At 56.2% G+C, this 57671-nt stretch carries 45 protein-coding genes, 4 tRNA genes, 1 other RNA gene and 3 pseudogenes (2 of these 53 cut by a window edge); 13 read left to right on the top strand and 40 right to left on the bottom strand.

What is annotated here, in order from left to right; all coding sequences use genetic code 11:
* A pseudogene (gene glpQ, locus EBA31_RS26630) lies at positions 1–220 on the top strand (glycerophosphodiester phosphodiesterase); it begins 860 nt to the left of the window's first position.
* 35 nt (positions 221–255) lie between these two features.
* Here glpQ and yigL read toward each other — a convergent pair.
* Positions 256–1056 carry a sugar/pyridoxal phosphate phosphatase YigL gene (gene yigL, locus EBA31_RS26625; protein WP_020824784.1) on the bottom strand — a complete coding sequence of 267 codons (801 nt, stop codon included), beginning with the start codon at positions 1054–1056 and terminating at the stop codon, positions 256–258.
* A gap of 11 nt (positions 1057–1067) precedes the next feature.
* Positions 1068–2104: pseudogene (pldB, locus tag EBA31_RS26620) on the bottom strand (lysophospholipase L2).
* A 135-nt stretch (positions 2105–2239) separates the two neighbouring features.
* Here pldB and rhtB point away from each other — a divergent pair.
* Positions 2240–2860: a homoserine/homoserine lactone efflux protein gene (rhtB, locus tag EBA31_RS26615; RefSeq protein WP_122080562.1), complete on the top strand. Its 621-nt coding sequence runs from the start codon at positions 2240–2242 to the stop codon at positions 2858–2860.
* A gap of 51 nt (positions 2861–2911) precedes the next feature.
* Here the strand turns inward: rhtB and rhtC are convergent, their stop codons facing one another.
* The 3 genes from rhtC to pldA are packed head-to-tail and all read right to left on the bottom strand — an operon-like array spanning position 2912 to position 6310.
* On the bottom strand, positions 2912–3538 hold the full coding sequence (gene rhtC / locus EBA31_RS26610) for a threonine export protein RhtC (protein ID WP_020824781.1): 627 nt from the start codon (positions 3536–3538) through the stop codon (positions 2912–2914).
* A 12-nt stretch (positions 3539–3550) separates the two neighbouring features.
* Complete coding sequence (recQ, locus tag EBA31_RS26605; RefSeq protein WP_020824780.1) at positions 3551–5383, bottom strand: ATP-dependent DNA helicase RecQ; 1833 nt, start codon at positions 5381–5383, stop codon at positions 3551–3553.
* A gap of 48 nt (positions 5384–5431) precedes the next feature.
* Positions 5432–6310, bottom strand: a complete 879-nt coding sequence (gene pldA, locus EBA31_RS26600; RefSeq protein ID WP_020824779.1) for a phospholipase A — start codon at positions 6308–6310, stop codon at positions 5432–5434.
* A 201-nt stretch (positions 6311–6511) separates the two neighbouring features.
* Between pldA and EBA31_RS26595 the strand changes: the two genes are divergently transcribed.
* Positions 6512–6982: a thioesterase family protein gene (locus EBA31_RS26595; RefSeq protein WP_020824778.1), complete on the top strand. Its 471-nt coding sequence runs from the start codon at positions 6512–6514 to the stop codon at positions 6980–6982.
* A gap of 64 nt (positions 6983–7046) precedes the next feature.
* On the top strand, positions 7047–7934 hold the full coding sequence (gene rarD / locus EBA31_RS26590; RefSeq protein WP_020824777.1) for an EamA family transporter RarD: 888 nt from the start codon (positions 7047–7049) through the stop codon (positions 7932–7934).
* A 7-nt stretch (positions 7935–7941) separates the two neighbouring features.
* On the opposite strand, the gene EBA31_RS26585 is transcribed toward rarD, so the two are convergent.
* Together EBA31_RS26585 and corA are read right to left on the bottom strand one after the other, a co-directional pair.
* Positions 7942–9000, bottom strand: coding sequence for an AbrB family transcriptional regulator (locus EBA31_RS26585; RefSeq protein WP_122080561.1), 1059 nt, complete (start codon positions 8998–9000; stop codon positions 7942–7944).
* A gap of 111 nt (positions 9001–9111) precedes the next feature.
* Positions 9112–10062: a magnesium/cobalt transporter CorA gene (corA, locus tag EBA31_RS26580; RefSeq protein WP_020824775.1), complete on the bottom strand. Its 951-nt coding sequence runs from the start codon at positions 10060–10062 to the stop codon at positions 9112–9114.
* Between the two features lie 445 nt (positions 10063–10507).
* Between corA and EBA31_RS26570 the strand changes: the two genes are divergently transcribed.
* Complete coding sequence (locus EBA31_RS26570; protein ID WP_122080560.1) at positions 10508–10987, top strand: WbuC family cupin fold metalloprotein; 480 nt, start codon at positions 10508–10510, stop codon at positions 10985–10987.
* A gap of 56 nt (positions 10988–11043) precedes the next feature.
* On the opposite strand, the gene uvrD is transcribed toward EBA31_RS26570, so the two are convergent.
* The 6 genes and pseudogenes from uvrD to EBA31_RS26540 all read right to left on the bottom strand — a co-directional run bounded on the left by uvrD (position 11044) and on the right by EBA31_RS26540 (position 16697).
* A complete protein-coding gene (uvrD, locus tag EBA31_RS26565) occupies positions 11044–13206 on the bottom strand; it encodes a DNA helicase II (protein WP_046375101.1) in 2163 nt (720 codons plus the stop codon).
* Between the two features lie 77 nt (positions 13207–13283).
* On the bottom strand, positions 13284–14000 hold the full coding sequence (gene yigB / locus EBA31_RS26560; protein ID WP_115057958.1) for a 5-amino-6-(5-phospho-D-ribitylamino)uracil phosphatase YigB: 717 nt from the start codon (positions 13998–14000) through the stop codon (positions 13284–13286).
* Positions 14000–14911 carry a tyrosine recombinase XerC gene (gene xerC, locus EBA31_RS26555; RefSeq protein WP_020824771.1) on the bottom strand — a complete coding sequence of 304 codons (912 nt, stop codon included), beginning with the start codon at positions 14909–14911 and terminating at the stop codon, positions 14000–14002. Before xerC ends, yigB begins: the two co-directional genes overlap by 1 nt.
* A pseudogene (locus tag EBA31_RS26550) lies at positions 14908–15611 on the bottom strand (DUF484 domain-containing protein). Before EBA31_RS26550 ends, xerC begins: the two are co-directional and overlap by 4 nt.
* The gene (gene dapF / locus EBA31_RS26545) at positions 15608–16432 is read right to left on the bottom strand and encodes a diaminopimelate epimerase (protein ID WP_020824769.1); all 825 of its coding nucleotides are present in this window, start codon (positions 16430–16432) and stop codon (positions 15608–15610) included. Before dapF ends, EBA31_RS26550 begins: the two are co-directional and overlap by 4 nt.
* A gap of 58 nt (positions 16433–16490) precedes the next feature.
* Positions 16491–16697, bottom strand: a complete 207-nt coding sequence (locus EBA31_RS26540; RefSeq protein WP_020824768.1) for a lipoprotein — start codon at positions 16695–16697, stop codon at positions 16491–16493.
* A 78-nt stretch (positions 16698–16775) separates the two neighbouring features.
* Between EBA31_RS26540 and cyaY the strand changes: the two genes are divergently transcribed.
* Entirely contained in the window at positions 16776–17096 is a 321-nt protein-coding gene (gene cyaY, locus EBA31_RS26535; RefSeq protein WP_020824767.1) for an iron donor protein CyaY, read from the top strand.
* Between the two features lie 49 nt (positions 17097–17145).
* On the opposite strand, the gene EBA31_RS26530 is transcribed toward cyaY, so the two are convergent.
* A complete protein-coding gene (locus EBA31_RS26530; protein ID WP_046374741.1) occupies positions 17146–19698 on the bottom strand; it encodes a class I adenylate cyclase in 2553 nt (850 codons plus the stop codon).
* 316 nt (positions 19699–20014) lie between these two features.
* Between EBA31_RS26530 and hemC the strand changes: the two genes are divergently transcribed.
* The 4 genes from hemC to hemY are packed head-to-tail and all read left to right on the top strand — an operon-like array spanning position 20015 to position 24038.
* The gene (hemC, locus tag EBA31_RS26525) at positions 20015–20956 is read left to right on the top strand and encodes a hydroxymethylbilane synthase (RefSeq protein WP_122080559.1); all 942 of its coding nucleotides are present in this window, start codon (positions 20015–20017) and stop codon (positions 20954–20956) included.
* Positions 20953–21699: a uroporphyrinogen-III synthase gene (gene hemD, locus EBA31_RS26520; protein ID WP_122080558.1), complete on the top strand. Its 747-nt coding sequence runs from the start codon at positions 20953–20955 to the stop codon at positions 21697–21699. The genes hemC and hemD overlap by 4 nt, the downstream gene beginning before the upstream one ends.
* 17 nt (positions 21700–21716) lie before the next feature.
* Positions 21717–22841: a uroporphyrinogen-III C-methyltransferase gene (gene hemX / locus EBA31_RS26515; RefSeq protein WP_122080557.1), complete on the top strand. Its 1125-nt coding sequence runs from the start codon at positions 21717–21719 to the stop codon at positions 22839–22841.
* Between the two features lie 3 nt (positions 22842–22844).
* Positions 22845–24038: a protoheme IX biogenesis protein HemY gene (gene hemY, locus EBA31_RS26510; RefSeq protein WP_116691461.1), complete on the top strand. Its 1194-nt coding sequence runs from the start codon at positions 22845–22847 to the stop codon at positions 24036–24038.
* An 812-nt stretch (positions 24039–24850) separates the two neighbouring features.
* On the opposite strand, the gene EBA31_RS26505 is transcribed toward hemY, so the two are convergent.
* The 20 genes from EBA31_RS26505 to trxA all read right to left on the bottom strand — a co-directional run bounded on the left by EBA31_RS26505 (position 24851) and on the right by trxA (position 42821).
* Positions 24851–24979: non-coding RNA, RtT sRNA (locus EBA31_RS26505), on the bottom strand.
* 31 nt (positions 24980–25010) lie between these two features.
* Positions 25011–25087, bottom strand: a tRNA-Pro gene (locus tag EBA31_RS26500).
* 74 nt (positions 25088–25161) lie between these two features.
* Positions 25162–25248 (bottom strand) — tRNA-Leu (locus EBA31_RS26495).
* A gap of 43 nt (positions 25249–25291) precedes the next feature.
* Positions 25292–25367 (bottom strand) — tRNA-His (locus tag EBA31_RS26490).
* A 62-nt stretch (positions 25368–25429) separates the two neighbouring features.
* Positions 25430–25506: transfer RNA gene (locus EBA31_RS26485), tRNA-Arg, on the bottom strand.
* A 135-nt stretch (positions 25507–25641) separates the two neighbouring features.
* Positions 25642–27045 (bottom strand): amino acid permease, encoded by a 1404-nt coding sequence (locus EBA31_RS26480; protein WP_020824761.1) that lies wholly within the window; start codon positions 27043–27045, stop codon positions 25642–25644.
* A gap of 367 nt (positions 27046–27412) precedes the next feature.
* Positions 27413–28153 carry a lipopolysaccharide N-acetylmannosaminouronosyltransferase gene (wecG, locus tag EBA31_RS26475; protein WP_122080556.1) on the bottom strand — a complete coding sequence of 247 codons (741 nt, stop codon included), beginning with the start codon at positions 28151–28153 and terminating at the stop codon, positions 27413–27415.
* Between the two features lie 14 nt (positions 28154–28167).
* Positions 28168–29544: an ECA oligosaccharide polymerase gene (gene wzyE / locus EBA31_RS26470; RefSeq protein ID WP_020824759.1), complete on the bottom strand. Its 1377-nt coding sequence runs from the start codon at positions 29542–29544 to the stop codon at positions 28168–28170.
* Positions 29541–30626, bottom strand: a complete 1086-nt coding sequence (locus tag EBA31_RS26465) for a TDP-N-acetylfucosamine:lipid II N-acetylfucosaminyltransferase (protein WP_122080555.1) — start codon at positions 30624–30626, stop codon at positions 29541–29543. Before EBA31_RS26465 ends, wzyE begins: the two co-directional genes overlap by 4 nt.
* Positions 30623–31873, bottom strand: a complete 1251-nt coding sequence (wzxE, locus tag EBA31_RS26460) for a lipid III flippase WzxE (RefSeq protein ID WP_020824757.1) — start codon at positions 31871–31873, stop codon at positions 30623–30625. Before wzxE ends, EBA31_RS26465 begins: the two co-directional genes overlap by 4 nt.
* A 1-nt stretch (position 31874) precedes the next feature.
* Positions 31875–33005, bottom strand: coding sequence for a dTDP-4-amino-4,6-dideoxygalactose transaminase (gene rffA / locus EBA31_RS26455; RefSeq protein ID WP_122080554.1), 1131 nt, complete (start codon positions 33003–33005; stop codon positions 31875–31877).
* The gene (gene rffC, locus EBA31_RS26450; RefSeq protein ID WP_122080553.1) at positions 32992–33723 is read right to left on the bottom strand and encodes a dTDP-4-amino-4,6-dideoxy-D-galactose acyltransferase; all 732 of its coding nucleotides are present in this window, start codon (positions 33721–33723) and stop codon (positions 32992–32994) included. The genes rffA and rffC overlap by 14 nt, the downstream gene beginning before the upstream one ends.
* Complete coding sequence (gene rfbA / locus EBA31_RS26445) at positions 33701–34582, bottom strand: glucose-1-phosphate thymidylyltransferase RfbA (protein WP_020824754.1); 882 nt, start codon at positions 34580–34582, stop codon at positions 33701–33703. The genes rffC and rfbA overlap by 23 nt, the downstream gene beginning before the upstream one ends.
* 48 nt (positions 34583–34630) lie before the next feature.
* Positions 34631–35704, bottom strand: coding sequence for a dTDP-glucose 4,6-dehydratase (gene rffG, locus EBA31_RS26440; RefSeq protein ID WP_185959358.1), 1074 nt, complete (start codon positions 35702–35704; stop codon positions 34631–34633).
* A complete protein-coding gene (gene wecC, locus EBA31_RS26435; protein WP_122080552.1) occupies positions 35695–36957 on the bottom strand; it encodes a UDP-N-acetyl-D-mannosamine dehydrogenase in 1263 nt (420 codons plus the stop codon). Before wecC ends, rffG begins: the two co-directional genes overlap by 10 nt.
* The gene (wecB, locus tag EBA31_RS26430; protein WP_122080551.1) at positions 36954–38087 is read right to left on the bottom strand and encodes a non-hydrolyzing UDP-N-acetylglucosamine 2-epimerase; all 1134 of its coding nucleotides are present in this window, start codon (positions 38085–38087) and stop codon (positions 36954–36956) included. The genes wecC and wecB overlap by 4 nt, the downstream gene beginning before the upstream one ends.
* Before the next feature lie 84 nt (positions 38088–38171).
* On the bottom strand, positions 38172–39224 hold the full coding sequence (gene wzzE, locus EBA31_RS26425) for an ECA polysaccharide chain length modulation protein (protein ID WP_122080550.1): 1053 nt from the start codon (positions 39222–39224) through the stop codon (positions 38172–38174).
* Between the two features lie 20 nt (positions 39225–39244).
* The gene (gene wecA / locus EBA31_RS26420; RefSeq protein ID WP_122080549.1) at positions 39245–40342 is read right to left on the bottom strand and encodes a UDP-N-acetylglucosamine--undecaprenyl-phosphate N-acetylglucosaminephosphotransferase; all 1098 of its coding nucleotides are present in this window, start codon (positions 40340–40342) and stop codon (positions 39245–39247) included.
* A gap of 315 nt (positions 40343–40657) precedes the next feature.
* Complete coding sequence (gene rho / locus EBA31_RS26415; protein WP_004950874.1) at positions 40658–41917, bottom strand: transcription termination factor Rho; 1260 nt, start codon at positions 41915–41917, stop codon at positions 40658–40660.
* Positions 41918–42494: 577 nt separating this feature from the next.
* Positions 42495–42821: a thioredoxin TrxA gene (gene trxA / locus EBA31_RS26410; RefSeq protein WP_020824748.1), complete on the bottom strand. Its 327-nt coding sequence runs from the start codon at positions 42819–42821 to the stop codon at positions 42495–42497.
* A 117-nt stretch (positions 42822–42938) separates the two neighbouring features.
* On the opposite strand from trxA, the gene rhlB reads away from it, so the two are divergent.
* Positions 42939–44225: an ATP-dependent RNA helicase RhlB gene (gene rhlB, locus EBA31_RS26405; RefSeq protein ID WP_020824747.1), complete on the top strand. Its 1287-nt coding sequence runs from the start codon at positions 42939–42941 to the stop codon at positions 44223–44225.
* Positions 44226–44231: 6 nt separating this feature from the next.
* Entirely contained in the window at positions 44232–45728 is a 1497-nt protein-coding gene (ppx, locus tag EBA31_RS26400) for an exopolyphosphatase (protein WP_020824746.1), read from the top strand.
* Between the two features lie 179 nt (positions 45729–45907).
* Here ppx and rep read toward each other — a convergent pair whose 3' ends face one another.
* Positions 45908–47932, bottom strand: coding sequence for a DNA helicase Rep (rep, locus tag EBA31_RS26395; RefSeq protein ID WP_122080548.1), 2025 nt, complete (start codon positions 47930–47932; stop codon positions 45908–45910).
* A 109-nt stretch (positions 47933–48041) separates the two neighbouring features.
* Here rep and ppiC point away from each other — a divergent pair, with 109 nt between their 5' ends.
* Entirely contained in the window at positions 48042–48323 is a 282-nt protein-coding gene (gene ppiC / locus EBA31_RS26390) for a peptidylprolyl isomerase PpiC (RefSeq protein WP_041415145.1), read from the top strand.
* Positions 48324–48350: 27 nt separating this feature from the next.
* Here the strand turns inward: ppiC and EBA31_RS26385 are convergent, their stop codons facing one another.
* The 5 genes from EBA31_RS26385 to bcsZ form a co-directional block, all read right to left on the bottom strand.
* Entirely contained in the window at positions 48351–49844 is a 1494-nt protein-coding gene (locus tag EBA31_RS26385) for a pitrilysin family protein (protein WP_122080547.1), read from the bottom strand.
* Between the two features lie 279 nt (positions 49845–50123).
* On the bottom strand, positions 50124–51413 hold the full coding sequence (locus EBA31_RS26380) for a dicarboxylate/amino acid:cation symporter (RefSeq protein WP_046374756.1): 1290 nt from the start codon (positions 51411–51413) through the stop codon (positions 50124–50126).
* A 295-nt stretch (positions 51414–51708) separates the two neighbouring features.
* Entirely contained in the window at positions 51709–53715 is a 2007-nt protein-coding gene (gene hmsP, locus EBA31_RS26375; protein WP_046374757.1) for a biofilm formation regulator HmsP, read from the bottom strand.
* Between the two features lie 247 nt (positions 53716–53962).
* Positions 53963–57436, bottom strand: a complete 3474-nt coding sequence (gene bcsC / locus EBA31_RS26370; protein WP_122080546.1) for a cellulose synthase complex outer membrane protein BcsC — start codon at positions 57434–57436, stop codon at positions 53963–53965.
* A protein-coding gene (gene bcsZ / locus EBA31_RS26365) for a cellulose synthase complex periplasmic endoglucanase BcsZ (protein WP_122080695.1) crosses the window boundary here: on the bottom strand, positions 57418–57671 show its 3' end. Its footprint extends 859 nt past the window's final position; 254 of the gene's 1113 nt are visible here — the last part of the coding sequence; its start codon lies beyond the right edge, outside the window; its stop codon occupies positions 57418–57420. The genes bcsC and bcsZ overlap by 19 nt, the downstream gene beginning before the upstream one ends.

Below are 57671 nucleotides of genomic sequence, written 5' to 3'. Positions count from 1 at the left end.
GCCGGGCAAGGTAGTGCTGACCGACATGGTGAAATAAGCGCATGCCAACAAGTTGGCGGTGCACCCATTCACCATCCGCGCCGACGCGCTGCCAGACTACGTGACCGACGTGAATCAGCTGTATGACGTGATTTACAACCAGGCGGGCGTGGACGGCGTGTTCACCGACTTCCCTGACAAGGGCGTGCAATTCCTGCAAAAGCAGGGCCAGCACAAGTAATACCAATCAGGGCGCCGCAAGGCGCCCTGTTCATATCAACCCAGGAACATTTTCCGCAGGTAATGTGGCACCGCGTCGTCGACGTTTGAGCCAATGACTTCCAGCTCAGGCAGTTTATCTTTCAGCCGCTGATGCGCGTCGCGCATGATGCAGCCTTTACCGGCCATCGACAGCATTTCCAGATCGTTCATGCCGTCGCCGAAGGCGATGCACTCTTTCAACGTATAACCGATGATCTTGGCCACTTCTTCCAGCGCATGCCCTTTTGACACGCCACCCGCCATCACTTCCAGACAGGTTGGGAACGAGAAGCTGACGTTAACCCGATCGCCCCAGCGTGCATTGATGGCATCTTCCAGCGGCAGCAGCTTTTCGTGATCGTCGCAGGTGAAGTACACCTTGCACACGCCGTCGGTTTCCAACAGGCCCGGTTCGAACAACTGGTACTGGAAAATGGATTCCTGGAAAAACTCTTTCTGTTCAGGGCTTTCGCGGTTGATGTACCAGTCGTCGTTGCGGTAGACGTTGGTGGTGATATCGGCATCGTTATGCAGCATGCCGTAAAGGTCGCGGGCAATGTCTTCGGCCAGGTTATGGCTGAAAATCAGCTCACCGTCGGTGTTGTGCACGCGAGCGCCGTTGGACGTGATCATAAAGGCGCTGATGTCGAGGTTATCGCGGATCTGCGCAACGTCGATATGGTGACGCCCGGTAGCGAAGACGAAATGTACCCCACGCTGGGTCAGCAGCTTCAAGGTCTCTTTGGCGTACGGGGACAAGGTGTGGTCAGGTGACAGCAGCGTGCCATCTAAATCGGAAGCGACGACGTGATACATAGCGGTATGTTCTAACCTCTGATGGAGTGGTCGGCGGTAGGGGTACCACCTAAGTGTTGAGCAAAGAAACGCAGGATTGCGTTCAGTGCTTCGGCGCGCATCGCGTCCCGCTCAAACAGGATCTCATGCCGTGCGCCTTCGATAACCTGCGGTTTTTCCCCTTCGCAAGGGTGCCCCGCTTCTGACAATGCCTGACAAAAAGCCTGGTGAGAGCGATTGTCGACCACCCGATCCTCCCCGGCCTGCAATAACAATAGCGGCGTAGTGATGTTAGCCGCCTGAGCGATGATATCCCGACCGGCCTGGAGACTTTCTCGCACCCAATGGTAAGTGGGCCCCCCACCTGCAGCTCGGGATAGTCGGCGTAATAGCGCAAGCAGCGCCGATAACGTTCACGACTGTGGGTCAACACGTTGACCACGTACGGCAGTGGCCGCCACTGGCCGGTGCCTATCGCATAGTACTCACGCACCTTCTGGTGCTTCTCCGCCCAGTCAAGAATGCGATTGGCCATCCAACCCGGCATCGGTAAATAAATGCCGAACATTGGCGCACAAAACGCGGCGGCGTCAAAGGCCTGCGGCTGACGTACCAGAAATTGCGCCAGGATCGCGCCCCCCATTGAGTGCGCCAGCGCAAAGCGTTGCCGGTAACCGCGTGGCTTCACTTCCTGCTGATAAAACTGGGTGAAATCGTCGACGTAATCGCTGAAGTTTATCACATGACCACGGTGCGTATCCGCCAGCAAACGGCCGGAACGGCCTTGCCCACGGTGATCTAAAATCATCACATCATAGCCACACTGGAACAGATCGTAGGCAACCTCAGGATATTTAACGTAACTTTCGATGCGGCCGGGGCTTACCACCACCACCCGCTGATGACGCGCAGAACAGAATCGTACAAAGCGGATGGGTACGCCGCCAACGCCGATGAACTCGCCCTCCTCACGCAGCCGCCAAAAGTCCAGCAGCGGGCCGGTGGCGAAAGCAGCAAACTGCGTTTCACGCGTTAACCAGTCATCGGTGCTGAGAGTAAACGACGTCATCAAATGCTTTTCCCTGAGCCGCCAGCGATAAAAATGTGACCGCTGGCACAAGAAATAATACTAGCGTATTGTGATTCAATTCCTACAAAAACCGAATCATTTTGGCACAAATTGGCGCTTTCAGGGAGCACTGCAATGACTTTGGACTGGTGGCTAACCTACCTGCTGACAACCCTTATCCTCAGCCTGTCACCCGGCTCTGGAGCGATCAACACCATGAGCACCGGCATCAGCCACGGTTACCGTGGGGCAGCAGCCTCGATCGCCGGGCTGCAGGTCGGGCTGAGCCTGCATATCCTGCTGGTGGGCATTGGCCTGGGGGCGCTGATCTCGCAGTCGCTGATGGCTTTTGAATTGCTGAAATGGCTGGGTGCCGCTTATCTGGTGTGGCTCGGTATTCAGCAGTGGCGCGCCGCCGGTTCGCTGGACTTGCATACGCTGGCGGGTACCCTGCCGCGCCGCCGTCTGTTTCGCCGTGCCGTGCTGGTAAATCTGACCAACCCGAAAAGCATCGTTTTTCTGGCCGCGCTGTTTCCGCAGTTTATTTTGCCCAATCAACCCCAGGCCGAGCAGTATGTAGTGCTTGGCGTCACCACGGTGGTAGTGGATATCATCGTGATGATTGGCTACGCCACTTTGGCGACCCGTATTGCCGGTTGGCTGAAGACCCCACGCCAGATGCAACTGCTGAACCGCATCTTCGGCTCGTTGTTCATTCTGGTCGCAGGACTGCTGGCCACGGCAAAGAAGGCCTGATGCAAAAAGGCCGAACATCGCTGTTCGGCACTCTGGTTCACTGCCCCAAAATCAACGGGTAAAGATCAGGTGCAAACCGAAACCGGTGAACAAGACGCCCGCCAATCCGTCAATCCACTTCGCCAGGCGTTGATAGCCTCGGCGCATTGCCGGCAGCGCAAACACCACCGCTACCAGGCTGAACCAGACAAAAGTCTCGGCGATGATCAACAAGAACAGCCCCCAGCGAGCGCCGGCGCCAACGTCGTCACCGACAAACAGTGAAAACACGCTGCCGAAATAGATAACGGCCTTTGGGTTTGACAGGTTGGTCAGAAAACCGCGAATAAAGCTGCGTCCCGGCTTAGGCAAGGCCACTTTCACTTCCGGTGCTGGCGTTGATTGCGCATTCTGAGAGCGTGCGGAGCGCAGCAGCTGCCAGCCCATCCAGCACAGGTAAATCCCACCACCCACCATAATAACCTGATGCAGCCAGGCCATTTTTTGCAGGATCAGGTGCAGGCCCATCAGCGCCACGCCCGCCCAGACAACGATGCCCAGCGAGATGCCCACCACCCCCATCATCGCCTCACGGCGTGAACGGCTGGCGGCGGTTTGCGAAACAAAAAAGAAGTCCGGCCCCGGGCTCATCAGCGCAATCAGGTGCACCAGCGCCACGGTCAGAAATAACATCAGCATGATTTACTGCCCTTAGTCTTCGTCATTATCGAGATGATCGCGGATCATCGCCATAAACGGGGCGCCAAAACGCTCCAGCTTACGCTGGCCAACGCCGTTAACGCTCAACAGATCGCCGGCCTTGATTGGCATCTGTTCCGCCATTTCCAGCAGCGTAGCATCGTTAAACACCACGTAAGGCGGAATATTTTCTTCATCGGCAATCGATTTACGCAGCTTGCGCAGTTTGGCAAACAGTTTGCGATCGTAGTTGCCGCCGTAGGATTTCTGGTTGGCACTGCCACGCGATTTCAGGCTTTGAATACGTGGCACCGCCAGTTGCAGCTCCAGCTCGCCGCGCAACACCGGGCGTGCGGCCTCGGTCAGCTGCAATGCCGAATGCATGGCAATGTTCTGAGTAATAAACCCCAGGTGGATCAACTGACGCAGCACGCTGGTCCAGTGTTCGGTGGTTTGGTCGCGGCCAATGCCGTACACCGGCAGCTTTTCATGGCCGTATTCGCGGATACGCTGATTATTGGAACCGCGTAACACCTCGACAATGTAGCCCAAACCGAAACGCTGCCCGACGCGATAGACACAAGACAGTGCTTTGCGCGCATCTTCCAGCCCGTCGTAGCGCTTGGGCGGATCCAGGCAGATATCGCAGTTGCCGCAGTTCTGATGTTTGCCCTCGCCAAAATAGTTAAGCAGCACCAGGCGGCGGCAGGTTTGCGCTTCGGCAAATGCGCCCATGGCGTTCAGCTTGTGGCGCTCGATGTCCAACTGTTGTCCGGCAGGCTTTTCTTCCAGACAGCGGCGCAGCCAGGCCATATCGGCCGGGTCATACAGCAAGATAGCTTCGGCGGGCAGGCCATCGCGCCCGGCACGGCCGGTTTCCTGATAATAAGATTCGATATTGCGCGGAATATCAAAGTGCACCACAAAGCGCACGTTCGGTTTATTGATGCCCATGCCAAAGGCGACGGTGGCCACCACCACCTGTAAATCGTCACGCTGGAACGCTTCCTGCACCTGGGCGCGGCGATCGTTATCCAGCCCGGCGTGATAGGCACCCACGCTCAGCCCACGGCTTTGCAAGCGCGCGGTGGTGTCTTCCACCTTGGCCCGGCTGTTGCAGTAAATAATGCCGCTTTTGCCGCGTTGGTCCTGTACAAAACGCCACAGTTGATCGAGAGGTTTAAACTTCTCCACCAGCGTATAGCGGATGTTCGGCCGGTCAAAGCTGCTGACCTGTACCAGAGGGTCCTGCAGCGCCAGCAGGCGCACGATGTCGCCACGGGTAGATTCATCGGCTGTCGCCGTCAGGGCTATCACCGGCATCGCGGGGAAGCGTTGCTTCAACTGCCCCAAGGCACGGTATTCTGGGCGGAAGTCGTGGCCCCACTGCGAGATACAGTGTGCTTCGTCTACTGCCAGCAACGCCGGCGGACAGTGGTCGAGCAGATCGAGAAAGCTGTCCATCATCAGCCGCTCGGGAGCGATGTACAGCATTTTGATTTGGCCGCTGCGGCACCCCGCCATCACTTCGAGCTGCTGCTCACGCGTTTGCGTCGAGTTATAGCAGGCGGCGGAAACGCCATAGGCCAACAGCTGATCGACCTGATCTTTCATCAGCGAAATCAACGGGGAAACCACTAACGTCAGGCCATCCATCACCAGCGCCGGGATTTGATAGCACAACGATTTACCGCCGCCGGTCGGCATAACAACCAGGCAATCCTGCCCGCCGATCGCCGTGTTGATAATCGTTTGTTGACCCGGTCGGAATTGCTGATAGCCGAAGGTATCGCGTAATACCTGCTCTGCCAGCAACTCTTTGTTTATCACTGCTGCGGTTGACACACACTTCCCCATTTTTTGCTGCGTAGCGACGCCTGTATGACGGCCGGATTACATAATATCGTTAAGCATGACACCAACGCCAACCCGTGTCTGCCGGAAGTTGTAATCAATCAAGGATTCGCCGTAACCGCTGAAGACTTGCGTGTAGAAACGCACGTGCTTGCTGATCGGGTAGCTCCAGCCCATTTCCGCGCCGCCGTAGCCGCTGTTCCAGTTATAGTGGCTGTCGACGCTGAAGATGCTGTCACCCCAGGCATAACCGACTTTCAGGCGGTAGTAGCCCATGTATTTGGTGATATCCGGGTTATCGTCGCTGCTGCTGCTTTCCGAGAAACGGAACCAGGGCTTCAGATCCACCTGCCAGTTGCCGTTTTGCGCCATAAAGCGCGCGTAACCGCGGTTCCAACTGCGTGAGGTGGGATCAGAACGGCCGTTGGACTGGTGATTGAGGCCCACTTCCACATCGCGCAATGTCCAGCCGGCGAAGCGGTAATCGGTCGCCCAGCCGAGGAACACCTGCGGCTCGTAGTTGGTTTCGCGAAACGGCGATGATTCACCGTGGTTGGAAAGCTGCCACCAGGAGCGCTGAGTATAAGATGCACCCAGCACCGAGTTGTCGCCGGCAATGCCGCGCCACAGTGGGAATGCCAGACTAAGCTGGAACTTCACCTCGTCCTTGCGGGCGTTATCGGACCAGTTATAGGACTGGATGGCTTCTTTATTGATATTGCTGGTATCGGTATACAACACATAGTTGGTTTCATACGGATACAGCGTAAATGGGTTGTCGTGATCCTGCAGCATGTTGGCAATAATGCTGCCGCGTACCGCCGGTTTATCATGAATTTGCTGCTCTTTGGCTTCTTCCGCCTGTACCAGCAGCGGCGCGGCCAGCGTGGCCAAAACGATCCCTGACAAAATGCGCATAACGTTCCTCACCCCAACAAAAAATGACAAACTCTGAAATAAAAACAGGCCATTTTACACACAAAGGAGATTTTACAGCAGCACGGCGTGTATTTATTGGATTAGTCTGGAAAGCAACAAAATATAGGCATAATATCAACAAACGGTTAACCTGGACTGACCAGTTTACTTCCCTACGACACAGAACAAGAATGGGTATTTATGTCTACCACACCACTCACACTAGAAGCCGCACGCCAAAAAATTGGCGAAATCTTTGTTTATCACATGCCGTTTAACCGCGAGCTGGGTCTCGAGCTGCGCCGCTTTGACGACGACTACGTGGAGCTGAGTTTCACCAATCAGCCCAAGCTGGTTGGCAATGCGGCCCAGAAGATCCTGCACGGCGGGGTGATCGCCTCGGTGCTCGACGTCGCCGCCGGGTTAGCCTGCGCCGGTAGCGTGCTGATGCGCCTGGATCCACTGATCGAAGAAGAAGTCGCTAGCCGTCTGTCGCGCATGGGCACCATAGATTTGCGCGTTGATTATCTGCGCCCGGGCCGTGGCGAGCACTTTATCGCGGCGGCCAGCGTATTGCGCAGCGGCAACAAAGTCGCGGTCGCCCGCGTTGAACTGCATAACCACGATGGCCTGCACATCGCCAGCGCTACCGCGACCTATCTGGTCGGGTGATTGTATGCGGTGAGGCTCTTCAGTACACTCACCGCATCTCCGTTTTTCCCATCTGAGTAACGTCATGGACGCACAGCAAACGCGGCAGGGCATCTTCTTTGCTCTGGCCGCCTATTTTATTTGGGGCATAGCTCCAGCCTATTTCAAACTGATCCAACAGGTACCTGCGGATGAGATCCTCACCCACAGGGTTATTTGGTCATTCTTCTTTATGCTGGCGCTGATCACGCTCGGGCGTAACTGGTCGCAGGTGCGCGCCGCCTGCCACAATCGCAAACGGCTGTTCTTGTTGGCGGTGACCGCGGTGTTGATCGGCGGCAACTGGCTGCTGTTTATCTGGGCGGTGAATAACCACCATATGCTGGAAGCCAGCCTGGGGTATTTCATTAACCCGCTGGTGAACGTGCTGCTGGGGATGCTGTTCCTGGGTGAACGTTTCCGCCGCATGCAGTGGATAGCGGTGGTACTGGCATTTGCCGGCGTGTTGATTCAGCTGTGGCAATTCGGTTCGCTGCCGATTATCGGGCTGGGGCTGGCATTTAGCTTTGCGTTCTACGGTCTGCTGCGCAAGAAGATCGCCATCGACGCGCAAACCGGCATGCTGATTGAAACCCTGTGGCTGCTGCCGGTCGCGGCGGCGTATCTTTTCCTGTTCGCCGACAGCCCAACCAGTCACCTGAGCGCCAACCCTTGGTCGCTGAACCTGCTGCTGGTGGCAGCCGGCATCGTCACCACCGTACCGCTGCTGTTCTTTACCGCCGCAGCCACCCGCCTGCGCCTGTCGACACTCGGCTTCTTCCAGTATCTCGGCCCCACGCTGATGTTCCTGCTGGCCGTCACCTTCTATGGCGAAACTGTCGGCCAGGACAAGCTGGTGACCTTTGGCTTTATCTGGGCCGCACTGCTGTTGTTTATCCTCGACGCGCTCTATACTCAACGTAAACTGCGTTGAAGCAGCGCTAAGTTAAAGCCGGGGTGGCGCGGTTAGAAATGAATCGTGCCATCGCCGGGCCAGTCAGCAAGATGGTGAACAAGCGCAGCGTCTGCATCGCCATCACGAAAGACATGTCGACCCGACTGCCGGCGGCGATGATCGCCACGGTATCCAACCCACCCGGGCTGGTCGCCAGATAGGCGGTCATCAAATCCACCGGCAGGAAACGCGTCAGCATCCATGCCAGCAGACCGCAAAACAGCATCAGCGCGACGATCGACACCACCATCTGCGGCAAGGTACGCAGCGCCAACAAAAAAATCGGCCGGGTGAAGCGCAGCCCGACGCTCCAGCCAATCAGGGTATAAGCCAGGGCCAACAGCCATTCCGGCACCTGTAACGCCATGGTACCGCTGGAATGCAGCGTCGCGCCGATGATCATCGGCAGCAACAACGCGCCGGAGGGAATACGCAACCGGGGGCCAAGCCAGGCGCCGACTACGGCAATGCCCAGCGTCGCCGGGAAACGCCAATCCAGTGAAGGGAACCACTCCAGCATCGCGCCGCCATGCCCCGCTTCATCACCCAACCCAATGCGCGCCACCATCGCCGCCGCGGTTGCGACAAACAGCACCCGCAGGTATTGCATAAACGCCACCAGCCGCACGTCGGCACCGAAATCCCCGGCCATCGCCACCATCGCCGACGCCCCACCGGGCGATGAACCCCAGGCACCGGTTGGCCCCGGCAGACTGCTATAACGCACCAGACACCAGCCTGAAACTCCGCTGGCCAGCAGCGTAGCGATCAACACCAGCAGCACCAACGGCCAGTCATCCAGTAACGGTGTGAGAATAGCAGGAGAGAGACTTTGCGCGATCATGCAGCCCAGCACCGCCTGTGCGGCGATGAACAGGTAACCTGGAATGCGAACCGTGGCGCCCAGCAGCCCCATGGCCACGCCGACAATCATCGGCCCCAGCAACAGTGCAGCGGGAATATGGAATCTTTGCAGGCCAAACCCCAGCACCAGCGAAGCCAGCAGCAGGATCGACCATTGGATCAAGCGGGGAAACCTCTCCATCAAAACGCATGCCTTACGGACAGATAAGCCAAAGGGGCATTCTACCCCTATTTAGCAGGCTAAGCGTTGGTCGACAGCAGAAATATCGGGCGAACAGGTTCGCCCGTCAGCTTACAGCCAGTTCTTGCGTTTGAAGTACAGATACGGGGCCAGCCCCGCCAGGATCATCAGGCTGATGGCGCCCGGATAGCCGAACGACCACTTCAGCTCCGGCATAAACTCGAAGTTCATCCCGTAGCTTGAGGCCACCAGCGTCGGTGGCAGGAACACCACCGACACCACCGAGAAGATCTTGATGATGCGGTTCTGTTCGATATTGATAAAGCCCATCGCCGCTTGCATCAGGAAGTTCACCTTCTGGAACAACGATTCGTTGTGTGGCAGCAAAGATTCGATGTCGCGCAGCACTTCACGCGCCTGCTCCAACTGACCGGTCGGCAAACGCGCCTTACGCACCAGGAAATTCAGCGCACGCTGGGTATCCATCAAACACAGTCGCACTTTCCAGCCGATATCTTCCAGTTCGGCCAGCGTCGACAGTGCTTCGTCGTATTCATCGCCCTGATGGCCTTCCATGATTACCCGGCTGAGCTTTTCCAAATCGCTGTAGACGTTTTCAATTTCGTCCGCCAACTGCTCAATCTTGGTTTCGAACAGATCCAGCAACAGCTCGTAAGCGTTGCCGTCCACCATCGTCAGGTTACGTGCGCGCATGCGGTACAGGCGAAACGCCGGCAGCTCACGCTCGCGCAGGGTATACAGACGCCCATCTCGGATGGTGAAAGCTACGGTGGAGTTACCGGCATGGTCTTCCGCATCTTCAAAGTAGAAGAAGGAGTGAATATGCAGGCCGTCTTCGTCTTCGAAGAAACGCGCGGAAGCTTCGATATCATCCAGCTCCGGACGTGTCGCCAGGCTTTGGCCCAGCTCGTTTTGCACGCGTTCACGCTCGCCTTCTTCCGGCTCAACCAGATCAACCCACAGCGAGGTGGTGAGATCATCGGAGTCATCCAACTCCAGACGGGACAGGCGGCTTTTATCTAATTTAAACGCGCTCAGCATCTGCTAAAACTCCCTTAGGGTGACAGGGGTAAACAACGCGTGGAAGCACAGAAACAGAGGGGTGTTGCATCACCAGCTTGTTTCAGACCATGAAGGATCTGACTCGTAGCGACACTTAAGAGGTCGCCGACAACCACGAAGGCTATCAGCTCGATGGGATAGCCTTAGAAGTTGTACCTGTTGTTGTCCAGGTCAGTGAGCCAGTATCTACTGGGTGTGTCCAAGGCGTATGTCCTCATTGATAATAGTGCGCGCATGTTACGCCGAGAAGAAAAAGTCTGTCAACCGGTTAGGCCCGATAATTGCGCAACAATTCATCGCCATAACCAATGGGACAAAATCGGTTTAATCCGTGATAAAGGGTAACGAAAAAGTCGCGGGGATCTCTGACCGCGTCGGTGAATATTGCTAATATGAAGCCACGATAAGCTTGCGGACTTTAACGATGAAACAGATTACCGCCCACGACCTGACCGACATGAGTGAGCAGGCCGCTAAAGTGGCTCGCCTGCGCGCGCACCGTACGTTACACGACGAGTTGAGCGAGCCGGTGCAGCGACTGGCGATTGCCATGGAACCTGGCACCTATATTCGACCGCACCGCCATCCACAAACCTGGGAACTGTTGACACCGCTGCGCGGCCGCTTTGTGGTATTGCAGTTTAATGAGGAAGGTGTCGTCACCCAACGCACGCTGCTGGGTGAAGAAACCAAAGTACTGGAGATGCCGGCGTTTACCTGGCATGCCGTGCTGTCGGTTGATCCCGGCGGCGTGGTGTTCGAAGTAAAACAGGGGCCTTATCAGGCGCTGTCGGAAGAGGACTGCATGCACTGGGCTCCTCCGGAAGGTGGTGAAGGCATCGAAGCTGTTATGCGCTGGTATGCCACCGCGCAAGTTGGCGATCGCTATACCCGTACGCTTTAAGCCTGAGTGCTGGGGCGAAGAGATTCGCCCCTTTGGGTTCGGCGGCTACTGCCCCGCTACACCGTTTCCAGTCTGGCATAGGCGGCCACCAGCCACTTGATGCCTTCCCCTGGGAACGCAATTTGCAGTCGACTGTGTTCGCCGCTGCCTTCCAGATTGACGATGGTGCCTTCGCCAAATTTAGGGTGACGCACTCGCTGCCCCAGCTTGTAGCCGGTATCGTTTTCACCGATCGGCGTGCCCATACGACGATGGCTCACCGGTCGCGATACGCTGGCACGCAACCGCACTTCTTCCACGCACTCCTCCGGCAGTTCACCGATAAAACGCGAAGGCCGATGGTAAACTTCCTTGCCGTACAGACGACGCGTTTCGGCATAGGTCAGCGTCAGTTTCTGCATGGCACGCGTCAGGCCAACGTAGGCCAGACGACGTTCTTCTTCCAGCCGCCCGCCTTCATCCAGCGACATCTGGCTCGGGAACATCCCCTCTTCCATACCGACGATAAACACCAGCGGGAACTCCAGCCCCTTGGCCGAGTGCAGGGTCATCAACTGCACCGCATCCTGATAGGCATCGGCCTGGCCTTCGCCCGCCTCCAGCGCAGCATGCGACAGAAACGCCTGCAGCGGCATCAGATCCTGATCTTCATCCTGATAGCTGTATTGACGGGTTGCCGTCACCAGCTCCTCAAGGTTTTCGATACGCGCCTGGCCTTTCTCGCCCTTTTCCTGCTCATACATAATGAACAGCCCCGAATCGCGGATCACCCGGTCGGTCTGTACGTGCAAGGGCATATCGGCGGTTTCATGCGCCAGGGAATCTACCAGTTCGGTAAAGCGCTGCAGCGCAGAGGCCGCACGGCCGGCCAGCACCTTGTCTTGCAGCAGGGCGCGGGTGGCCTGCCACAGGGTCAATTGACGATCGCGCGCCGTTCGACGCACTTCGTCCAACGTCCGGTCGCCAATGCCACGGGTCGGGGTATTTACTACGCGCTCGAACGCAGCGTCGTCATTACGGTTGGCTATCAGCCGCAGATAGGCCAGCGCATCCTTGATTTCCTGACGTTCGAAGAAGCGTTGCCCGCCGTAAATGCGGTAAGGCATGGCGGTTTGCAGCAGCGCCTCTTCCAGTACGCGCGACTGGGCGTTGCTGCGGTAAAGGATGGCGCAGTCATTCAGTGCGCCGCCATTTTCCTGCCAGGTTTTGATGCGGCCGACGACAAAGCGCGACTCGTCGAGTTCGTTGAACGCGCAGTAGATAGAAATAGGTTCGCCATCCCCGCCCTCTGTCCACAGGTTTTTACCCATGCGCCCGCCGTTGTTGGCGATCAGGGTGTTGGCTGCCTTTAGAATATTGCTGGTCGAACGGTAATTTTGTTCCAGAAGGACGCTCTGCGCACCGGGGAAGTCCTTCAGGAAACGTTGAATATTTTCCACCTGAGCGCCGCGCCAGCCATAAATCGACTGGTCATCGTCACCCACGATCATCACGTTGCTGTTATTGCCGGCCAGCAGGCGGATCCAGGCATATTGAATGCTGTTGGTATCCTGAAACTCATCTACCAGTACGTTGGTAAAACGTTCGCGGTAATGGTTGAGGATATGCGGTTTGTTCAGCCACAGCTCATGGGCGCGCAGCAACAGCTCGGCAAAATCCACCAGCCCGGCGCGATCGCAGGCTTCCTGATAGGCCTGGTAGATACGCAACCAGGTTGCCTCCACCGGATTATTATAGGTCTCGACGTGTTGCGGGCGCAGGCCCTCATCTTTTTTGCCGTTGATGTACCACATCGCCTGACGCGGGGGCCATTGTTTCTCGTCGATATTCAACGCCTTGACGATGCGTTTGAGCAGGCGGAACTGGTCGTCGCTGTCGAGGATCTGGAAATCCTGCGGCAGATTGGCATCCATGTGATGTGCGCGCAGCAACCGGTGAGCCAGCCCGTGGAAGGTGCCGATCCACATGCCGCCCTGACTGGTGCCAATCAGATGTTCGATACGGTGGCGCATTTCCGCCGCGGCTTTGTTGGTGAACGTCACCGCCATGATCGAATACGGCGAACAGTTCTCTACCGACAGCAGCCAGGCGATGCGGTGCACCAGCACCCGGGTTTTACCGCTGCCCGCGCCGGCCAGTACCAACAGGTTGCCACGTGGCGCCGCCACGGCTTCGCGTTGTTTTTCATTCAGGCTGTCGAGCAGATCGGAAACGTCCATAGGCACCATTAATTGGTAAGGGAAAGCGCGTCAGCGACGCGATTCCACTGGGAATTTATACAGAGTTCTGGCAGGGATTATAACAATGCTGTCAGCGATGCCAACTGCGAAATCTCAATATGTGGCAGCAGCCGGCTATCGGCAGCCTGCATCAGGCTGCGCTGACGGTCGTTGATCCAACAGGCCTGCAGGCCTGAGCGCAACGCGCCGGCGACGTCGGTGGTTAAATCATCGCCGACGTGGAGAATATGCTCAGGGGCGATGCCTAAACGCTCTGCGGCCAGTTGATACATGTCCTGATAAGGTTTGGCGCGGCCATCCGGCCCGGAGCGCAGCACAAACTGAAAGTAACCGTCCAGCCCGCACTGCGCGGGATCGGCATTGCCGTTGGTGATCGCCACCAGTGGGAAACGTTCACCCAATGCTTTCAACGTAGCGTGGGTAGCTTCAGGCACTTCGATGCGGCTGCGCCACAGCGCAAAATTCTGCATCGCCGCGTCAGCCCCTTCAGCTGCCTGGGCATCACGCAGCCCCTGACGGCTCAGCGCCAGGTGGATGGCACGCCAACGCCACTGGGTGACGTCGTGGTAAATCTCTGGATCCTGTTCACGTAACTCTTGGCGCAGGCGGTGAAAATCCGCCGACTGGAAGTGGTTCAGCCCGGGATGATAATTCTGCAGGAAAGCCACCGACTGCAATTCGGTCTGTTTGATCACCGGACGGTTGTCGTACAGCGTGTCGTCCAGATCGAAGGTCAATGCCGCCAGCGGGCGTAGCGGACGATAAAAGTGCATCAGGATTTCCCCCGTTTGGCGCGTGGATGCGCGGCATCGTACACGTTCGCCAGATGTTGAAAGTCGAGGTGGGTATAGATTTGGGTGGTGGTCAGATTGGCATGGCCAAGCAGTTCCTGCACCGCACGCAGATCGCCGCTGGACTCCAGCATATGGGTAGCAAAGGAGTGGCGCAGCTTGTGCGGATGGATATGGCTGTTAACGCCCTGCTTGACGCCCCATTCGGCAAAACGCTTTTGCACGTTACGGGTCGAGATGCGTTTTCCCTGATTGGACAGGAACATCGCATCGTCTGACGGCCCGAACAGGTCGCGCATCGCCAGCCAGTGTTCCAGCCAGGTCACGGCGGTGCGGCCGACCGGCAGCTTGCGTTCCTTGCTGCCCTTGCCCAAAACCCAAATTTCACCGGCGGCCAGATCGACGTGGCGACAGTCCAGCCCCACCAGTTCAGAAAGACGCAGCCCTGCCCCGTACATCACCTCAAGCATAGCGCGATCGCGTACCGCCAGCGGATCGTTGAGATCGATATCCAGCAGCTGATTCATTTCATCGACGTCGATGTTTTTCGGCAGATGACGGCCACTGCGTGGCGTGCGGATCCCTTTGGCGGGGTTGGCTATCAGCATACCCTGGCTGACCTGCCAGTCGAGAAAACTGCGTAATGCCGACAAGCGTAACGCGAGGCTGGAAGACTGCAGGCCGGCGCGTTTACTGCGCGCCGCCAGCATCCGGACTTTGGCGGCGTCCAACGCCGGCCACTCCGTGATGCCCATATCCTGAGCCAGCGCCATCAGCGCCTGCAATTGGCGTGAATAGCTTAACTGCGTCAAGGGGCTGAGCTGGCGTTCCACCTTCAGATAGCGCAGAAAGGCATCGACCGGCTGTTGCAGGCTGGCCGCCAGCGGGGTCATGCGCGTTCGATCCAGCGTTCCAGCAGTTCCGGCAGCATGCGCGCCAGTTGATTAAGCATCACCGTGCCCATGCCCTGCTGATAATGTTGCGTATCGCGGCTGCTGAAAATCACCATACCCAGCTCGCCCTCATCACCCAGCATCGACAGCGCTACCGAGCCGACCAGTTTGGCCTGCGGCAGCAACAACAGCAACTCGGGCCATTAAGGCTGCCAAGAAAGTGCTGTTGGTCACCCAGACGCTGAATGCGTAACGGTTCAAACGAAGAACGCGACAAGGCAAGGTGAGTGAAATCGGAAGGCGCGCCTATTTTCCAGCTTTCGGAAAACAGGCGGATGTTGGCGCCGGCCAAACCGAAACCGCGCGCCCAACGCTGCAGGCGGTTAAGCATATCCTGCAGGCTGTCGGCGGTGGCCAGGTTGGCCTGCAAATGCAGCAGGCTGGCAAACAGCGTTTCGTTGGCGCTGGCCTGCTCCATCAGCAGCGTGATTTCTTCTTCCAGCCGATGGATGTGATTACGCTGGCGAGCCAGATGCCACTCGACCAACGATACGGTGCCGCGAACGGGATGGGGAACGCGCATCTGCTCCACCAACCGCGCGTTGCGCATAAAGAAATCCGGGTTTTGCAGCAGAAACTGCATCACGGCGTCGTCATCAAGCTCAATGCCTGCGACAGCCTGGTCCTCAACGCTCTTCATAGATGAATAAATCCGTCATATACATGGGTTGCCGGACCGGTCATAAACAGCGGGCTGCCCGGCCCTTTCCAGCGAATATGCAGGCTGCCGCCCGGCAGTTCTACATGCACCTCTTCTGACAGCAATTCCTGTTGAATCCCTACTGCCACGGCCGCACAGGCTCCGCTACCGCAGGCCTGCGTTTCGCCAGCACCGCGCTCATAGACACGCAGTTTAATGTGCTCACGACTGACAATTTGCATAAAACCGATGTTGGCCCGTTCCGGGAAGCGCTCATGCCCTTCCAGCACCGGCCCGAGCAACTCCACCTTGGCGGTTTTTACATCATCCACCTGTAAAACACAATGTGGATTGCCCATCGACACCACGCCGCACAGCACCGTATGCTCCGCTGCGCGCATGATGTAGGTCTTTTCTTCTTTGGTTGCGCGAAACGGCACTGCCTGGGGATCGAAGTTCGGTTCGCCCATATTCACGCACACCAGATCATCGTCGGTCACGCTCAACACCATGCGCCCGGTCTGGGTACTGACGCGAATATCGCGCTTGTTGGTCAAGCCTTTCAGCCGTACAAAGCGGGCAAAGCAGCGAGCGCCGTTACCGCACTGCGCCACTTCACTGCCGTCGGCGTTAAAAATGCGGTAATGGAAATCCAGTTCCGGATCGTAAGGCGGTTCTACCACCAGCAGCTGGTCAAAGCCAACGCCCAAGTGCCGATCGGCCAGACGGCGGATCAACTCGGGTGAGAAATAGACATTCTGTGTAACGGCATCGACCACCATAAAGTCGTTGCCCAGACCGTGCATTTTGGAGAACTGCATATCATACTCCGCTATCCGTCTTGGGTTTGCGGTGACTAACGCCGCCGCAAACAAGGTGTTACTGGTCGCTCATCGACGGTTTTTGCTGAGAGCCAGAAAGTTCCTGCTGATTTTTCTGTACCTGATCGCCGGTCTGAACCTGGGTAGCCGGTTTCTTAGTGCTGGCCGGATCGGCCGGCGGGAAGTACAGCGGGCCCTTCAGGCCGCAGCCGGAGAGCCCGGCAAGCAGAACTGCCATCAGCGCATAGCGTAGTTGTTTTTTCATTTGCATTAATGCCTGTAATTCATGCGTCCAAGGTCTCTATAATCGCAGCTGGATCATGAAAAGCAATAGGAATTGAATATGAACGACAGTGAGTTTCACCAGTTGGCTGACCAACTGATGCTGAATATTGAAGAGACCCTGGACGATTTTGACGGCGATGCGGACATCGATTACGAAACTAACGGTGGCGTAATGACGTTAAGCTTCGAAAATGGCACCAAAATTGTGATCAATCGCCAGGAGCCGTTGCATCAGATTTGGCTGGCGACCAAAACTGGCGGCTATCACTTTAACTACCGTGACGGCGTGTGGCTGTGCGATCGCAGCGATCGCGCCTTCTACCCCTTACTGAGCGAAGCGGCCAGCGCACAGGCCGGCGAAGAGGTGACATTTTCCTGAGAATGGCCGCATCCGTCGTCAAGGCTCAGCCTGCTGAACCTTGACGATATCAATGCAGCTGGAACTGTTGCTTCAGCGGTTGGACCGCGCTGTCGGTCAGGGGAACGCACAGGCTCGACAGTACATTGCTGCGGAACGGGATCACCTGAGTTCGGCCATCAAGATGTACGATCTGGTAGAACTGCGGTAGGTTGAAGTTGATAAAGCTGGAGCCGTAGGTGAAGCGATCGTGCGAGGACGAGTAGAAACGGCTAACGTCGCGCACCAGTTCCTCTTTGCTGCCTTCGCAATGGTGATAAACCTCAACCCGGTTAGACTCATCCAGAATATAGATGTTAAAGCCCTTGTCGTCCGTGGTGTCTTCGAAGAAGAACTGAATAATCCCCTCGCTGGCGAAACCGTCTACCACTGGCGGCAGATGCACCTGATCGGTTTCCACCTTGATCGACAGGCCGTGCAGTTTATTGTTGGAAATGGCGCCGTAGAACTCCACCGCGTTTTCCAGCTTCTGCACCGACACGCTCAGCCGTTCGAAGAACAGGCCCCAGGTCTGGCCGGCAACCCGTACCGCTTTGAAACGGCCCGGCTCCAGTCGGGTGCTGGACAGGCGTAGCTCAATACATTCAGACACCAATTGCTGTATACGGGTACGGATCAGGCCGCGCAGGTGCTGACTGTAGCAGAACACCTCGACCGATTCCGGCGGCGCGGCATCCTGGTGCATTTTGCCGAGAATGGTCTTCAACGCTTCCAGCACCGATTGCTCGCCGCTGAAATGCAAGGTACGCACTTCGTTCCAGGAGTTGCGGTACAGCAGATCGATACTGCCCACCAGGCACTGCTGTTGCTGGCCAAAGCTGAATACATCGAGCTTGCGGAAATCGAAATGCACCACCTGATTGCGGAAGGCGGCGGTCGGATCGTTTTCCAGATTGACGATAATGGCCAGGTGACGAATTTCGCACGGGCTGTACAGCGCTTTTGGCGTGGGGGCCGCCAGCCGCAGGGGGAAGTGGTGCGACACATCGGCCACCAGTTCCTGCAGTTTGGCCGTATCGCACAGGTTGCCGCTCTTGATGTGCAGACGGGTTTTCGGCGTCAGCAGCCCGTTGAAATAGGCCCAGGCCACCAGCTTGTTGAGGTAGCGGTTATATTCCAGCGGCTGATGGCTGACGATCGAGTCCATGGCCGGTGCCTGGTTATAAAGATACCAGCCGGTGCGGTTGGCGCGGCCAATCGGCACGTGAATAAAGGTCAAGTCGTCTTCTGACAGGTCCGGCGAAATCTGTGGGTTCACCAGCGTCACCTTGCCGGGCAGCGCTTCAAACGCGGCGTACAGCTTGCGTGTCAACACGCCGATATCCTGCGGGCTGGCGCTGACGCTAAGGTTGTTGCGGCGAGCGAAGCGGATCAGGTTGCGATAGCTTTGCATCATCGCATCCAACAGTTCGTTGTGAGCTTCACGTACCCGTTCGATTTTCCAGTTGGCGCGATTATCCAGGATCGCCAGACGCTCTTCGTCCCAGCCCCATTCGCTGACCAATTGGCTGAGAATTTCACGACGCCAGCCGACGCACGCATTGGCGCGGGACAGTTTTTCACAGACTTTCAGGTAGAAACAGCGGCGGACCAGGTCGAGGCGGGTAGTGTCGTTGATTTGATTCAGATAATGCGTAACGCGTTCGAGCATCATACAGTAGGCGTCGAGACCAAAGCAGACAATCTCGCCCTGATGCAGGCGCTGTTTGATGTCCATCGCCAGCAGTTGCGTATTCGGGTATTCCCAGGAATAGGCTTCCAGCAGCAGGGTTTTCAGCACCGCCTTGTAAGGCGAGTCGATGCTTTTGTACAGTTGCCACAGGCTGGCACCGAAATATTCTTCCGCCGACAGCGTGCTCAGACCGCCGAGATCCAGCCATTCGTTCGGCGTTAACGCGCCTTGCGAGTACAGCGACAGCACATACTCATCGTAATGTGCTTCTTCTTCGCCCGGCACCATGTTCCACAAAATACGTTTGCCGGCCAGGCGCACCGCGGTGCGGTAAAATTCGTCCAGCAGCAGGATATGTTGGGTGGAGCCGCAGTCTTCGCCCCCCAGGCTGCCGCTTTCGTTATGACGGAAGCGGTTTTCATCGATCAGGAAGAAGCTGACTTCCACCCCCATCGACGCCGACCATTTTTCCAGCAGGCTGCATTTTTGCTGTAGGCGGTTACGCTCTTCGTTGTCCAGCCAGGATTGGTGGCACACCCAGATGTCGAGATCCGAGCTGCAACTCTGGCCGATCGACGAGGTGCTGCCCATCGAGTAAACCCCGGTAATCGGCAGTTCACCGCTGGCCATTTTGTCAAATGGGCTGCCCCATTTGTCTTCTAAATCATTGAGGTAATCTTGTTGAGTTTCATCAGGCGTGTAGAGGCAAACGCCATGGGGAACGTTACCGTTCAGGTAACCTGGCATCAGTGGGTGGTGGTGGTGCAATAAGGTAGGCAGCAGACTGTATACCCGTTGAAACGCGGGCTTCATGGCCGCTAGGGCGCGATCGATTCGTAATTGATTGATCGCATCCAGTCTCTGCTTCAGTGTCTCGATGTAGAGGTACAAGACGTCTCGCCTGATTATCCCGGTGTTTAGAAAAAAACCCGTATTCCATAAGTGCCGTTAGTGTTGGAAGAATATTTGGCAACTTATTGTTGGAAACGTGATCAATTTAACACCTTGCTGATTGACCGTAAAGGAAGTAACGCTTCACTATTATTGTAGCGCCACTCCAAACGATTTACCCGCAGTGTTAACTGCCCCAAAACACATCACACGTCCCGTTGATTCCGTTGTCCTTTCTTCGCCTGTGGCTTCTTGCACTGACAGTTTTCACACTCAGTGGTAGGATGAACGGCGAATTATAAAAACGGTAACAAGCATGTTAGACAAAATTATTCGAATTGCCACCCGACAAAGCCCACTCGCGCTTTGGCAAGCACATTATGTGCAGCAGCGCCTGATGGCCAGCCACCCCGGCCTGCAGGTCGAACTGGTGCCGATGGTCACGCGAGGCGACATTATTTTGGATACGCCGCTGGCGAAAGTCGGCGGTAAAGGGCTGTTTGTTAAGGAACTTGAACTGGCGTTATTGGACGGCCGTGCGGATATCGCCGTTCACTCAATGAAAGACGTCCCGGTCGATTTCCCCGAAGGCTTGGGTTTAGTGACTATTTGCGAGCGTGACGATCCTCGCGACGCATTTGTTTCCAATCGTTTCGCATCGCTCGATCAACTGCCGCAGGGCAGCGTGGTCGGTACCTCCAGCCTGCGTCGTCAGTGCCAACTGCGTGAGCGCCGTCCGGATCTGATCGTGCGCGATCTGCGCGGCAACGTCGGTACCCGGCTGGCAAAATTGGATAACGGCGATTACGACGCCATTATTCTGGCGGTCGCCGGGCTTAAGCGCCTGGGGTTGGAACAGCGTATCCGCAGTCCATTGAGCCCGGAAGAGTGCCTGCCGGCCGTTGGCCAGGGCGCAGTGGGTATCGAATGCCGCCTCGACGACGAAACCACCCGCGCGCTGTTGGCACCGCTCAATCACGTTGCTACAGAAACCCGCGTACGTGCCGAACGTGCGATGAATACCCGGCTGGAAGGCGGTTGCCAGGTGCCTATCGGCAGCTATGCCGAACTGGATGGCGACAGCCTGTGGCTGCGAGCCCTGGTGGGCTCTCCAGACGGCAGCCAAATGGTGCGCAGCGAACGCCGCGGTCCGGCAGCTCAAGCAGAGCAGATGGGCCTCGAACTGGCGGAAGAACTGCTGGCGCAAGGCGCTCGTGAAATTCTGCAGGACGTTTATCAGGGGAATCCCCCTGCATGACGATTCTGGTAACCCGCCCCTCGCCTTCCGGAGAAGAACTGGTCAGCCGACTGCGTGCGCTCGGTCGGGTTGCCTATCATGCTCCGTTGATCGATTTCGCCCCCGGGGGCGATTTGCCAAAATTGCCGCAGGCGTTACAGCAGCTTAATGATGGCGATCTGGTGTTCATCCTGTCGCAGCACTCGGTGAGCTACGCCAACTCGGTGATGGGCCGCGTCGGGCTGTCATGGCCCGCCAGGCTGGCCTATTATGCTATCGGTCGCAACACGGCGCTGGCAATGCACCGCATCAGCAGCCTGCCGGTAGAATACCCGCGTGAGCAGGAGATCAGCGAAACATTGCTGCTGCTGCCGGCGCTGCAGAAGCTGGAAGGTAAACAGGCGCTGATCCTGCGCGGTAACGGCGGACGCGAGCTGCTGGGTAATACCTTGAGTGAGCGCGGCGCTGACGTCAGCTATTATGAATGTTATCAACGCAGCCCGGTGCACTATGATGGCAGCGAGCAAAGCGCCCACTGGCAGCGTGCCGGTGTTGATACGCTGGTCGTCACCAGCGGTGAAATGTTACAACAGCTCTATACTTTAGTTCCTGATTACTACCGTTCTTCGTGGCTGTTACGTTGCCGCCTGGTCGTAGTGAGTGAACGTCTGGCTACCCTCGCCCAGGAACTGGGCTGGAGTACAATTCGGGTAGCTGATACCGCCGATAATGACGCGCTGATCCGCGCGCTACAACAAACCTGACTATGGGATGTGCCACTATGACGGAACAAAATACCCCATCCGCCCCGGTTGAAGAACCAACCTCTGCGGTTGAGAGCCCCCAGCAGCCAGACGCTGAAAAGCGTAAAGGTAAAAATACCGGCCCGGTGTTGGGCGCGATCGCGATCGTGCTGGTCATCGCTCTGGCCGCCGGTGGCTATTACCACACCCATCGGCAGGCGCAGCAGCTTATCGCCGCCAACCAAACGTTGCAGCAACAGCTTGAAGCGCTGAAACAGAACCAACAGCAGGAAAGAAGCGCGCTGGAAGGCCTGTTGCAGCAACAGGGCAAAACGCTGGACGCCGCCGATCGCGAACAGGCAACCCTGGCGCGACAGCTCAATGAACTGCAAGAGAAAGTCGCCATCATCTCCGGCAGCGATGCCAAAACCTGGTTGCTGGCGCAGGCCGATTTTCTGGTGAAAATGGCCGGGCGTAAGCTGTGGAGCGATCAGGACGTCACCACCGCCGCCGCGCTGTTAAAAAGCGCCGATGCCAGCCTGGCTGACATGAATGACCCGAGCCTGCTCGAGGTTCGTCGCGCCATCACCGAAGACGTCAGCACGCTGTCCACGCTGACTCAGGTAGATTTCGACGGCATCATTCTCAAGACCAATCAGTTGTCCAATCAGGTGGATAATCTGCGCCTGGCGGATAACGACAGCGACGAAGCGCCGATGGATCAAGACAGCAGCGAGCTGTCGAGCTCGATCGGCGAATGGCGGCAAAACCTGGCCAAAAGCTGGCACAACTTTATGGCCGACTTTATTACCGTCCGCCGCCGCGATAGCAATGCCGAGCCGCTGATGGCCCCGAACCAGGACATTTACCTGCGCGAAAATATCCGTTCGCGTCTGCTGGTTGCCGCGCAGGCCATCCCTCGACATCAGAACGAAGTGTATAAGCAGTCGCTGGAGACCATTTCCACTTGGGTTCGCGCCTACTTTGATACCACCGACCCGGCCACGAAAGCTTTCCTGGAAGAGTTGGATACCCTGAGCCAGCAGTCGATCACCATGGACGTGCCGGATCAGCTGAAAAGCCAGCCGCTGCTGGAAAAACTGATGCAGACCCGGGTGCGTAATCTGATGGCCCAGTCCCCTGCCGCTCATCAGGAGGGATAAGCCATGTTACGCGTGCTATTTCTGTTCCTGGTGCTGATCGCCAGCGTGGTGGTTGGGCCGATGTTGGCCGGCCATCAGGGCTATGTGCTGATTCAGACCGATAACTACAATATCGAAACCAGCGTCACCGGCCTGGTGATCATGGGTATCTTGCTGTTTGTGGTGCTGCTGGTGATCGAGTGGATCCTGCGTCGCATCTTCAGTACCAGCGCGCGCACTCGCGGCTGGTTCCTGGGCCGCAAACGCAGCCGTGCGCGCAAGCAGACCAAGGCCGCGCTGATCAAACTGGCCGAAGGTGATTACAAGCAGGTTGAAAAACTGCTGACGCGCAATGCCGATCACGCCGAACAACCGGTGGTGAACTACCTGCTGGCCGCGGAGGCCGCACAGCAACGGGGTGACGATTTCCGTACCAATCAGTATCTCGAACGCGCCGCCGAAGCCGCCGACACCGACCAGTTGCCGGTAGACATCACCCGCGTGCGCATCCAACTGGCTCAGGGTGAAAACCATGCGGCACGCCACGGTGTCGATCGCCTGCTTAATCAGGCCCCGCGTCATCCGGAAGTGCTGCGACTGGCGGAAATGGCCTATCTGCGCACCGGCGCTTTTGCCTCATTGCTGGAGATCCTGCCGTCGATGAGCAAGATCAATCTGCACAGCGAGGCTGAGCTGCAGGCGCTGCAACAGCAGGCCTACATTGGCCTGATGAATCAGGCGATGGCGGATGAGGGCAGCGATGGCCTGAAACGCTGGTGGAAAGATCAGAGCCGCAAAATCCGGCATGAGGTGCCGTTGCAAATCGCGATGGTTGAGCACCTGATCGAATGCAATGACCATGAACTGGCGCAAGAAATCGTGCTCGACAGCCTCAAGCGTCAGTATGACGAACGCCTGGTGTTGCTGATCCCGCGTCTGAAGTCCGGCAACCCGCAACAGCTGGAGAAAGCGTTGCGTCAGCAGGTGAAGCAGCATGGTGCCACACCACTGCTAAACAGCACCCTGGGCCAGTTGCTGATGAAGCACGGCGAATGGCAGGCGGCGGCCGATGCATTCCGGGAAGCACTGAAACAGCGCCCTGACGCCTACGATTACGCTTGGTTGGCTGACGTGCTGGAGAAGCTGCACCGCTCGGATGAAGCCGCACAGATGCGTCGTGAAGGCCTGATGCTAACGTTGAAGCAGAACGGCGAATAACGCACAATGCACTGTCTTCAAGGCGCGCCCACAGGTCGCGCCTTTTTTATCTAACATTGTTTATACCCAAGATAGTTAGAGTCACAGCAAGGCGGCAAGCTCACGAATCCCCAGGAGCTTGGTCAACCAAGTGACTGGGGTGAGAGCGCGCAGTCAACGCAGCTGTGGCTTCAAATATGATGGGTATTAGGCAAAAAAAAACACTTGCCGCGGTGGCAAGTGTATAAAAAAGCAATCAGGTCTAGGACAACAGGGGCGGTGCCTCACTCAACGTTATGCCCGGAGTGTGATGTCGACCATTGCAAGCAACGCCGTCATCGTTCTGGTGGGCAATAGGCACCCTAAATCGGCTCTGCGTCATTCCCAGGGTTTATGAAGCCTAAGGCGAACATAAGAGGTGGAATGAGCATCTACATAGTGGATATTGCACTTGGCGTGCCAACTTTGGGAAAAACGCATCACCCCTTCAGGTGAATAGCCTAATAAGCTGAATTAAAACAGATTTAATCTCAGCACTTCGTTTCATTCCGCTCACTGCCCTTTCTGCTGCTATCACCTGACGTCTACAGATATGTCGCCTTAAAACGACGACTTAAGCCAAAGTCATTTTTATTAAATAAAATCAATATATTAAATGTCTCAAGCTGACGACAATGCGGCATGCCGATGTCGCCGGAAGCCAACACCAAGCCAAAAGCGTCCTGGCGGGATACGATAGCTAGCGGGCAGAGGCAAAACCAGAGCAGGAGGGCGTAAAGCGGAATGTCAGAAAGCAAAAAGCCCGTTCATTGCTGAACGGGCTTTTCTGAATGTGGTCAGCGAGAGAGGATGACTTGCATCTGCGATGCCGCCCTACGGGCCGTTGCTAAAGCAACGTTGTCTCGCTGCGCTCGGCTCAAACCTCCTTCGGAGGTGCTCATCCTATAAACTACAGATGTAAAAAAACCCGCTAAAAGCGGGCTTTCTTGAATGTGGTCGGCGAGAGAGGATTCGAACCTCCGACCCACTGGTCCCAAACCAGTTGCGCTACCAAGCTGCGCTACTCGCCGATTTCTTGTTGCAGATACTACTAAATTTTATCGCTTATGTCTATGTAAATATTAAATTTATTAGACATTTTGTGTGGTGCGAAGAGAGGGACTTGAACCCTCACGTCCGTAAGAACACTAACACCTGAAGCTAGCGCGTCTACCAATTCCGCCACCTTCGCACAGTCACAAAACAGCTTAAAATTCTTCACTTCTCTTAGGAAGTGGGGTGGCTAATGGGACTCGAACCCACGACAACTGGAATCACAATCCAGGGCTCTACCAACTGAGCTATAGCCACCATTACTTCTTAACTACTTCACGCGGTAATACTACCACCGCAGCTCTTGCACACAAACTTAATGGTGCGCCCGACAGGATTCGAACCTGAGACCTCTGCCTCCGGAGGGCAGCGCTCTATCCAGCTGAGCTACGGGCGCATAGCGCCGTTGCGGGAGGGGATACTACGGATTTAACCCAATCCTGTCTAGTGCTTTTTCGCAGAAATGTTGTGTTTGATTACGCTTTGCTCACTCCCGCGCAGGAAAGCGCTATCCGTAGCCCCTTTTCACCGGTTATTGCTGTGTTTCTGTCCGTTTTTCAGCCGGATGATGTTTCTTGTGCATGCCGAAAGCAAAGTAGCACAGGCTGACTGCCGCTAAGAAAATCGCCCCGACCAGCAAAGAAATTCGCGTATCCGGGTTAATTCCCATGCCGATCAGCACGCAGACCAAGAAAGCGATGGTCAGATAGTTCACATAGGGGAACATAATCGACTTAAAGCTGTGGGTTTTAATCGCTTCCTTATGGGCACGACGGAAATACAGTTGGCTAATCAGCACCACGAACCACGGCACCATGCCCGGCAACACGCTGGCGCTGTAGACATAGACAAACACCGCCTGCGGATTGGGAATGAGGTAATTCAATCCGGAACCGACTAACAGACAGGCAATGGTCACGGCGATACAGTTAACCGGCACGCCGTTGGCGGACAGCTTGGTCAACGACGCCGGCAACTGCCGGTTTTTAGCCAGTGCGTACAGCATACGGCCACCGCTGTACATCCCGCTGTTACAGCCTGAAAGCGCAGCCGTGAGCACCACAAAGTTAATGATACCGGCGGCAGCGACAATACCGATCTTGGCAAAGGTCAGCACGAAGGGGCTACCTGCGGTGCCAATGCCGTTCCAGGGGAAAATGGTGACGATGACAAAAATGGCACCGACGTAGAAGATCAGGATACGCCACAGGATATTGTTAATCGCACGCTTCAGAGTCACCTGCGGGTTTTTGGCTTCACCGGCGGTGATCCCCACCAGTTCAACGCCCTGATAGGACGCCACAACAATACAGAGCGCGAACAGGAAGCCCTTCCAGCCGCCGGCAAAGAAACCGCCGTGCTCGGTCAGGTTGGCAAAGCCAATCGGCTGCCCGCCATTCCCGAAGCCAAAGAAGATCACCCCCAACCCCACCAAAATCATCACAATGATGGTGGTAACCTTGATCATGGCAAACCAGAACTCCAGCTCGCCGTACAGACGCACGGCGGCCAGGTTGGCCAGCGCTACCATCGCCACGGCGATCAACGCCGGTATCCACTGCGGGATTTCCGGGAACCAAAACTGCACGTAGACCCCAACGGCGGTGATTTCCGAGATGCCTACGGCAATCCACATAAACCAATAGCCCCAGGCGGTCAGGTAGCCAAAATAGGGATTCATGTATTTATGGGCATAAACGGCAAAGGAGCCCGCGACCGGTTCAAGGAACAGCATTTCGCCCATCGAACGCATAATGAAGAACACGAACAGGCCGGCAATAATATAAGCCAGCAACACCGAAGGCCCCGCCCATTTCAGCGTACTGGCCGAGCCCATAAACAGGCCCACCCCGATGGTGCCCCCCAGAGCAATCAGCTCGATATGCCGGGCTTCCAGCCCCCGGTGTAGGCCTTGCGGTTTTTCTTTGTGTGCCATAAATCCTCAATATTATTTTTTTGATTGTGTTTGCATGCCGGCCGTTACCGGTCGTTATTGTTTTAATGAAAATAGCGTAAAACCTCTCCCGCCGCGTTGGCGGACACCAGCTTGTGATGGGACGATCTTACGGTGAGAAAAACGTCGTTAAGCGCTATCACGTTTTGCGCCAACGCTCAGGGATAATTTCCGGGCGGTATCGTTTCGCATTTTGCCGCTATAAGCAAACCGCAATTTAAAACTTTATGGAATAAATACAGGTGAGTTTATGGGCTGAGGTTATAGGGGTGATGACGAATACGCCATAAAGCAGGTTATTTGAACAATTGGTTGCATCGGGGCGGGATCCTCCGCCCCAACGCAGAGATCACATCTTACCGCGGTAATAGTAGCCGACAAACTTCAGCAGCTTCAGTTGGCGCCCCAGGCGGCTCGGTTGGCTTAGCAGCCGATACAGCCACTCCAGACCTAGGTTCTGCCAAATCTTTGGCGCACGCTTTACGTGCCCGGTGAACACGTCGTAGGTGCCGCCTACGCCCATATAGAGCGCCTGCGGATGCACTTTACGGCAGTCACGCATCAGGATTTCCTGTTTCGGCGAGCCCATGGCTACCGTCACTATGGCGGCACCGCTGCCGCGAATGCGTTCGAACAGCGCATCCCGCTGTTCAGGTTTGAAATAGCCGTCCTGACTGCCCACCAGGTTTACATTCCACTGGCTACGCAGCTTCTGTTCGGTTTCCGCCAGCACCGAGGGTTTGCCGCCAATCAGGAAGACCGGCGTACCCTCGCGCCCGGCGCGCTGCATCAACGCTTCCCACAGGTCAGCTCCTGCGACGCGCGATACCTCTGCCTCCGGGTATTTACGGCGGATCGAACGCACCATGCTGATCCCGTCCGCATACTTGTATTCGGCTTCATCCAGCAAGGCGTGCAGCGCAGTATCTTCTTCCGCCTTGAGGATCTTTTCGGCATTCATCGCGACCAGCGTGCCCTGCTTTACCCGGCCGCCGTCAAACAGAAAATCCAGGCATTGCGCCATATCGCGAAATCCCCACAGGCTGAAACCGCGCAGCTCATATTGGGGAACCGAAATCTTTGCTTCCATCGTTATTATTACCCTTACAGAAGGCCGTCGACCCGAACGGATGATGGCGTCGATGCCAGCGTACGCGTACGCCGCACCCGTGCCTTAATCAACCCGGCAGTGTCAAACAGCCAGTACAACAACTTAGCCATCAGCAGGCAGGCGCCAAAAATAAGGCAGAAGAACACCACTCGCGAGACAAAGGAATCTACCCCTTCGCGCGCCAACACGATGATGTTGAAAACCGCACCGAAGCAGAAACTTTGCAATATCGCGGCCTTATACCGGTTAGGTTCGCTTTTGCCCATCTCATACAGCCAGTCGAACCACTTGATGATCATCCCGACCAGTACCGCGCCAACGGGAATAAACACCGCACCGCCCATCACCACCAGTGAGCCGATAAGCGTGGGTGATATCGCCAGGCCGGAATGGTTATTCAACACTTCCCAGGTGAAATAGTTGGCGCTATTGAGCACCGTGTCCGGTCGCCCCGGCCACAGCCAGGCCGGAATGAACACGTAGAAATCGCGCACTATCGGTGCCAGGCCCTGGAAGTCAATCTTGTCGTAGTTCTGCAGCAACAGCGCCAGGTTTTCCCATGGCGAGAAGGTATCGCGCGTCAGGTAAAGGAAGGTATAGAACGCTTCGGGACCGCTGACGTCCAGGCTGTAGCGCTTTAACGCCAGCCAGAACATGCCGACGATACCAAACACGCCGGCGGCCACCAGCATCCACAACGAGATCCAGCCGCGCACGATGCCGATAAACAGAAACAGCGAGAAGGCAATAATGATATTGGCGCGGGTACCGCCGACTATCACGTAAGTCAGGATGCCAAAGGCTACCGTCGCCGCCAGGAAAAAGAACCAGGCGCGCAGATCTTGCTTCAGGAAATACACCACCAGCATCGCCGGGATGAAGAAATAGAAGAACCGCTTGAGCGCCACCCCGGAGACATCACTGGAGAAAATTTGGCTGTAAGAGTTGAGCTTGAACAGCAGGAAACCGTTTTGCATGAAGAAAATGCCGACGGTCGCCATCGCCACCAGCGCCAGCAGCATCCAGGTCAGATGGGTTTCCACCCGGTTCATGGTGAACACCGGCTTACGCGGTTGCACGCTGCGCTTTCGCAGCCGGGTTTTATAGCTGACGTAATAAATCGCATAAAACGCAGTAGCGGAGAGGATCGCATAGAGTAAAAACTCTACCGGTACCACCTCGACGTCAAACTGAAACACCAGCAGACAGGTCAGCGGGAAACCGAAGTAAAACGTCAGCAAATACAGTAGCGTAAAGAAGACGTTAAAATTGAAACGGACGCGCCTAAACTCCTGGTAAGCCAGCGTCAGAATAAACAGCACGCTCACCAGATAAACGATAAACAACCCGCCAAATTGCGCCAGCGTCATACGTTGTCCCCTGCCGCCAGGGTTAATGCCTGCTGCCAACCATCAACGTAGTTAGGGTTGAAGAAAGCGATGGCCTGTTTATCGACGGATGCCAGTTGGCGTTGCGCTTCACGCACGACCGCCTCATCCAGCGAATCGCCATAGAACAGCACCGGCAGATGTTGCTCCGCCAGATCCTGCCAGAACGGGTTCTGACGGCTCAGCACAAAGGGCACGCCAAACTGGATCAGAAGACACAGCGTGCCTATGCCCTGCTGGCGGTTAAAAATAAAGTAACCGAGATCGCACTCGCGCAGGATATTCAGGTAATCGTCGAACGCCACCTGCTGCGTCAGCACCTGCAGGTTCCTGGCGCTGAACAGCTCTAGCCCGGCGCTGCGCACCTGTTCAATATAGGCGTCGTTATTGGCCGGGTAGCCCATCGGCAGGATCACCCGCACCTCGGCGCCAAACTGCTGATGAATCGCTTTCAACGCCTCAATATGACGGTTGGTACGATCGCCAGAGTTCCCCACCAGAATGGTCATCGGCCCGGCCAGGTTTTTCTCTACCTCAATGCCGGTTAACGCCGGATCCATCCGCGTCGGGAAATACAACAGAGAGGCCGGTACGCGGGCATGACGCTGCTGGTAATGAATAATATCACCGCGGGTCGCGAACACGTGTCTCACTCTGCCCTGCGCAATACGGCGCAGCAAATAGAACAGGCGGAATTTCCAACTGGTGGCGTTTTCATACAAATCAGCGCCCCAGATATGCCAACTCACCTGATCGGCCTTGATTTTACCGCTCAGCAACGCCAGCCACAGCGTAGGGTTAAACTGGCCGTGCAGGAAGAAACGCTGATTGCGATCGGCCTGCGCGCGGGCGATGACCGCCATCGCCAGACTTTTCTTGTCCGGATGGCATTCAATGCTCAGCTCGGGGAACCCCCCTAACGCAGCGGCATCTTTGGCAGCCACCATAAAATGACGCGTCTGCTCGGACGGCAGGCGTTTCGCCAACACATCGTTGAAGAAACGCAGCACCGTCTGATTGTGATGCGGGATGTCAGATCCCAATACGTGAATCAGTGTCGTCATACTCGTCTACGGTAAAGAATAAATACGCAGCTACAGAGCGTGAAGTACACGATGTAGGTTGCCATGTAGGCCTGTGCCGCTCCCAGCGCACCATGCAGCGGTATCAACCAATGCGAGAACAGCGTTAACAGCAGGAACTGACTGACTTCGGTCAGGATATAAAAACGCAGCGACGCCTTGGCAATCACCAGATAGCCGAACACATAGGCGCCCACTTTCAGTACGTCCCCTACCAGTTGCCAGGCAAACAGATCGCGCATCGCGACGAATTTGTCCGTGAACAGCAACCAGATGGCGAAGTCGCGCAGTAACCAGACCGTGAAACTCGCCGCCGCTACTGCGGGCAGTACAAATTTTAAGGAGCGCACAATCTCTTGAGAGATGGCGCTTTTTTCCTTCAATCGCGACAGCGTTGGCAGCAGATAAACGGTAAATGAGGCGGTGATAAACTGCAGGTAAGCGTCGGAGATGCTGCTGACGCCCTGCCAAATCCCGACCTCATCCCAACTGTAATGGCTGGCCAGCAGGTTACGCATCATCACATAGGCCACCGGCAGCGTCACTGATGTGATCAATGCCATGATGGTGAACTTGCCAAGATGGCTGGCTAACGCCTTGTCCCATGCCAATGCCAAATAGCGCAGCGGCAAGGTTTTGCGCCGCCACAGCATAAAACCTGCGGGCAACACCACCAAGGCCGGCACCAGTGCCAACCCCGCCAGCGCGCCTTCGTAGCCGCCCAGCTTAAAGCACAGGTAGTAAGCCACCACGCCAATCAGGCTACCGCCAATCACCGCCAGCGCGTTGCCCATCGCATCGCGGTAGCCTTTCAGCACCGCCATAAACAGGTTGGCATAGGCGATACCCATCTGAATAAAGGCTACCGCCCGCACCACGCCGACATAGTCAGCATGGCCGAACAACCCGATACTGATAGGCTCCGCCGCAAACAGAAACACCAGCGCCAGCAGCGTGGAAAAGCCCAGCACGATGCTTGACGCCGTTCCAACAGCCAGCCGTAACCGCTGCGGATCCTGATGATATTCAGCTACGTACTTGGTGATGCCGTTAAAAATCCCGGCACCGGACAGCACGCCCAGCACGGTAATCAGCTGACGGAAGTTGCCCGCCTGTCCAACCCCGCTGGGGCCAAACGCTACCGCCAGCAGTTTCACTACCAGCAGCCCCGCGCCAATCTTGATCAGCGTGGAGCCTGCGGTCCAAATTGATGCTTTTGCCAGCGACATATCAGGCGCAGAAGCTAAGAATGGTATTGATCACCGTACGTTGAGTGACATCAGACATATTGTAGAACAACGGCAGACGCACCAGACGCGCACTTTCCTGGCTGGTGAAGCGGTCTTCGCCGGAAAAACGGCCAAAACGATCGCCCGCCGGGCAGTCGTGCAGCGCGATGTAATGGAACACCGCCATGATTTCCGCTTCTTTCAGATAATCGATAAAGGCCGTGCGATCTTCAATATCACGCAGTTTGATATAGAACATGTGCGCATTATGCACGCAGTCCGCCGGGATGGTCGGCAGCACAATACGGCCGGCGTTTGCCAACGGCAGCAGGCTGTCATAATAGGTCTGCCACAGTGCCAGACGACGCTGGTTGATGCGGTCAGCCGCTTCGAGCTGGCCCCAGAGATAGGCAGCCTGCAAATCTGACATCAGATAGCTGGAACCGATATCGCGCCAGGTATACTTGTCCACCTGCCCACGGAAGAACTGGCTGCGGTTGGTGCCTTTCTCACGAATGACTTCTGCCCGGTCGATCAGCGCCGGATCGTTGATCAGCGTTGCGCCGCCCTCACCGCCGGCAGTGTAGTTTTTGGTTTCGTGGAAGCTAAAACAGCCAATATGACCAATGGTACCGAGCGCTTTTCCCTTGTAAGTGGACATCACACCCTGCGCGGCGTCTTCTACCACCCGCAGGTTATATTTTTTCGCCAGCGCCATGATGGTGTCCATCTCGCAGGCCACCCCGGCGTAATGCACCGGCACGATAGCGCGTGTCTTATCGGTGATAGCCGCTTCGATTTTAGTCTCATCGATGTTCATGGTATCCGGACGCAGATCGACAAACACCACGGTGGCCCCGCGCAGCACGAAGGCATTGGCGGTTGAAACAAAGGTGAAGCTCGGCATGATCACTTCATCACCCGGCTGAATATCCAGCAGGATAGCCGCCATCTCCAGCGACGCGGTACAGGACGGCGTCAACAGCACCTTCGGGCTGCCAAAACGCTGTTCCATCCACTGTTGGCAACGGCGAGTAAAACCACCATCTCCGCACAGCTTGCCGCTGTCCATCGCAGCCTGCATATAGTCAAGTTCAGTGCCAACAACCGGCGGAGCGTTAAATGGGATCATGTTTTCCTCTGTATAACCAATACGAGGTGCTTTCAATAACAGCACCCTGTCGTTGATAGAGCCGTAATGCGGCGATATTGCCGAGCTGTGTCGCCACCCGCAGACGCATCCGCGAGTCTTTCCGACACTCTGCAATGGCCGCCGCCATTAATCGCGCACCAATACCTTTACCTGACGCGCCGGGGAAAGCTGCCAGCAGGCCGATTCTAACCTCTTGGCCGCCGATATCACGCAGGCTGACAAAGCCCTCCGGCTGACCGGCTTCGTCCAGTGCCAACAGGCATTGGTGATCGAAGGTTCCCAGTACCGCTTTTTCGATCCAGGCGGCATAGAAACGCCCGCTATCCTGAACGTCGTACCAAGGGGCCCGAAAACGGCTGGCGGTGAACACATTGGCCGCCGCCGCACGCAATACCGGAATATCCTCCGGCACTGCCAGGCGAATCGCCGGCGGTAACGCACTCTGCGACGATGCACATTCCGTGCCGATATTCAGCAACAGATCGACCTCAGCCTCAACCAGTTGGAAACCCAGACCCGACAATGCGTCCGCCCAGGCGGTTTGGTGCGCCGGGATTTTAGCTTGCACCAAGGCGTAGGCTGCCAGACCGGCCTCGGTCAACGCCGGGGCCGTGGTGGAAAAGTTGAGTTTGGCGCTGCCAAGAGCGAAAAATTCGCTTTCCCAGGCTAAGGGCTCAATATTGGCGTGGACGCGCATGCAATAAATCCAGCAGATACTTGCCGTAACCGGTTTTGACCAGCGCCTGTGCGGCACGTTTCACACCGTCATCATCCAGCCAACCGTTGCGCCAGGCGATCTCTTCCAGGCAGGCAATTTTAAAGCCCTGGCGTTTTTCCACCGTCTGCACGAAGCTGCTGGCTTCCAGCAGGCTGTCATGAGTACCGGTATCCAGCCAGGCGAAACCGCGGCCCAGCAGTTCAACGGTCAGTTCGCCACGCTCCAGATACATCTGGTTAATGCTGGTAATTTCCAGCTCGCCACGGGAGGAAGGCTTGACCTGTTTGGCAAACTCCACCACCTGACTGTCGTAGAAGTACAGGCCGGTCACCGCCCAGTTGGACTTGGGCTCGGCAGGCTTTTCTTCGATCGATAAAGCGCGGAAGTTATCGTCAAACTCCACCACCCCAAAACGTTCGGGATCCATCACCTGGTAGCCGAACACGGTCGCGCCCTGGGTACGTGCAGCGACCGTTTTTAGTTTCGGGCTAAACCCTTGACCAAAATAGATATTGTCGCCTAACACCAGACAGCTCGGCTCGCCGGCCAGGAACTCTTCACCGATCAGAAACGCCTGAGCCAGACCATCGGGGCTGGGTTGTTCGGCATAGCTGAGATTAATGCCAAACTCTTCGCCGTTACCCAACAGACGTCTGAATGAAGGGAGGTCTTCCGGTGTGGAAATAATCAGAATGTCGCGGATCCCGGCTAACATCAGCACCGACAGCGGATAGTAAATCATCGGCTTGTCGTAGATCGGGAGCAACTGCTTGGATACGCCGCGAGTAATTGGATGCAAACGTGTACCGGATCCACCCGCCAGAATAATACCTTTCATACTCACTCCAGAATCCACTGGGCCACCACTCAGGCAGCCCGGGTAAACTTAGTCGGATAAACCTAAACGCTCACCCGCATAGGAACCATCCTGAACGCGACGCCACCAGGTTTCATTGTTCAGGTACCAGGAAACCGTTTTGCGAATGCCGCTTTCAAAGGTTTCTTGCGGGTGCCAGCCCAGCTCCCGGTCAATTTTCCCGGCGTCGATCGCATAGCGCATATCATGGCCCGGGCGATCCTTGACGTAAGTGATCAGATCGCGGTATTGCGCCACGCCCTGCGGTTTGTTCGGCGCCAGTTCTTCCAGCAGATCGCAAATGGTATGCACTACTTCAATATTCTTGCGCTCGTTGTGACCACCGATATTGTAGGTTTCCCCTACCACACCTTCGGTAACGACCTGATACAACGCGCGCGCATGGTCTTCGACATACAGCCAGTCACGCACCTGCGCACCGTTGCCATACACCGGCAACGGTTTGCCGGCAACGGCATTGAGGATCACCAGCGGGATAAGTTTTTCCGGGAAGTGGTACGGGCCGTAGTTGTTGGAACAGTTGGTGACCAACGTCGGCAAGCCATAGGTCCGCAGCCAGGCGCGGACCAGATGGTCGCTGGACGCCTTGGAGGCCGAATACGGGCTGCTTGGCGAGTAAGGCGTGGTTTCGGTGAACAAGTCATCCGTACCGTGCAAGTCGCCATACACTTCGTCGGTGGAGATATGGTGGAAACGGAAGCTCTGCTTCTTCTCCGCCTCCAGCGGATGCCAATAATGACGGGCCGCCTCCAGCAGGGTATAGGTCCCCACCACGTTAGTCTCGATAAAGGCCGCCGGGCCATCAATCGAACGATCGACATGGCTTTCCGCCGCCAGGTGCATGACCACATCCGGCTGATATTGGGCAAACACCCGATCCAATGCCGCGCGATCGCAGATATCCACCTGCTCGAACGAATAGCGTTCGCTATCAGCAATCACCGCAAGCGATTCCAGGTTGCCGGCGTAAGTCAGCTTATCCACCACCACAACGCTGTCCCGCGTGGCTTCAATAATATGCCTGACGACCGCGGAACCGATAAAACCGGCGCCCCCAGTGACTAAAATACGTTTCAACGCCATACCCCTTTGGTATCTACTACCCAGGATTGCGTGATCTCTTCCGGCCTGATTGCCTTGAATTGCTTATGATCGACCAACATCACGATCACGTCCGCCTGCTGCAACGCGTCGGCCATCGCTTTCAGCGTCACATGGCCCGCCAGCGATTTCGGCAGTTGCTCAACGTTCGGCTCCACCACCAGGGTTTCACCCACGTGCCAATCAGCAATTAAATGCGCCACTTCCACCGCCGGGCTTTCGCGCAGGTCGTCGATATTCGGCTTGAATGCCAGGCCGAAGCAGGCAATTTTCACTTCCGACGCACGCTTATCGGTGGCAGCCAGACAATCAGCCACTGCGGCTTTCACACGATCAACCACCCACAGCGGTTTTCCGTCATTCACCAGGCGCGCGGTATGAATCAAACGCGCCTGCTGCGGATTTTGCGAGACAATAAACCAAGGGTCGACCGCAATACAGTGGCCGCCGACGCCGGGGCCAGGCTGCAAAATATTGACCCGCGGATGGCGATTCGCCAGGCGGATAAGCTCCCAGACATTGATGCCCTGATCGGCACAAATCAACGACAGCTCATTGGCAAAGGCGATATTCACATCGCGGAAGCTATTTTCGGTCAGCTTGCACATCTCAGCGGTGCGTGAATTGGTAATCACACACTCGCCCTCGAGGAAAATCTTGTACAGCTCGCTGGCGCGCTCCGAGCATTTTGGCGTCATACCGCCAATCACCCGATCGTTTTGAATCAGCTCAACCATCACCTGCCCCGGCAGCACGCGCTCCGGACAGTAGGCAATGTTCACATCAGCGGCCTCACCGGCCTGCTGCGGGAAACTAAGATCGCTACGCGCTTCTGCCAGCCACTGCGCCATCTGTTCGGTCGCGCCCACCGGCGAGGTGGACTCCAGGATCACCAGATCGCCTTTTTTCAGCACCGGCGCCAAAGACTTGGCGGCGGCCTCGACATACGCCAGATCCGGCTCATGGTCGCCTTTAAACGGCGTCGGTACCGCAATCAGGAAAGCATCCGCTGCCAGAGGTTTGGTCACCGCCTGCAGATAGCCGCCGTCGACCGCGTCTTTCACCACTCTATCCAGGTCGGGTTCAACGATATGGATCGCACCACGGTTAATGGTATCCACCGCATGTTGGTTAACATCTACGCCCACCACTTTTTTCTTGCGGGAGGCAAACGCCGCCGCCGTTGGCAGACCGATATAACCCAGGCCGATAACCGAAATAGTGTTAAAACTCATAGTGTCACCTGATGATTCTTCAAAGCTTCCAGAATACGCTGGCAGGCATGCCCGTCACCGTAAGGGTTATGCGCCCGGCTCATGGCGTGATATTCGTTTTCGTCCGTCAGCAGCCGGTTAACCGCATCAACAATTTTTGCTACGTCGGTACCCACCAGCCGCACCGTGCCAGAATCTACCGCCTCCGGCCGCTCGGTGGTGTCACGCATCACCAGCACCGGCTTACCTAATGATGGTGCCTCCTCCTGAATGCCGCCAGAGTCGGTCAGGATCATATATGACTTGGCCATCAGATAGACAAAGGGCAAATAATCCTGGGGATCTATCAGGATGATATTATCAATCCCTTTCAGAATGCGGTTGACCGGCTCGCTGACGTTGGGGTTGAGATGCACCGGATACACCACCTGCACTTCAGGATGAGTACGGGCAATTTCTGCCAGCGCGCTGCAAATTCGCTCGAACCCACCGCCAAAGCTTTCGCGGCGATGCCCAGTTACCAGAATCAACTTTTTGTTGTCGGCATCCAGGAACGGGTAGCGTTGAGCCAGGCTGTCATGCAAGGCCGCATCACCCATCACCCGATCGCGTACCCAGAACAACGCGTCGATTACCGTGTTGCCTGTGACGAAGATATGATCGTCCGGTAACAGTTCGCGCAACAGGTTCTGTCGCGAGTTTTCCGTCGGGGCAAAATGGTACATCGCCAGATGGCCGGTCAGCTTGCGGTTAGCCTCTTCCGGCCACGGGGAGTAAAGGTCGCCGGTACGCAGGCCCGCCTCTACATGCCCTACCGGGATACGCTGATAAAATGCCGCCAGGCTGGTGGCCAGCGTGGTGGTGGTGTCGCCATGAACCAACACCACATCCGGTTTGAATTCCTCAAGAACACCTTTCAGGCCTTCAAGGATGCGGCAGGTGATCTCACTTAATCCCTGGCCGGGTTTCATGATGTTCAGATCGTAATCAGGCACTATCTCAAATAACCGCAATACCTGATCCAACATCTCACGATGCTGTGCCGTCACGCAGACTCTTGATTCAAAGGCTTCATCCTGAGCCAGGGCATGTACCAGCGGTGCCATTTTGATGGCTTCAGGTCTGGTGCCGAAAACAGTCAACACTTTCACAGCGAATCTCTTTTGGTCGGTTAACCGCAGGCGAACCTGCGAATTGGGCGCTCTCACGCCCATCAGCGAATTATTATATTATTTTTATTTACGCGGCCGACGCACCAGGGCAACACCTGCGCCAACCAAAGCGCCCATCGCGCCCCACATGATCAACCAGAATACACGACGTGGGCTGTCACGTTTTACCGGCTCTTCCGGGGTCCGCAAATAGCGGTAAGTCTGAAATTTCTCGTCCAGCGTTGGGCCAACGTTCAGGGTCGCCAGCATCGCGCGATTTTGGTCGTAGTCCAAATCAAAGGTTGGGCCCGAAGCCTGTAATCCTTCCAGACGCGCCTGCAGCATAGGCTTGCCCAGCAGGAACAAATCGGAGTCTGGCAGCTGTTCTGCCGGGGTATCGGTCTGAGTCCGGCTAATGCCCTGCGTCTCGGCAATTTTTAACGCCTGTTGGATTGTGTTCAGCTCACGCTTGTACACGGCCTCTGCCACCGCTTCCTGGCGCTTGACCTGCGCCTTCATCGACGTGGTACGAGCCGCCCAGGCACCCTGGATCTCTTCGTTTAAATGCTGAGCCGCGCGGTGGCTGGCAAACGCTACGTACTGACGCAGCAGGCGATTGGCATCTACCGCCGTTTCCGCCGTCAGTTTCACACCGTCGTTCGGCACTTTTTTGTCGTCACGCGGCGTAAACTGGATATTGTTAATCAGCTCGTCGAGCAAGGCCGCATCGGCGCCCGCGTCGCCTTCCTGGCGCTGTTTGTAATAATCGCTCTGCAGCCAGAAATCTCGGCGCGTATCGTAAGCCGCCAACTGCATAATAAATTCATTATAGGCTTCGTCAGCGATGCCCGGTTGCTCGGTAGACGCCGCCGGCAAAGTACGCACATCCAGATTACGCAGGAACTGTTGCTGGGAATAATACCCCCCCAACGCATTCACCGTTGGCCGATCGGTAATCGCCGCCGCGCTCCACTCCTGTTTCACCAGGTAGGACACCACCAGCGCCACTACGGCGAACAGTACCGCAATACCGATAATCCATGACTTACCGCGCCACAGGGTACAGCACAGGCCGCGAATATCGAGTTCGTTATCCACTGCCGGGATAGTCTTGTCAGACGTTGTTTCTGGATTCATCACTGCCCAAAAGCCTCTGGTTAGGATTCTTGCTTATTGTCGTTCGAACGGCGCAGGCGCCGTTTGATACGCTTAATGTAACGTGCAACACGCCAGGCGCGCTTAATGCAGTAACCGTACAAGAAGAAGGCAAGCAAAAATAATGCCAACATTACCCATTCAGGGATAAAAGTAAGACGTTCGCCGATCACGCCGATGGCCGCCAGCAGCGCCGCCGCCAGGGTAATCAGCACGAAGGCCTGCCGTGGCGTAAAGCCAGCGCGCATAATCAGATGGTGAATGTGTTGACGGTCTGGGGAGAAGGGGCTCATCCCTTTGCGTAAGCGTCGATACATGATCGCAATCATGTCCATCAATGGAATAGCGATAATCCACAGGGCGGTAACAGGATTGATGGAATGGGCTTTACCCTGTGAACTTTGCAGCAGCAGCCAAATTGCGGTGAAACCGATCAGCGTACTGCCGGCATCCCCCATAAACACCTTGTAACGTCGGCCAAGAATGCCGAGGTTAAGCAGGATATAAGGAACGATAGCGGCAATCATCGCGAAGCACCAGAAGGCCAAATCGGAGTGGCCGCTCAGGTACAACAGCACGCCCAGCGCACCGAAAGAAACGCACGAAAGCCCGCCCAGCAGGCCATCAATGCCGTCTACCATGTTAAAGGCGTTGATAGCCGCCCAAACGGCAAACAGCGTGACCAGATAGCCGAACGGCCCCAGTTGCATTTCCCAGTCGCCAAGCACATGACCAAAACTGCGCAGGTAGAGCCCGGCAAACACCATCATCGCAATGCCGACCAATGCCTGGACCAGCGCACGAATTTTAACGCTGATATCGAAACGATCGTCGAGAGCACCAACAAACACTAATAACCCCGCACAGGCGATGTAGAGTTTTCCGTGCGCAATCGTTTGGTCAGAGATCAAGAAAGCGAAGCACAGCCCGGCGTAAACAGAAATACCTCCGACAAGCGGGATTAACCCCTGATGACGTTTGCGGTAATTAGGTTTATCAACCAGTCCAATACGTTTTGCTGCTTTGCGAGCAACAAAGAGAAAAGCCAAGGAAAACAGGAAAACAAATAGAATTTCAGTACTCATAGTGAGTAAGTTCACAGTTAACAAGATCTCTGTAGAAGATAAGGCAGCTTAACACGGGCGACAGGTCGCGCCATGAGGTCCCGCTACCTTTCAGTCATTTCCTATGACAACAGCCATTCATTCTTATTCCAACGCTTCTGTCTGCCGTTTAAACAGTAACAATGTGCGAACGACGAAACGCCGACCGCAAATAAGATGAATTCTCAGTAAGCCATGAAAATAACTTACGTTTCCATTTCTGTTACTTATCGTATCTGCCAAAAGCAAAAAACGCCACGACTAGGCGTGGCGTTCTCTGAATTTTTTACTCAATTATGAGCGCATCGTCATTTATGAGCGCTTCATCATATCGAAGAATTCATCGTTGGTTTTGGTCATGGCCAACTTGTTAATGAGGAATTCCATTGCGTCAATTTCGCCCATTGGGTGAATAATTTTACGCAGGATCCACATTTTCTGCAGTTCTTCAGACGTGGTGAGTAATTCTTCTTTACGGGTACCGGAGCGGTTGTAGTCAATCGCAGGGAATACGCGCTTCTCGGCGATTTTACGCGCCAGATGCAATTCCATGTTGCCGGTACCTTTAAACTCTTCGTAGATAACCTCGTCCATTTTCGACCCGGTGTCGACCAGCGCGGTAGCGATGATGGTCAGGCTGCCGCCTTCCTCAACGTTACGTGCCGCACCGAAGAAACGCTTGGGACGATGCAGGGCGTTGGCATCCACACCACCGGTCAACACTTTACCGGAAGCCGGTACCACGGTGTTGTAGGCACGCGCCAGGCGAGTGATGGAGTCGAGCAGGATGATAACGTCTTTCTTGTGCTCAACCAGGCGCTTGGCCTTCTCGATCACCATTTCTGCAACCTGGACGTGGCGGGAAGCCGGCTCGTCAAAGGTAGAAGCGATAACTTCGCCCTTCACCAGACGCTGCATCTCGGTAACTTCTTCCGGGCGTTCGTCAATCAGCAGAACCATCAACACGCAGTCTGGATGGTTGTAAGCGATGCTTTGTGCAATGTTCTGCAGCAGCATGGTTTTACCGGCTTTCGGCGGAGCAACAATCAGACCACGCTGACCACGGCCAATCGGCGAGGCCAGATCCAGCACGCGAGCCGTCAGGTCTTCGGTTGAACCGTTACCGCGTTCCATCCGCAGACGGGAGTTGGCATGCAGTGGGGTTAAGTTCTCGAACAGGATCTTGCTGCGGGCGTTTTCCGGTTTGTCGTAGTTAACTTCGTTAACTTTCAACAGGGCAAAGTAGCGCTCGCCTTCTTTTGGCGGACGAATCTTACCGGAAACGGAGTCACCTGTACGGAGGTTAAAACGGCGGATTTGGCTGGGGGATACGTAGATGTCGTCGGGGCCTGCAAGGTAGGAGCTGTCTCCAGAGCGGAGGAAACCAAATCCATCCTGCAATATCTCCAACACGCCATCGCCGAAGATATCTTCTCCACTTTTCGCATGCTGCTTAAGGATAGAGAAGATAATGTCCTGCTTGCGCATGCGGGCAAGGTTTTCCAGCCCCATATTTTCGCCGAGAGTAATCAGCTCAGAAACCGGCGTATTCTTTAATTCGGTAAGATTCATAGTGGTGGGTTCTTAAACTCGGGGTATGTCTCGAACTTGTATCGTGAATGGTATGGCAGCGGGATATATCTTTCGTCTTTCTGGTGGTTGCCTTGGCCTTCCTTGCTTACCCCGCCACTTAGCGGACTAAGCTGCAGAGATTCGTTCGGTTGCCGACGGGCCACACCTTGAAATCCTTTGGATATTCGTGCCTGTTTACTGGACGTTCGATCGCCGGGCGCTGAGCCGTCACGGTAAGAAATGGCTTACAGAGGACGCGCGCATTGACGGTTTAAGATCGAAGGTACCTTAAAATTGATTTTGCAAAACCGTTTGATTGTTAAAACACGGGCTGAGTTCATTTTTTCTTTCAACGCCAGCGGTTCAACACAGAGTAAAGCTTTAGATTTAGACTCTTTAGATTTAAAACTTCGGGCAAGTTCTATATGCAGTATGGTTAAACTTAACACGCTTCTTGGCAGGCGTCTAGCGGTGAATTGAACATCCCCGCTAGACGCCTGTATATCCCCGCAGTCTCTCACTTCGCGGCTTTTTTACCGCGACGTCAGACCCCTTGGGCATAGGGCATCCCGCCCGATTACAGATTCGCGTTAAGGAAATCTTTGAGCTGGCCTTTGGACAGCGCACCAACCTTGGTCGCGGCCACTTCACCGTTCTTGAACAGCAACAGCGTAGGGATACCACGGATACCGTACTTAGGTGCGGTTGCCGGGTTTTGGTCGATATTCAGCTTGGTGATGGTCAGCTTGCCTTCGAACTCCTCGGCAATCTCATCCAGAATCGGAGCAATCATCTTGCACGGTCCACACCATTCAGCCCAGAAATCGACCAGGATTGGCCCTTCAGCTTTCAGCACGTCGTTTTCGAAGCTGCCGTCAGTCAGGTGAATAATTTTATCGCTCATGTTCTACTCCAAAGGATTGTGTCTACCTTGTTGGTGTAGCATTAACCAACCTAAGGTGACTTTATTTCACCGGATACGCTTTCGTAAAGCAATAGTTAGCTGATATTCTACCACACTATGAGCAAAACACACTTGACCGAACAGAAGTTTTCCGACTTCGCCCTGCACCCGTTAGTCCTTGAAGCCCTTGAAAAGAAAGGGTTTCAACATTGCACGCCTATCCAGGCGTTAGCATTGCCGCTCACGCTCTCCGGGCGTGACGTTGCAGGTCAGGCGCAAACCGGTACCGGAAAGACGCTGGCATTTTTAGCGTCTACTTTTCACTATTTGCTTTCTCACCCGGCGAAACAGGATCGCCAGACCAACCAGCCGCGCGCCTTGATCATGGCGCCAACGCGTGAACTGGCGGTACAGATCCACTCCGACGCGGAAGCCCTGTCCCAATCCACCGGCCTGAAACTTGGCCTGGCGTATGGCGGCGACGGCTACGACAAACAGCTGAAAGTGCTGGAAAGCGGCGTGGATATCCTGGTCGGTACTACCGGTCGTTTGATCGATTACGCCAAACAGAACTATATCGATCTGGGCGCAATTCAGGTCGTGGTACTGGATGAAGCCGACCGTATGTACGATCTGGGCTTTATCAAAGACATTCGCTGGTTGTTCCGCCGCATGCCTGCGGTCGATCAACGCCTGAACATGCTGTTCTCTGCCACCCTGTCCTATCGCGTACGCGAACTGGCTTTCGAGCAGATGAACAACGCTGAATATGTCGAAGTGGAACCGGAACAAAAAACCGGCCACCGCATTAAAGAAGAGCTGTTCTACCCTTCTAACGAAGAAAAGATGCGTCTGCTGCAGACGTTGATCGAAGAAGAGTGGCCAGACCGCTGCATCATCTTCGCCAACACCAAGCACCGCTGTGAAGACGTCTGGGGCCACCTGGCCGCCGATGGTCACCGCGTAGGCCTGTTGACCGGCGATGTGGCGCAGAAAAAACGCCTGCGCATTCTCGACGATTTCACCAAGGGCAACCTGGATATTCTGGTCGCCACCGACGTCGCCGCTCGCGGTCTGCACATCCCGTTGGTGACGCACGTATTCAACTACGACTTGCCTGACGACTGCGAAGACTACGTCCACCGTATCGGTCGTACCGGCCGTGCTGGCGAAAGTGGCCATTCCATCAGCCTGGCCTGCGAAGAGTACGCGCTCAACCTGCCGGCGATCGAAACCTATACCGGCCACAGCATTCCGGTGAGCAAGTACAACAGCGATGCGTTACTGACTGACCTGCCTGCGCCGAAACGCCTGGCTCGCCCACGCGGCGGCAACGGTCCACGTCGTAACTCAGCGCCACGTCGTGGCGGTGCGCCGCGCAACAACCGTAAACGTTCAGGCTGATAGACAATGCTCAGTTCCAGCGCACTTTATGCCGCTATCGATCTCGGCTCCAACAGCTTCCACATGTTGGTGGTGCGCGAGGTGGCCGGCAGTATTCAGACCCTGGCGCGCATCAAGCGCAAAGTGCGTCTGGCGGCCGGACTGGATCAGAACAACCTTCTGTCGCATGAGGCCATGCAACGCGGATGGCAATGCCTGAAGCTGTTCGCCGAACGCCTGCAGGACATCCCTCGCGAGCAAATTCGCGTGGTCGCCACGGCCACGCTGCGGCTGGCCTCCAATGCCGATGAATTCCTGCAGACCGCCGAGCAGATTCTCGGATGCCCGATCCAGGTGATCAGCGGCGAGGAAGAAGCGCGCCTGATTTACCACGGTGTAGCCCATACCACCGGCGGTCCGGACCAACGTTTGGTGGTCGATATCGGCGGCGGCAGCACAGAGCTGGTCACGGGGACCGGTGCGCAGGCCGCTCAGTTGTATAGCCTGTCGATGGGCTGTGTCACCTGGCTGGAGCGGTTCTTCACCGATCGTAATCTGGGGCAGGAAAACTTCGAGCGGGCCGAACAGGCTGCGCGTGAAATGGTGCGCCCGATAGCACCGCAGCTGCGTCAGCACGGCTGGCAAATCTGCGTCGGCGCTTCCGGCACCGTCCAGGCGCTGCAGGAAATCATGGTGGCGCAGGGCATGGATGAACGCATCACCCTGTCCAAACTGCGCCAATTGAAACAGCGCGCCATTCAGTGCGGCAAGCTGGAAGAGCTGGAAATTGAAGGGCTAACGCTGGAGCGCGCCTTGGTATTCCCAAGCGGGCTGTCCATTCTGCTGGCGATCTTCCAGGAGTTGGGCATTGAAAGCATGATGTTGGCCGGCGGTGCGCTACGCGAAGGTCTGGTTTACGGCATGCTGCATTTGCCGGTCGAACAGGATATCCGCAGCCGCACCATTCGCAACCTGCAACGGCGTTATCTGTTGGATACCGAGCAGGCCGAGCGCGTCAGCCAACTGGCCGCCAATTTCTCGCAGCAGGTGAGCAATGAATGGCAGTTGGACGCTCGATGTCGCGAGTTATTGCACAGCGCCTGTCTGATCCACGAAATCGGCCTCAGCGTTGATTTCAAGCAGGCGCCGCAACACGCCGCCTACCTGATTCGCCATCTGGATTTACCCGGTTTCACTCCGGCACAGAAAAAACTGTTAGCCACCCTGCTACAAAACCAGAGCAACACCCTCGACTTGCCACTGCTGAGCCAGCAAAACGCCCTGCCGCCACGTACGGCGCAACGTTTATGCCGGATTTTACGCCTGGCGATCATCTTTGCCAGCCGTCGCCGCGACGACACGCTGCCTGCGGTGCGTCTGCGCGCCAATCATGATGACGAGCTGACGGTGATCCTGCCGCCTGGTTGGCTGGAGCAGCACCCGCTACGGGCAGAAGCGCTGGAGCAGGAAAGCCATTGGCAAAGTTACGTTCACTGGCCGCTGATACTGGAAGAGCAACGTTAAAATGACAAGGGCGCTAACCGCGCCCTTAGTCTGATGACAAACACCCGAAAACGTGGTTTTCGGATGTTTGGGGGTAAATCAGAAGACATAATCCTTTGTTTTTATTAGCCCCAAGGTCAGGACGTTTAACTGCAAAGGACTTTGTCAGCCATCTGAGGGCGCTAACCGCGCCCTTTCTTCTAGTTGCCGCCCTTGGCCTTGGCCAACTGAGCACGAATATTGGCCAGATGGCTCTGCCCTTTTTGCATCCTTTCCTGCGGACTGACCACTTTGCGCTCACTTTCCCACGCCAGGTCATCCTGCGGCAGTTCCAACAAGAAACGGCTCGGCTCCGGGCGAACCAACTCGCCATATTGACGACGCTCGCGGCACAGAGTGAAAATCAGCTCCTTTTGGGCGCGAGTGATGCCTACGTAGGCCAGGCGTCGCTCTTCATCAACGTTATCTTCGTCAATGCTGCTCTGATGCGGCAATAACCCTTCCTCCATCCCCACCAGAAACACATAGGGGAACTCCAATCCTTTGGAGGCATGCAGCGTCATCAGTTGCACCTGATCCAGCTCTTCATCGCTTTCACCGCGTTCCATCATGTCGCGCAGGGTAAAGCGCGTCACCACCTGGGTCAGCGTCATCGGCTCATCCAGCTCGCTGCCTTCCAGCATTTCCGTCATCCAGCCGAACAGCGTATTGACGTTTTTCATGCGCATTTCGGCGGCTTTCGGGCTGGGAGAGGTTTCGAACAGCCAGCTCTCGTAATCTACACCGTGGATCAGGTCACGCACCGCAGCCACCGGCTCGCGCTCCGCCAGTTGGGCGATGCCGTCCAGCCAGTGAGTGAAGCGTTGCAAAGCCTCAAGCCCGCGTCCGGTCAGGTGCTGGCTCAATCCAAGATCAAAACTGGCACGGAACAGGCTTTTATTGCGTCGGTTTGCCCATTCACCCAGCTTTTGCAACGTCGCCGGGCCAATCTCGCGTTTTGGCGTATTGACGATACGCAGGAAGGCGCTGTCATCATCCTGATTGGTCAGGACGCGCAAGTAGGCCAGCAGGTCCTTGATTTCCGGCCGCGAGAAAAACGAGGTGCCGCCGGAGATCTTGTAGGGAATGCGGTTCTGCATCAGCATTTTTTCAAACAGCCGCGACTGATGGTTGCCACGGTAGAGGATCGCATAATCGCCGTAGTTGGTTTTCTTCACGAAATGGTGAGCTATCAGTTCACCCACTACGCGCTCGGCCTCGTGATCCTCATTATTGGCGGTCACCACCTTCAGTTCCTCGCCGTAACCCAGTTCGGAAAACAGCCGTTTTTCAAACACGTGCGGGTTATTGGCGATCAGAATGTTCGCCGCCTTCAGAATTCGCTCGCTCGAACGGTAGTTCTGCTCCAGCTTGATCACCTGCAGCGCCGGGAAGTCTTCCTTCAACAGCACCAGGTTTTGCGGGCGCGCACCGCGCCAGGAGTAGATTGACTGATCGTCATCCCCCACCACGGTGAAACGCGCACGGTTACCCACCAACAGTTTTACCAGCTCGTATTGGCTGGTGTTGGTGTCCTGATATTCGTCCACCAACAGGTAGCGGATTCGGTTCTGCCAACGCTCGCGCACCTCTTCATTGCGCTGCAACAGCAGGGTCGGTAACAGAATTAAATCGTCGAAATCCAATACGTTACAGGCACGCATATGCGCGTGATACAGACCGTAGCAATGCGCGAACAGCTTGTCGCGTTCAGAGCGCGCCAGCTCCATCGCCTTCTTGGGATCGACCAGATCATTCTTCCAATTGGAGATGGTGGAAATCAGCTGCGCCACCAGCGTCTTGTCATTCTCCAGCCATTTTTCGGTCAGCTCTTTCAGCAGCGCCAACTGGTCCTGATCGTCGAACAGCGAGAAGTTGGATTTCATCTCCAGCGCGGCATATTCCCGCTTGATGATTTCCAGCCCCAGGGTGTGGAACGTAGAAATCATCAAACCGCGCGCCTCTTTGCGCCCCATGGTTTGCGCCACACGTTCTTTCATCTCACGCGCGGCCTTATTGGTAAAGGTCACGGCGGCGATGTGTCGCGCCTGATAGCCACAATTATGGATCAGGTGAGCAATCTTGTTGGTGATGACGCGCGTCTTGCCGGAACCTGCACCGGCCAGCACCAGGCAGGGCCCGGTAACGAATTCGACGGCTTGTTGTTGGCTGGGGTTTAATCGCATGGCGCTTTATTGCTCGACTTTATAACGTGGAAGGGGATTGTAGCAGAAAGCGCCGATGAGATTTAACGGGTATAATCAGCGCAATTTCTGTATCGATAAAGGCAATACCATGGCAAAGACGGCGTGCGCCCTGCACATTCTGGTAGATAACGAAAAACTGGCCGAAGAACTGCTGGCCAAGCTTAAACGCGGTGTCAGTTTTGACACGCTGGCGCGCAAATACTCAACTTGCCCGTCAAAGCGCAACGGCGGCTCACTGGGCGAATTCAACAAGGGCACCATGGTGGCGGCCTTCGATAAAGCGGTGTTCAGCATTCCGCTGCTGAAGCCCTACGGCCCGGTGAAAACCCAGTTCGGCTACCACATCATCAAGGTGCTGTACCGCAACTGAGTGAGGGGGCAAACGCCCCCTCAGCCGTTATTGTGCGCTGGTTTCCGGTGCCGGTGCGGTATCGGCCGGTTTGACCTCCTCCGACACCACGGCCGGAGCCGGAGACATAATGCCGTTATAGGTTTCCTGTAACTGCTTCATGCTCATTTCCGGTTCGCCCTTCGGCTGCATCAACACCAGCGTCGCATCCTGAGAAAGCTGAAGTTTCAGCTCCTGATTCAGCGCTTCCAACGTCAATCCGTTCAAGAACTCCTGGCGCAGTTTCTGATACTGCTCCGGTGCGATATCTACGACGCCGCTCTGCTGTGAACGCAGGCGTTGGCTCATCAGCACGTCCGTATCGGTGCGGGCATAGGTTGCGAACAACTTGCTCAACTGATCGGTTTTCTGCGCCAGCAGGGCGTTAAACTCATCCTGCGACAGCCCGTTGTTACGCACATTAGCCAATTCGCGAGCGATAAAGCCCAGGCTGTTGTTCAGGTTGTTATTCGGCGTGTCGAGATGAATTGCGCACTGGGCACGCTGGTATTGCACGCGGCAATCAAAGCCCAGATGCAGGTTTTTCTGGTCACTCTTTTCCAGCACCTGCTGGAGATGCCAGAACAGCGCCTCGCGGGCCAAATCACCACGCCAGTAGCGGCTCAAATTCTGCGAATCGCGGATCGGGTGCCATGGCGCATCCCACATGATCGACAGCGTATCCTGCTTGACCTGCTCGCTGATCAGGCTGACCGGCTGCGGTGGCAGCGGCGTCAGCGTCGGCATGGTGGCCGGCGTTTCACGCTTGCCTTTCAGCGGCGAGAAGGCCTTGTTGATTTGTTCGCCCAGGCTGCGGCTGTCTACCTTGCCCACCACGTACAGCGTCATGGCGTCCGGGGTATACCATTGCTGGTAGAATTTTTTCAGTTGATCGACATTCACCGGTCGCTTCGGTGGCTGGGCCGGATCGTGCGCCAACAGCGTCGAGCCTTTCAGGCGGTATCGCCACCAGGCATCTTTCGGGTTCGGCGGGAAAGTGCCCACCGGATCGACATTGGAGTTTATTACCGCATGCACGGTATGCTCGTCGATCGCCAGTTTGCCGGTGGTGTCGGAAAGCCACGCCAGCGCTTCTTTCAGCAAGTCTGGGCGGTTATTCGGCAAGCTGAGATTATACATGGTGAAATCGTAAGAACTGATGGCCGGCGGCAAAGGCCGCTCAGGATCCACGCTCTGCTGCCACAGCGAACGCAACTGCGGTGGCGTAAAGCTTTCGCTGCGCGCTAAAGACAGGCGCGGCAGCAGATGGGCAAAGCCGATCTGCTGTGAGGACTCGACCAGCGAGCCGGTATTAACCATTAACCGCAGCTCTACACGGTCGCTCGGCCGCTGCGGTGTATCCAGTATCTGCCATGAAAACCCGTTGGCCAGTGCCCCCTGCTGCCAGGCAGGATCGGGTTGCAGTGCTTCGGCCTGCACGCTGCTGTTGGCTGCAGCCAACAGCAGCCCACCTACGATGAGATGAATTCTGGTGCCCTGCATGTGAACCCCTACTTAATGACTATCCAATTTCTTTATGCAAATGCGGATATTCCATTCGCCGGAATATTAGGCCATAACGCACAGCCTATAAAAACGCCCTGAGTTTCACGGTGGGGCGGAAAGCAGAAAGTGTACCATCGAGTTAGACCGCGCGCCTTTGCGGATGTCACTCATTAGGGTGAAAAATAATGGATAACCGGTTTTTAAATGCAAGAAATCATTACGCGGGGGGATAAAACGTCACCGGCTGCGGCTGCAACCGGTGATTTGAGGATTAAATCAGGCTGAAGGCAGCGTTTTGTCGGCACCTGCACCCGGCCTGTTGGACAGGGTGTCTTGCAGCTGTTTTTCGTCCAGCTGTTTACACCATTTAGCCACTACCACCGTAGCCACACCGTTACCGACCAGGTTGGTCAGGGCGCGGGCTTCAGACATGAAGCGGTCAATGCCCAGAATCAGCGCCAGACCGGCCAGCGGCAGGTGGCCCACGGCAGAAATGGTCGCCGCCAGCACGATAAAGCCGCTGCCGGTCACGCCCGCAGCCCCTTTCGAAGACAGCAACAGCACCACCAGCAGCGTCACCTGATGCACGATATCCATATGGGTGTTGGTCGCCTGCGCGATAAACACCGCCGCCATGGTCAGGTAAATCGATGTGCCGTCCAGGTTAAAAGAGTAGCCGGTAGGAATAACCAGGCCCACCACCGATTTCTTACAACCCAGCTTCTCCATTTTGTCGAGCATACGCGGCAGCACCGACTCGGAAGAAGAGGTCCCGAGCACGATCAACAGCTCTTCTTTTATATAGCGAACGAATTTGAAAATGCTGAAGCCGTTGGCACGAGCAATGGAGCCCAGCACCACCACCACGAACAGAACGCAGGTGATATAGAAGCAGGCAATCAACTGGCCAAGCTGCAGCAGCGTGCCCACGCCATATTTACCGATGGTGAATGCCATCGCCCCGAAGGCCCCCAGCGGCGCCAGACGCATAATCATATTGATAATGCCGAAAATCACGCGGGAGAAACTGTCGATCACGTTGAAGATTAACTGGCCTTTCTCACCCAGTCGGTGCAGGGCGAAGCCGAACAGCACGGCAAACAGCAACACCTGCAAGATGTTACCGCTGGCGAAGGCGCCGATGACGCTACCCGGAATGATATCCAGCAAGAATGGAATGATGCCCTGCTGCTGAGCCTGCTCGGCGTAGACCGCCACCGCTTTGGCATCCAGCGTACCCGGATCGATGTTCATCCCGGCACCCGGCTGTACCAGGTTGACAATCAGCAAACCGATCAGCAGCGCAATGGTACTGACGATTTCAAAATAAAGCAGTGCGATCGCACCGGTACGGCCAACGGCCTTCATGCTTTCCATGCCCGCGATGCCGGTCACCACGGTACAGAAGATCACCGGAGCGATGATCATTTTAATCAGCTTAACGAATCCGTCGCCCAGAGGTTTCATCTGTGCGCCAATGTCAGGATAGAAATGCCCAAGCAGGACACCCAGCGTAATCGCCGTCAGCACCTGAAAATAGAGGCTTTTAAAGATAGTGAGTTTCATATGGACATCCTTTGGGGGAAGACACGCACCAGGCGGTGTTATGGTTATCTCGCCTGTTCATCGCTTGCGCGGAAAATAACACCCGCCTAACAACATGGAAATAATTTGTTGCACCAATAGATACATGTTGATACGAATTTAAGAGCTGAAACGCGCAAGCCCGAATGCAAGGCTGTAAAGGATGTAACCCTTTCTTTGCACTAACGCAAAAGGGGTAGATAAAGCGGGGTATTTCAAGCCAGAAGGCCAGCGGGCAACGTGGATGCCGCCCGCCGCAAAAGGCTCAAGAGGGAAATCAGGCTGGCGGCGGGCAGAACTCGGCTTCAAATTCGCTGCGCGGCAACGGGCGGGCAAACAAAAACCCCTGACCGCTATGAATACCGTGCTGCAGCAGCCAGTCGCGTTGTTCGGCATTCTCGACGCCTTCGGCCATCACCGGCAGCGCCAGCACCTCGGAAATCGAACTGACGATGCGCACCATCGCGTCGTCCATCGGCAGTCCCTGAATAAAGCTCTTGTCGATTTTAATCAAATCTATCGGCAGGCATTTCAATCGATTGAGGTAATTGAGGCTGGAATAGCCCATGCCGAAATCGTCCAACGCGATGGAAAGCCCCAGATCGTGCAGTTCCCGCAGCAGCGCCAGCGCACGATCGAGGTCGTCAATGCGCACCGTTTCGGTAATTTCCAGCAGCAGCTTGCGCGGGTCAATTCGATGCTGGGCCAGCAGGCTTTTCAGATGCGGGACAAAATTCTCATGCTGCATCTGGATTGGCGACACGTTTACCGCCAGCGGCAGGGTGATCCCCCGAGTCTGCCAATCCGCCAGGATGCGGCAAGCCTCTTCCAGTACCCAGTTACCCAGCGGCACAATCACCCCGAGCTCTTCAGCCAATGGAATGACGTCTGCCGGCAAGGTAAAGCTGCCGTCGTACTGCTGCCAACGAAGTAATGCCTCCGCGCCGATCACCGCGTTGGACTGCATATCTATCTGCGGCTGCAGGAACAGGGTGAAACGACGCTGATCAATGGCATGCAAGATCTCACTTTCCTGCGTCAGACGCTTTTGGGTGCGTTCCGTCAGGCTCGGTTCGAAGAACAACACCTGATTTTTGCCTTCGCGATGCGCCGACATCATCGCCGAGGTGGCGCTACGCAACAGCTGCTCCGCGCTCTCCCCTGCGTTCAGGTAATGGGCAATACCGATACTGGCGCTGGGCCGCAGCGGCATTTCCTGCAGGCTCAGCGGCGCATTGATCTGCGCCATGATGCGGCGGGCCAACTGCATGGCGTGGAACGGCCGTTCAACGCCTTTAGCCAGAATGGCGAATTCGGTATTGCTTAACTGCGCCAGCACGCCGTTTTCATCAATGCATTCACGTAATTTCTTCGCCAGCGTCAACAACAGCGCTTCACGCATCGTCGGATTAAGTACGCCAGAGGCCTCGTGCAACGTTTCAATGCCGATTACCAGCAGATTGAAACGCTCGGGCCGCAGGCTGGAAGCAATGTGTTGTTCCAGCAGCGCGGTGAACAGCGCCTGATTTGGCAACTCAGTGACCGGATGGCGAGTGCTCATGCGACTCAGTTCAGCATAGGCTTTGGCCAGCCGCTGCTGATTGCGGTTGTAGTTACGCACCAGCAAGCCCAACTCATCGTCCTGGTGCAGCGCCGGCAACATCAGTTGATGATAAGGCGCTTCTTCCTGGGAAATGTTTTCCAGCTCTTTGGCCATCGCGCGTAGCGGATGCACCATCAGCCGGTTCATACACCAGCTAATGGCGACCGACAAAATCAAGGCCAGCAGCAAATAGGTCGACAACATGGTCGACAGCATGCTGAGAATAAATTGATACATGCGGAACGAATCGGCCTGCAACACCAGATAAGCCAATGGCTGCGGGTTGGCCGGCACGCGTTCCAGCGAATAGAGAGGAACGGAAATCTGGATCGGCAACTCGAACAGGCGGGCGATCATTGTCGGTACCGGACGTTCCGGCGGGAAGTTGGCGTGCAGTGCCTGAAATTCGTTCGGCAGCACGATATCCGCGCGCGTCAGGATCCCTACCGGCAACAGCGTATTCAGCACCTTCTTCGTTTCCGGCACGTCCATGCGCAGCACGGCTTCCGCCAGCGGCTGGCGTACCGAATGAGCGATATTTTCCAGTTGCTGGGCATAGTCATCCCTGCGCTGCTGCACAAAATGGAATAACTGGATCACGATAAAGATACAGATCGTCACCAGCGCCACACCGGACACCGTTGCCATCTGTTTAATCGTTAATGAGCGCCTGACCCGCAAACCTGCTCTCCGCTAATTCGGGCTGAAATAAAAAAGGGATGAATAATACCCATCCCTTGAACCGGTCTGAGTATACTCGATTGTTGACTGTTTTTATCTCTTCATGCCCAGGGCAAAACCAAGAAAAACGAGGGTTTCAGTCTTTTCCTAATGAAAGGCTGCGCGCCACAGCCAATTGTGGGACACAGCCTGTACACAGGGTAGCAAAACTCCTCTGTGCCGACACTCCGAATCTCCCTCAGCGGGGTTACTTGAAGTCGGCGTACGGCGTCAGCGGTTGCGGCGGTAAATCCAGGTCCCCCTGCCAACCGGCCAGCGAATAGCGCAGATAAATCAAAGCGTGGCTCGGGGTATAGTCTTTTGCCTGCTGGATGTCGATGCCGGCACCGAGTGTCCAGTGCGAACTGAGACGCCGTTCGACAATCGCCCGCAGGGTATAGCCGACGCCGGAAGAAGAGCTGCCATCCTCGACGGCAAACTTGTCCGGCAGCGAATCCGGGATCAGCCCCTGCAGCGGGTAACGCCGCTGGCTGTTGGTTTTCGAGTGGGACAACGACACCGAACCCCCCAGCTCCCAGGACCAATTATCAGTACGCTGGCGATAGTTTACCGGTATCGCCAGCGACATATATTGCTGCGGGCTGTAATAGCCCCCCTGACCGAGAGAATAACCGCTCAAATCCTTCTGGTAGTGCCACAGCATGGTGTTCAGCCCGACGGTGACGCGGCGATTATCTTCGTTGATCAACTTATAGTAATAGCCGGCCATAAAGCGCTCACGCTGATTGTCTTCAACGTTTTTGCCGGTTAACTGATGTGCGCTGAGGTCGGCCCAGACACCGTGCGCTTCGCCGCGGTCGTAACTGGCGCTAAGGCTGACCCCAGTCGCGCGCACGCCGCCCCAGGTGGTACCGGTATTTGGGTCTTTGGTGCCGCCGAACGCCAGCAATGAGCTGGAAATGGGACGGCGCGAGGCCGCCAACGTCCAACCAATGTGGTTCCAGTCATTGCTGTAGGCCAGTCCACCGACCCAGTCAACCACCTCAAAGCCCATTGGTGTGGTGCCGATATCCCCCGCCCAGCGATCGTTTTTCCATCCCACGGCCACGCTGGTGCCGGTGGTTTTCTGACGCTCATCGCCGCTGCACCCCTGAGTATTGCAGGTACCGAAGGTTTCGTAATATTTGCCGCTGCCGTCGGTGGAGAAGCTGCCGGCATCCAACTGTACGGTATCGGAACGGAAAAACGCCCGCCCGTCATACCACGGCATATCGACCTGTAACATGGTGTCATGCGCTTTGTAATCGGAGATGCCACCCGTGCCGCTGGAGCTCCAATAATCATGGTCGAGGGTGACATTCACGTCTTGCTGGCGATACAGATCCGCCGCGTCCGAACGAATGCCCCGTTTAAGCCAGTCATCTGTCGGATTGTTGCGCGTCAGGTAGGTGTAACTGTCGTTATCCTGCGGCACACTCGGGGCAATACCGCTGGCGACCATCGCCTGTTTATAATCCTGCTGGGCCAGCACCGGCTGCTGTTGATCACGTTCGAGCCGTGCCGCGTCGCGGTAAATCAGCGCCTTCGCCTGGCTGGGTGGCGCTAGCTGCGCCGTCGTTTTCAGCCGGGTAAAAATCTCGGTCGCTTTTTGCGGCTCGCCAACGGCATACCAGGCGTTAGCCACCCGCCGCCCGCTGTTGTCTGATTCGCTCGGGTCCGGCGCGGCGGTTTGCAGCCGCTGGCGTGCTTCACTCAGCTTGCCCTGCGCTACATAGGCTTCTATTTCACCCAACCTGGCATCCGGGTTGTTCGGCTCACGCGTCCGTACGCGCTGATAGTCAGCCAGTGCGGCGTCATATTCACCGCGCGCCAGCGCCCAGTCGGCCAACTGGAGATCAATGCGGGTATCCGCCGGCTGGCGGCGCAGATAAGCCACCGCCCCCGGCTCATCGCCCGCAGTACGTAACCGATCGGCATGTTCCAGCGTCGCCTGCATCTTCAAGCGCTGCGCCAGTTCACGCATATTGTCGTTCCACTGCGCGGCGGGCAGGGTATTCAACTGTGCCAACGCCTGGGTATCACGATCGCTGCCGGAGAGATACAGCGCATAGGCGTATGCCAACTGCGGATTCGCACGCTGTTTTTGCGCCAGTCGACTGAACAGAGCATCTGCCTGTTCCGGCTGCCCAGCCTGACGTAGCGTCTGCGCATAGTGGTAAGTCAGCCAGACGTCATCAGGATCCATCTGCTGGGCACGACGGTATTTCTCCGCCGCCTGATGCCACTGCTTTTGCTGTACGAGCTGGTCGGCCTGCTGCTTGAGCATATCGAGCTGCAAACCCTCCAGCGTGCTGCGCAGCTTGTTTTGCTGGCCGCGTGGCAGGCTGTTGAGATAGGCCAGCGCCTTTTCCGGCGACTGGCGCTGATAAATATTCACCAGACCGCGTACCGCGCTGCCGCTGCCGGGATCCAACCGCAGCGCCTGCTGGTAGAAACGTTCGGCGGCAGCATCATCTTTACGCGCCACCGCAACGTCGCCCAAGCCAATTACCGCGCTGCTGTCACCGTTGTCTATCTGTCGCGCCTGTTGGTATTTTTGCTGTGCCAGCGCCAAGTTGCCGGCTTTCAGCGCCTTGTCACCTTCATCCACCGCCAGCCAGTAACTGTTGCTCTTGATCAGGCTCTGCCATTTACTGCTGCCGTAACCGCTTTTATCGGCCTGCAGGGCCTGACGAAACAGGCTCAGCGCCTGTGGACGATTACCGACGCGGGAATAGGCTTGCCCAAGCGCGCCCAGCACGTCGGCGTCATTGGGTGAAGCCGCCAATGCTTTTTTCAACTCTGGAATGGCGGCACGACTGCCGCCCTTGTCCACCTGCGCCAGCCCGCGCACCCGCGCCTGGTAGGCAGGATCCGACAGCAGCGCCTGCTGCCGGGCCAGTTCTTGTCGGGCGCTGACCGCCTGATCGCCGGTTTCAAAAACGCCAAGAAAACGGTTAAGGGCCGCAACGCTCTGCGGACTGACCGGCATCGCTTTGACTTTCTCCAGCCACAGATCGGCGGCATCTCCGCGTCCGGCAGGATCGGCAGCCACTTTCTGCAAAAGATCATAGGCCTGCGCGTCGCGGTCCTGGCTAAATAGCATCCGCGCCAGCGACATGCGCAGCGGCACGTTGCCGGAATATTGCTGATCCAGCGTCTGCAACTGTTTCAGCGCCGCGGCTTCCTGCCCCGGCAATCGCGCGACCAACCGCCAGTATTCCACCGCCAACTCCAACGTCGGCGGATCGCCGTGGAACAGCTCGTCATACTGCGCTTTCGCCTCCGGCAAACGCCCGGCGGTCGCCATCAGCCGCGCCTGCTGCAGCTTTTGGCGGGTTTCCGGCTGGGTAAGCAGCATGTTCATTTCCGCCTGCCGATAGCTAGTTGACTGCGGCGCAATCTTTTTCAACTTATCCAACTGCTGCTGTGCCAATGCCAAATTGCCCTGTCGCAATGCCAAACGCATACGCGCGGAAATCACCTCCGGGTTATTCGGATCCATCAGTTCAAGCCGGTAGAGCGACTGGCGAACCAACTCATCTTTGTTGCCGGCCTCTCCAACCCGCACCTGCTCCAGCAGCCATTGTTCCGGCGCAACGGTTTCTGCTCCCTGCGCCTGTGGCAGCATCGCCAGGCTTAAAGGCACCAGGCCCAGCCAGTTTATTCGGAAGTTACGCATTGGCCGCCCCAGGAGGGTTGAAGTTCACCCTGCCGATTAAAACGATAACGTTGTTGATCCCATCCCTGACCAAACAGCGCCAACGAGGCGCTGAAATAGGCCCGATCGCCAGGCGGGTTTTGTTTGATACGTTGGCGCTGCACCTGCAAGGCCTCTGGCTCGTGCGCCAACATCGGCAACATCGACGCCGAGAAACCCACCGGACCATCGCCGTGGGTTTTACCGCTGGCAGTGT

The organism is Serratia sp. P2ACOL2 (assembly GCF_003691565.1).
Taxonomy (GTDB): Bacteria; Pseudomonadota; Gammaproteobacteria; order Enterobacterales; family Enterobacteriaceae; genus Serratia; species Serratia liquefaciens.
This window is presented reverse-complemented; position numbering and strand designations above follow the sequence as displayed.

Excerpts from the sequence above, each read along its gene's own strand:
- rffA (WP_122080554.1), bottom strand. The coding sequence starts at position 33,005 with ATGATCCCATTTAACGCTCCGCCGGTTGTTGGCACTGAACTTGACTAT.
- rfbA (WP_020824754.1), bottom strand. The coding sequence starts at position 34,582 with ATGAAAGGTATTATTCTGGCGGGTGGATCCGGTACACGTTTGCATCCA.
- wzxE (WP_020824757.1), bottom strand. The coding sequence starts at position 31,873 with ATGTCGCTGGCAAAAGCATCAATTTGGACCGCAGGCTCCACGCTGATC.
- EBA31_RS26585 (WP_122080561.1), bottom strand. The coding sequence starts at position 9,000 with ATGGAGAGGTTTCCCCGCTTGATCCAATGGTCGATCCTGCTGCTGGCT.
- xerC (WP_020824771.1), bottom strand. The coding sequence starts at position 14,911 with ATGACCCCGCTGGCGGCCAGCCTGCAACAGCCGGTCGATGCCTTTCTG.
- rhtC (WP_020824781.1), bottom strand. The coding sequence starts at position 3,538 with ATGCTGATGTTATTTCTGACCGTGGCGCTGGTGCACCTGATTGCGCTG.
- cyaY (WP_020824767.1), top strand. The coding sequence starts at position 16,776 with ATGAACGACAGTGAGTTTCACCAGTTGGCTGACCAACTGATGCTGAAT.
- rhlB (WP_020824747.1), top strand. The coding sequence starts at position 42,939 with ATGAGCAAAACACACTTGACCGAACAGAAGTTTTCCGACTTCGCCCTG.
- uvrD (WP_046375101.1), bottom strand. The coding sequence starts at position 13,206 with ATGGACGTTTCCGATCTGCTCGACAGCCTGAATGAAAAACAACGCGAA.
- yigL (WP_020824784.1), bottom strand. The coding sequence starts at position 1,056 with ATGTATCACGTCGTCGCTTCCGATTTAGATGGCACGCTGCTGTCACCT.
- EBA31_RS26570 (WP_122080560.1), top strand. The coding sequence starts at position 10,508 with ATGAAACAGATTACCGCCCACGACCTGACCGACATGAGTGAGCAGGCC.
- hemX (WP_122080557.1), top strand. The coding sequence starts at position 21,717 with ATGACGGAACAAAATACCCCATCCGCCCCGGTTGAAGAACCAACCTCT.
- yigB (WP_115057958.1), bottom strand. The coding sequence starts at position 14,000 with ATGCACTTTTATCGTCCGCTACGCCCGCTGGCGGCATTGACCTTCGAT.
- rffC (WP_122080553.1), bottom strand. The coding sequence starts at position 33,723 with ATGCGCGTCCACGCCAATATTGAGCCCTTAGCCTGGGAAAGCGAATTT.
- EBA31_RS26465 (WP_122080555.1), bottom strand. The coding sequence starts at position 30,626 with ATGACGACACTGATTCACGTATTGGGATCTGACATCCCGCATCACAAT.
- EBA31_RS26385 (WP_122080547.1), bottom strand. The coding sequence starts at position 49,844 with ATGCAGGGCACCAGAATTCATCTCATCGTAGGTGGGCTGCTGTTGGCT.
- dapF (WP_020824769.1), bottom strand. The coding sequence starts at position 16,432 with ATGCAGTTCTCCAAAATGCACGGTCTGGGCAACGACTTTATGGTGGTC.
- trxA (WP_020824748.1), bottom strand. The coding sequence starts at position 42,821 with ATGAGCGATAAAATTATTCACCTGACTGACGGCAGCTTCGAAAACGAC.
- wecG (WP_122080556.1), bottom strand. The coding sequence starts at position 28,153 with ATGGAAGCAAAGATTTCGGTTCCCCAATATGAGCTGCGCGGTTTCAGC.
- EBA31_RS26480 (WP_020824761.1), bottom strand. The coding sequence starts at position 27,045 with ATGGCACACAAAGAAAAACCGCAAGGCCTACACCGGGGGCTGGAAGCC.
- EBA31_RS26595 (WP_020824778.1), top strand. The coding sequence starts at position 6,512 with ATGTCTACCACACCACTCACACTAGAAGCCGCACGCCAAAAAATTGGC.
- pldA (WP_020824779.1), bottom strand. The coding sequence starts at position 6,310 with ATGCGCATTTTGTCAGGGATCGTTTTGGCCACGCTGGCCGCGCCGCTG.
- rhtB (WP_122080562.1), top strand. The coding sequence starts at position 2,240 with ATGACTTTGGACTGGTGGCTAACCTACCTGCTGACAACCCTTATCCTC.
- rep (WP_122080548.1), bottom strand. The coding sequence starts at position 47,932 with ATGCGATTAAACCCCAGCCAACAACAAGCCGTCGAATTCGTTACCGGG.
- corA (WP_020824775.1), bottom strand. The coding sequence starts at position 10,062 with ATGCTGAGCGCGTTTAAATTAGATAAAAGCCGCCTGTCCCGTCTGGAG.
- wecC (WP_122080552.1), bottom strand. The coding sequence starts at position 36,957 with ATGAGTTTTAACACTATTTCGGTTATCGGCCTGGGTTATATCGGTCTG.
- EBA31_RS26540 (WP_020824768.1), bottom strand. The coding sequence starts at position 16,697 with ATGAAAAAACAACTACGCTATGCGCTGATGGCAGTTCTGCTTGCCGGG.
- wzyE (WP_020824759.1), bottom strand. The coding sequence starts at position 29,544 with ATGACGCTGGCGCAATTTGGCGGGTTGTTTATCGTTTATCTGGTGAGC.
- wzzE (WP_122080550.1), bottom strand. The coding sequence starts at position 39,224 with ATGAATCCAGAAACAACGTCTGACAAGACTATCCCGGCAGTGGATAAC.
- rho (WP_004950874.1), bottom strand. The coding sequence starts at position 41,917 with ATGAATCTTACCGAATTAAAGAATACGCCGGTTTCTGAGCTGATTACT.
- hemY (WP_116691461.1), top strand. The coding sequence starts at position 22,845 with ATGTTACGCGTGCTATTTCTGTTCCTGGTGCTGATCGCCAGCGTGGTG.
- rffG (WP_185959358.1), bottom strand. The coding sequence starts at position 35,704 with ATGGCGTTGAAACGTATTTTAGTCACTGGGGGCGCCGGTTTTATCGGT.
- hemC (WP_122080559.1), top strand. The coding sequence starts at position 20,015 with ATGTTAGACAAAATTATTCGAATTGCCACCCGACAAAGCCCACTCGCG.
- rarD (WP_020824777.1), top strand. The coding sequence starts at position 7,047 with ATGGACGCACAGCAAACGCGGCAGGGCATCTTCTTTGCTCTGGCCGCC.
- EBA31_RS26380 (WP_046374756.1), bottom strand. The coding sequence starts at position 51,413 with ATGAAACTCACTATCTTTAAAAGCCTCTATTTTCAGGTGCTGACGGCG.
- bcsC (WP_122080546.1), bottom strand. The coding sequence starts at position 57,436 with ATGCGTAACTTCCGAATAAACTGGCTGGGCCTGGTGCCTTTAAGCCTG.
- ppiC (WP_041415145.1), top strand. The coding sequence starts at position 48,042 with ATGGCAAAGACGGCGTGCGCCCTGCACATTCTGGTAGATAACGAAAAA.
- hemD (WP_122080558.1), top strand. The coding sequence starts at position 20,953 with ATGACGATTCTGGTAACCCGCCCCTCGCCTTCCGGAGAAGAACTGGTC.
- ppx (WP_020824746.1), top strand. The coding sequence starts at position 44,232 with ATGCTCAGTTCCAGCGCACTTTATGCCGCTATCGATCTCGGCTCCAAC.